Origin of the sequence: Rhodobacter sp. (assembly GCA_020637515.1) — a bacterium.
Classification (GTDB): Bacteria; Pseudomonadota; Alphaproteobacteria; order Rhodobacterales; family Rhodobacteraceae; genus Pararhodobacter.
Window position 1 is genome coordinate 2,480,589 of the sequence record JACKKG010000001.1, and the last position, 55,345, is coordinate 2,535,933.

At 68.9% G+C, this 55,345-nt stretch carries 58 protein-coding genes and 1 tRNA gene (1 of these 59 running past the window's edge); 32 read left to right on the forward strand and 27 right to left on the reverse strand.

Features of this window, described 5'->3' with window-relative positions; genetic code table 11:
- The first annotated feature begins 47 nt into the window (after positions 1–47).
- The 3 genes from H6900_12155 to H6900_12165 are packed head-to-tail and all read left to right on the forward strand — an operon-like array spanning position 48 to position 2,122.
- Positions 48–950 carry a YicC family protein gene (locus tag H6900_12155; GenBank protein ID MCC0074032.1) on the forward strand — a complete coding sequence of 301 codons (903 nt, stop codon included), beginning with the start codon at positions 48–50 and terminating at the stop codon, positions 948–950.
- A gap of 3 nt (positions 951–953) precedes the next feature.
- On the forward strand, positions 954–1,607 hold the full coding sequence (gene gmk, locus H6900_12160) for a guanylate kinase (GenBank protein ID MCC0074033.1): 654 nt from the start codon (positions 954–956) through the stop codon (positions 1,605–1,607).
- Entirely contained in the window at positions 1,604–2,122 is a 519-nt protein-coding gene (locus H6900_12165) for a gamma carbonic anhydrase family protein (protein ID MCC0074034.1), read from the forward strand. Before gmk ends, H6900_12165 begins: the two co-directional genes overlap by 4 nt.
- A gap of 31 nt (positions 2,123–2,153) precedes the next feature.
- Here H6900_12165 and H6900_12170 read toward each other — a convergent pair whose 3' ends face one another.
- Complete coding sequence (locus H6900_12170) at positions 2,154–2,369, reverse strand: ribbon-helix-helix domain-containing protein (GenBank protein MCC0074035.1); 216 nt, start codon at positions 2,367–2,369, stop codon at positions 2,154–2,156.
- On the reverse strand, positions 2,366–3,163 hold the full coding sequence (locus H6900_12175; GenBank protein ID MCC0074036.1) for a phytanoyl-CoA dioxygenase family protein: 798 nt from the start codon (positions 3,161–3,163) through the stop codon (positions 2,366–2,368). Before H6900_12175 ends, H6900_12170 begins: the two co-directional genes overlap by 4 nt.
- Positions 3,164–3,764: 601 nt before the next feature.
- On the opposite strand from H6900_12175, the gene H6900_12180 reads away from it, so the two are divergent.
- The 5 genes from H6900_12180 (at position 3,765) to H6900_12200 (ending at position 6,704) form a co-directional block, all read left to right on the forward strand.
- Positions 3,765–4,214, forward strand: a complete 450-nt coding sequence (locus tag H6900_12180; GenBank protein MCC0074037.1) for a curlin — start codon at positions 3,765–3,767, stop codon at positions 4,212–4,214.
- 307 nt (positions 4,215–4,521) lie between these two features.
- Positions 4,522–4,929, forward strand: a complete 408-nt coding sequence (locus H6900_12185; GenBank protein ID MCC0074038.1) for a hypothetical protein — start codon at positions 4,522–4,524, stop codon at positions 4,927–4,929.
- 50 nt (positions 4,930–4,979) lie between these two features.
- Positions 4,980–5,354, forward strand: a complete 375-nt coding sequence (locus tag H6900_12190; protein MCC0074039.1) for a curlin — start codon at positions 4,980–4,982, stop codon at positions 5,352–5,354.
- A 26-nt stretch (positions 5,355–5,380) separates the two neighbouring features.
- Positions 5,381–5,941, forward strand: coding sequence for a hypothetical protein (locus H6900_12195; protein ID MCC0074040.1), 561 nt, complete (start codon positions 5,381–5,383; stop codon positions 5,939–5,941).
- A gap of 214 nt (positions 5,942–6,155) precedes the next feature.
- Positions 6,156–6,704, forward strand: a complete 549-nt coding sequence (locus H6900_12200; protein ID MCC0074041.1) for a VOC family protein — start codon at positions 6,156–6,158, stop codon at positions 6,702–6,704.
- Positions 6,705–6,824: 120 nt separating this feature from the next.
- Here the strand turns inward: H6900_12200 and H6900_12205 are convergent, their stop codons facing one another.
- Both H6900_12205 and H6900_12210 read right to left on the reverse strand, forming a co-directional pair.
- Positions 6,825–7,508 carry a M48 family metallopeptidase gene (locus tag H6900_12205; GenBank protein ID MCC0074042.1) on the reverse strand — a complete coding sequence of 228 codons (684 nt, stop codon included), beginning with the start codon at positions 7,506–7,508 and terminating at the stop codon, positions 6,825–6,827.
- Between the two features lie 61 nt (positions 7,509–7,569).
- Entirely contained in the window at positions 7,570–8,541 is a 972-nt protein-coding gene (locus H6900_12210; GenBank protein ID MCC0074043.1) for a glucokinase, read from the reverse strand.
- A 134-nt stretch (positions 8,542–8,675) separates the two neighbouring features.
- Here H6900_12210 and H6900_12215 point away from each other — a divergent pair, with 134 nt between their 5' ends.
- Positions 8,676–9,698, forward strand: coding sequence for a tellurium resistance protein (locus H6900_12215; protein MCC0074044.1), 1,023 nt, complete (start codon positions 8,676–8,678; stop codon positions 9,696–9,698).
- Between the two features lie 6 nt (positions 9,699–9,704).
- Here H6900_12215 and H6900_12220 read toward each other — a convergent pair whose 3' ends face one another.
- The gene (locus H6900_12220) at positions 9,705–10,541 is read right to left on the reverse strand and encodes an alkaline phosphatase family protein (protein MCC0074045.1); all 837 of its coding nucleotides are present in this window, start codon (positions 10,539–10,541) and stop codon (positions 9,705–9,707) included.
- Positions 10,542–10,690: 149 nt separating this feature from the next.
- Between H6900_12220 and betC the strand changes: the two genes are divergently transcribed.
- Positions 10,691–12,196 carry a choline-sulfatase gene (gene betC, locus H6900_12225; protein MCC0074046.1) on the forward strand — a complete coding sequence of 502 codons (1,506 nt, stop codon included), beginning with the start codon at positions 10,691–10,693 and terminating at the stop codon, positions 12,194–12,196.
- An 18-nt stretch (positions 12,197–12,214) separates the two neighbouring features.
- Here betC and H6900_12230 read toward each other — a convergent pair whose 3' ends face one another.
- Positions 12,215–12,601 (reverse strand): hypothetical protein, encoded by a 387-nt coding sequence (locus H6900_12230; protein ID MCC0074047.1) that lies wholly within the window; start codon positions 12,599–12,601, stop codon positions 12,215–12,217.
- Between the two features lie 229 nt (positions 12,602–12,830).
- Positions 12,831–15,440: a DUF2339 domain-containing protein gene (locus tag H6900_12235; GenBank protein ID MCC0074048.1), complete on the reverse strand. Its 2,610-nt coding sequence runs from the start codon at positions 15,438–15,440 to the stop codon at positions 12,831–12,833.
- An 83-nt stretch (positions 15,441–15,523) separates the two neighbouring features.
- Between H6900_12235 and H6900_12240 the strand changes: the two genes are divergently transcribed.
- Positions 15,524–16,204, forward strand: a complete 681-nt coding sequence (locus tag H6900_12240; GenBank protein MCC0074049.1) for a ribulose-phosphate 3-epimerase — start codon at positions 15,524–15,526, stop codon at positions 16,202–16,204.
- Between the two features lie 287 nt (positions 16,205–16,491).
- Here the strand turns inward: H6900_12240 and H6900_12245 are convergent, their stop codons facing one another.
- The 5 genes from H6900_12245 to H6900_12265 form a co-directional block, all read right to left on the reverse strand.
- Entirely contained in the window at positions 16,492–17,238 is a 747-nt protein-coding gene (locus H6900_12245) for an autoinducer binding domain-containing protein (GenBank protein MCC0074050.1), read from the reverse strand.
- 409 nt (positions 17,239–17,647) lie between these two features.
- Positions 17,648–18,556: an elongation factor Ts gene (locus tag H6900_12250; protein MCC0074051.1), complete on the reverse strand. Its 909-nt coding sequence runs from the start codon at positions 18,554–18,556 to the stop codon at positions 17,648–17,650.
- 81 nt (positions 18,557–18,637) lie between these two features.
- On the reverse strand, positions 18,638–19,411 hold the full coding sequence (gene rpsB / locus H6900_12255) for a 30S ribosomal protein S2 (protein MCC0074052.1): 774 nt from the start codon (positions 19,409–19,411) through the stop codon (positions 18,638–18,640).
- 179 nt (positions 19,412–19,590) lie between these two features.
- Positions 19,591–20,370, reverse strand: coding sequence for a GNAT family N-acetyltransferase (locus H6900_12260; protein ID MCC0074053.1), 780 nt, complete (start codon positions 20,368–20,370; stop codon positions 19,591–19,593).
- A 25-nt stretch (positions 20,371–20,395) separates the two neighbouring features.
- Positions 20,396–20,872, reverse strand: a complete 477-nt coding sequence (locus H6900_12265) for an outer membrane protein assembly factor BamE (GenBank protein ID MCC0074054.1) — start codon at positions 20,870–20,872, stop codon at positions 20,396–20,398.
- Between the two features lie 130 nt (positions 20,873–21,002).
- On the opposite strand from H6900_12265, the gene H6900_12270 reads away from it, so the two are divergent.
- From H6900_12270 to H6900_12325, 12 genes are all read left to right on the forward strand, one after another.
- The gene (locus H6900_12270; GenBank protein MCC0074055.1) at positions 21,003–21,554 is read left to right on the forward strand and encodes a DUF177 domain-containing protein; all 552 of its coding nucleotides are present in this window, start codon (positions 21,003–21,005) and stop codon (positions 21,552–21,554) included.
- 155 nt (positions 21,555–21,709) lie between these two features.
- Positions 21,710–21,913, forward strand: coding sequence for a 50S ribosomal protein L32 (gene rpmF / locus H6900_12275; GenBank protein ID MCC0074056.1), 204 nt, complete (start codon positions 21,710–21,712; stop codon positions 21,911–21,913).
- Between the two features lie 23 nt (positions 21,914–21,936).
- Positions 21,937–23,052 (forward strand): phosphate acyltransferase PlsX, encoded by a 1,116-nt coding sequence (gene plsX / locus H6900_12280; protein ID MCC0074057.1) that lies wholly within the window; start codon positions 21,937–21,939, stop codon positions 23,050–23,052.
- Positions 23,049–24,035: a ketoacyl-ACP synthase III gene (locus tag H6900_12285; protein MCC0074058.1), complete on the forward strand. Its 987-nt coding sequence runs from the start codon at positions 23,049–23,051 to the stop codon at positions 24,033–24,035. Before plsX ends, H6900_12285 begins: the two co-directional genes overlap by 4 nt.
- A gap of 99 nt (positions 24,036–24,134) precedes the next feature.
- Positions 24,135–24,446 (forward strand): integration host factor subunit alpha, encoded by a 312-nt coding sequence (gene ihfA, locus H6900_12290; GenBank protein ID MCC0074059.1) that lies wholly within the window; start codon positions 24,135–24,137, stop codon positions 24,444–24,446.
- A 3-nt stretch (positions 24,447–24,449) separates the two neighbouring features.
- Positions 24,450–25,331, forward strand: coding sequence for a MerR family transcriptional regulator (locus H6900_12295; GenBank protein ID MCC0074060.1), 882 nt, complete (start codon positions 24,450–24,452; stop codon positions 25,329–25,331).
- 105 nt (positions 25,332–25,436) lie between these two features.
- Positions 25,437–25,514, forward strand: a tRNA-Pro gene (locus H6900_12300).
- A gap of 56 nt (positions 25,515–25,570) precedes the next feature.
- Complete coding sequence (locus H6900_12305; GenBank protein ID MCC0074061.1) at positions 25,571–26,665, forward strand: 2'-deoxycytidine 5'-triphosphate deaminase; 1,095 nt, start codon at positions 25,571–25,573, stop codon at positions 26,663–26,665.
- Positions 26,666–26,804: 139 nt separating this feature from the next.
- Entirely contained in the window at positions 26,805–27,182 is a 378-nt protein-coding gene (locus H6900_12310; GenBank protein ID MCC0074062.1) for a YbaN family protein, read from the forward strand.
- A 107-nt stretch (positions 27,183–27,289) separates the two neighbouring features.
- Entirely contained in the window at positions 27,290–27,748 is a 459-nt protein-coding gene (locus H6900_12315) for a TRAP transporter small permease subunit (protein ID MCC0074063.1), read from the forward strand.
- Positions 27,745–29,283 (forward strand): TRAP transporter large permease subunit, encoded by a 1,539-nt coding sequence (locus H6900_12320; GenBank protein MCC0074064.1) that lies wholly within the window; start codon positions 27,745–27,747, stop codon positions 29,281–29,283. Before H6900_12315 ends, H6900_12320 begins: the two co-directional genes overlap by 4 nt.
- Before the next feature lie 12 nt (positions 29,284–29,295).
- Entirely contained in the window at positions 29,296–30,357 is a 1,062-nt protein-coding gene (locus H6900_12325; protein ID MCC0074065.1) for a TRAP transporter substrate-binding protein, read from the forward strand.
- Positions 30,358–30,534: 177 nt separating this feature from the next.
- Here H6900_12325 and H6900_12330 read toward each other — a convergent pair whose 3' ends face one another.
- The 4 genes from H6900_12330 to H6900_12345 form a co-directional block, all read right to left on the reverse strand.
- Complete coding sequence (locus H6900_12330) at positions 30,535–30,960, reverse strand: TIGR01244 family phosphatase (protein MCC0074066.1); 426 nt, start codon at positions 30,958–30,960, stop codon at positions 30,535–30,537.
- A gap of 22 nt (positions 30,961–30,982) precedes the next feature.
- Positions 30,983–31,420 (reverse strand): hypothetical protein, encoded by a 438-nt coding sequence (locus tag H6900_12335; protein ID MCC0074067.1) that lies wholly within the window; start codon positions 31,418–31,420, stop codon positions 30,983–30,985.
- A gap of 3 nt (positions 31,421–31,423) precedes the next feature.
- Positions 31,424–31,852, reverse strand: coding sequence for a YeeE/YedE family protein (locus H6900_12340; protein MCC0074068.1), 429 nt, complete (start codon positions 31,850–31,852; stop codon positions 31,424–31,426).
- 128 nt (positions 31,853–31,980) lie between these two features.
- Positions 31,981–32,844: an MBL fold metallo-hydrolase gene (locus H6900_12345; protein ID MCC0074069.1), complete on the reverse strand. Its 864-nt coding sequence runs from the start codon at positions 32,842–32,844 to the stop codon at positions 31,981–31,983.
- A 145-nt stretch (positions 32,845–32,989) separates the two neighbouring features.
- On the opposite strand from H6900_12345, the gene H6900_12350 reads away from it, so the two are divergent.
- Positions 32,990–33,322, forward strand: a complete 333-nt coding sequence (locus H6900_12350) for a TraR/DksA C4-type zinc finger protein (GenBank protein ID MCC0074070.1) — start codon at positions 32,990–32,992, stop codon at positions 33,320–33,322.
- A gap of 89 nt (positions 33,323–33,411) precedes the next feature.
- Positions 33,412–35,280: an enoyl-CoA hydratase/isomerase family protein gene (locus H6900_12355; protein ID MCC0074071.1), complete on the forward strand. Its 1,869-nt coding sequence runs from the start codon at positions 33,412–33,414 to the stop codon at positions 35,278–35,280.
- Positions 35,281–35,298: 18 nt separating this feature from the next.
- Here the strand turns inward: H6900_12355 and H6900_12360 are convergent, their stop codons facing one another.
- Positions 35,299–36,144, reverse strand: coding sequence for a DUF1989 domain-containing protein (locus H6900_12360; GenBank protein MCC0074072.1), 846 nt, complete (start codon positions 36,142–36,144; stop codon positions 35,299–35,301).
- Between the two features lie 169 nt (positions 36,145–36,313).
- Between H6900_12360 and H6900_12365 the strand changes: the two genes are divergently transcribed.
- Positions 36,314–40,372 (forward strand): PAS domain S-box protein, encoded by a 4,059-nt coding sequence (locus H6900_12365; protein ID MCC0074073.1) that lies wholly within the window; start codon positions 36,314–36,316, stop codon positions 40,370–40,372.
- Positions 40,373–40,390: 18 nt separating this feature from the next.
- On the opposite strand, the gene H6900_12370 is transcribed toward H6900_12365, so the two are convergent.
- From H6900_12370 to H6900_12380, 3 genes are all read right to left on the reverse strand, one after another.
- A complete protein-coding gene (locus H6900_12370) occupies positions 40,391–41,170 on the reverse strand; it encodes a 1-acyl-sn-glycerol-3-phosphate acyltransferase (protein ID MCC0074074.1) in 780 nt (259 codons plus the stop codon).
- A 64-nt stretch (positions 41,171–41,234) separates the two neighbouring features.
- Positions 41,235–42,032 (reverse strand): GNAT family N-acetyltransferase, encoded by a 798-nt coding sequence (locus H6900_12375; GenBank protein MCC0074075.1) that lies wholly within the window; start codon positions 42,030–42,032, stop codon positions 41,235–41,237.
- Between the two features lie 107 nt (positions 42,033–42,139).
- Positions 42,140–42,313 carry a DUF3553 domain-containing protein gene (locus tag H6900_12380; protein ID MCC0074076.1) on the reverse strand — a complete coding sequence of 58 codons (174 nt, stop codon included), beginning with the start codon at positions 42,311–42,313 and terminating at the stop codon, positions 42,140–42,142.
- A gap of 25 nt (positions 42,314–42,338) precedes the next feature.
- Here H6900_12380 and H6900_12385 point away from each other — a divergent pair, with 25 nt between their 5' ends.
- Entirely contained in the window at positions 42,339–42,935 is a 597-nt protein-coding gene (locus H6900_12385) for a hypothetical protein (protein ID MCC0074077.1), read from the forward strand.
- On the opposite strand, the gene H6900_12390 is transcribed toward H6900_12385, so the two are convergent.
- The 7 genes from H6900_12390 to H6900_12420 all read right to left on the reverse strand — a co-directional run bounded on the left by H6900_12390 (position 42,907) and on the right by H6900_12420 (position 49,600).
- A complete protein-coding gene (locus H6900_12390) occupies positions 42,907–44,163 on the reverse strand; it encodes a glutamate-5-semialdehyde dehydrogenase (GenBank protein ID MCC0074078.1) in 1,257 nt (418 codons plus the stop codon). The genes H6900_12385 and H6900_12390 overlap by 29 nt on opposite strands.
- A 102-nt stretch (positions 44,164–44,265) precedes the next feature.
- On the reverse strand, positions 44,266–45,387 hold the full coding sequence (locus H6900_12395) for a glutamate 5-kinase (GenBank protein MCC0074079.1): 1,122 nt from the start codon (positions 45,385–45,387) through the stop codon (positions 44,266–44,268).
- Positions 45,384–46,418 (reverse strand): GTPase ObgE, encoded by a 1,035-nt coding sequence (gene obgE / locus H6900_12400; protein MCC0074080.1) that lies wholly within the window; start codon positions 46,416–46,418, stop codon positions 45,384–45,386. Before obgE ends, H6900_12395 begins: the two co-directional genes overlap by 4 nt.
- A 157-nt stretch (positions 46,419–46,575) precedes the next feature.
- Positions 46,576–47,130: a GNAT family N-acetyltransferase gene (locus tag H6900_12405; GenBank protein ID MCC0074081.1), complete on the reverse strand. Its 555-nt coding sequence runs from the start codon at positions 47,128–47,130 to the stop codon at positions 46,576–46,578.
- 102 nt (positions 47,131–47,232) lie between these two features.
- Positions 47,233–47,502 (reverse strand): 50S ribosomal protein L27, encoded by a 270-nt coding sequence (gene rpmA, locus H6900_12410; protein ID MCC0074082.1) that lies wholly within the window; start codon positions 47,500–47,502, stop codon positions 47,233–47,235.
- 6 nt (positions 47,503–47,508) lie between these two features.
- Positions 47,509–48,162, reverse strand: coding sequence for a 50S ribosomal protein L21 (locus H6900_12415; protein MCC0074083.1), 654 nt, complete (start codon positions 48,160–48,162; stop codon positions 47,509–47,511).
- Positions 48,163–48,391: 229 nt separating this feature from the next.
- Positions 48,392–49,600, reverse strand: a complete 1,209-nt coding sequence (locus H6900_12420) for a trypsin-like serine protease (protein MCC0074084.1) — start codon at positions 49,598–49,600, stop codon at positions 48,392–48,394.
- A gap of 292 nt (positions 49,601–49,892) precedes the next feature.
- Between H6900_12420 and H6900_12425 the strand changes: the two genes are divergently transcribed.
- The 5 genes in view from H6900_12425 to H6900_12445 are tightly spaced (at most 19 nt apart) and all read left to right on the forward strand, a layout consistent with a single transcriptional unit that may run on beyond the window.
- Positions 49,893–51,485: a glycosyltransferase family 2 protein gene (locus H6900_12425; protein ID MCC0074085.1), complete on the forward strand. Its 1,593-nt coding sequence runs from the start codon at positions 49,893–49,895 to the stop codon at positions 51,483–51,485.
- Positions 51,486–51,504: 19 nt separating this feature from the next.
- On the forward strand, positions 51,505–52,287 hold the full coding sequence (locus H6900_12430) for a hypothetical protein (protein MCC0074086.1): 783 nt from the start codon (positions 51,505–51,507) through the stop codon (positions 52,285–52,287).
- Positions 52,284–53,072, forward strand: coding sequence for a sulfotransferase (locus H6900_12435; protein MCC0074087.1), 789 nt, complete (start codon positions 52,284–52,286; stop codon positions 53,070–53,072). Before H6900_12430 ends, H6900_12435 begins: the two co-directional genes overlap by 4 nt.
- A complete protein-coding gene (locus H6900_12440) occupies positions 53,069–53,851 on the forward strand; it encodes a sulfotransferase domain-containing protein (GenBank protein ID MCC0074088.1) in 783 nt (260 codons plus the stop codon). Before H6900_12435 ends, H6900_12440 begins: the two co-directional genes overlap by 4 nt.
- Positions 53,848–55,345 carry the 5' portion of a hypothetical protein gene (locus tag H6900_12445; protein MCC0074089.1) on the forward strand. The gene runs 620 nt beyond the window's last position, so only the first 1,498 of its 2,118 coding nucleotides appear in the window; its start codon is at positions 53,848–53,850; the stop codon falls past the right edge of the window. The genes H6900_12440 and H6900_12445 overlap by 4 nt, the downstream gene beginning before the upstream one ends.

A 55,345-nucleotide genomic window follows, 5' to 3' on the forward strand; every position in this document is an offset into this window, starting at 1 on the left:
CCTTAATGTAGCCGCATTTTCTAAAAACAGGGGTGAATTTTATCAAAATGGTTAAGTCCATGACCGGGTTCGCCGCCGATACGGCCGAGATCGAGACCCCGGCCGGGGTGTTTTCCTGCCAATGGGATCTGCGCGCGGTCAACGGGCGTGGCCTGGACCTGCGGTTCCGTCTGCCGGATTGGCTGGACGGGCTGGAAGCCGGGTTGCGCAAGGCGCTGAGCGGGCGGCTCAAGCGCGGGAACGTCACGCTGTCGTTGAAACTGGCGCGTGCCGACAGTGCCAGCACGCCCCGCCTGAACCCCGGTGCGCTGGACGCCGCGGTGGCCCTGGTCATGGCCACCGAAACGCGGGCCGAGGCGCAGGGCCTGGGCCTGGCGCCGATGACGGCGGCGGATCTTCTGGCGATCAAGGGGGTCCTGGAACTGGCCCCCGAACCGAACGACCCGGCGCCTCTGGTCGCGGCACTGCTGGCCCGGGCCGACGGGCTGATCGCGGCCTTTGATGCAGCGCGCGGGACCGAGGGCGCCGCACTGGGGCAGGTGATCGGCGCGCAGATCGACACCGTCGAATCCCTGACCCGCGCCGCCCGGGCCGCCGCCCAGACCCGCAAGGGCGATCAGATCGAGGCCCTGAAAGCGGCCCTCGCGCGCTTGACCGAAGCCGCGCCGCAGCTCGATGCCGGGCGGCTCGAGCAGGAACTGGCGCTGATCGCGGTCAAGACCGACGTGACCGAGGAACTGGACCGGCTGGACACCCATGTCGCCACAGCGCGCGGCCTGCTGACCTCGGACGAGGCGGTGGGCCGGACGCTCGATTTCCTGATGCAGGAATTCAACCGCGAGGCCAACACCTTGTGTTCCAAGGCGCAAAGCACCGAGCTGACCCGGATCGGGCTTGACCTCAAGACGGTGATCGACCAGATGCGCGAGCAGGTGCAGAATCTGGAGTAGACGATGCAGAGACGCGGGCTGCTGATCATCCTGTCCTCGCCCTCGGGCGCGGGGAAATCGACCTTGGCGCGGCGGCTCATGGCCTGGGACCCGACGCTGCGCTTTTCGGTCAGCGCCACGACCCGCGCGCCCCGTCCGGGCGAAACCGACGGGGTCGAATACCTGTTCACCGCCAGGGACGAGTTCGCCCGCATGGTCGATGCCGGCGAGATGCTGGAACACGCCGAGGTCTTCGGCAATTTCTACGGCACGCCCAAAGCCCCGGTCGAGGCCGCCATGGCCGAGGGGCGCGACACGCTCTTTGACATCGACTGGCAGGGCGGGCAGCAGGTGCGGCGCTCGACTCTGGCCAAGGATGTCGTGTCGATCTTCATCCTGCCGCCGTCGATCGCCGACCTGGAAGCCCGGCTGCGGACCCGCGCGCAGGACAGCGAGGCGGTGATCGCCGGCCGCATGGACCAGTCCCGCGCCGAGATCAGCCACTGGGCGGAATACGATTACGTCATCGTCAACCGCGACCTCGATACCGCCGAGGCCGAACTGAAAACGATCATCCTGGCCGAACGCGCCCGGGCCGACCGCCAGCCGGGGCTGACCGATTTCGTGCGCGGGCTGAACCGCGAATTCGAGGCCCGCAGCAAGGGAGAGCGCGCATGATCTATGCCCTGGACGACCTGACCCCCGACATCGACCCCGACACCTGGGTGGCCCCCGACGCCAATGTCATCGGCCGGGTGCGCCTGCGGGCGGGTGCGTCGGTCTGGTTCAACGCGACGTTGCGCGGCGACAACGAATGGATCGAGGTCGGCGCCGGATCGAACGTGCAGGAAGGCTGCACGCTGCACACCGATCTGGGGTATCCGCTGGTGATCGGGCGCGATTGCACGATCGGCCACAACGTGATCCTGCACGGCTGCCTCATCGGCGACGAGACGTTGATCGGCATGGGCGCGACGGTGCTGAACGGTGCGCGCATCGGCCGCAACTGTCTGATCGGCGCCGGCGCCCTGATCACCGAGGGCAAGGAGATTCCCGACGGTTCGCTGGTGATGGGCGCGCCGGGCAAGGTGGTGCGCCTGCTTGACGCGGCGGCGATCGTCCGGCTGGGACAGTCCGCACGCCATTACCAGGACAACATGCGCCGGTATCGCGACGGTCTCAGGCCGCTCTGAGGCCGCGCTTTCGCGCCGGGTCCGGGGCGGCTCAGGCGCGCGCTTGCAGATCGCGCAGCACCGCAAGCCGGATCGCCCCGGCCAGCCCGGTGTCGCCGCGCGTTTCGTCGATTTCGGCCGCCAGATCGTTCAGGCCCCGGCCGCGGGCCTGGGCCAGCGCCTTGAACGCGGCCCAGAATTCGGGTTCCAGCGAGACCGAGGTCCGGTGCCCGCGCAGCGTCAGGGAATGCTTCGCAGGCCGGCTCATCGTTGCAGCAGCATCGGAAACCAGTCCTCGCGGAGGCGCTGGCCGGGCTGCATCGCATGTCCGGGGTAGGGCGGTGACGTGCGCCCGGGACGTTCCACATAGCGGGCATCGTCGCCCAGCAACCTGAGCGAAAAGGCCCGCCGGCGCCGGTCCGTGGTGTTGCCGCGCGCGCCGTGCAGGGTCAGATAGTCAAAGGCGACCGCGTCGCCTGGCTCAAGCGCCCATTCGCGCACCACCATCCCCTCGGCATCGGGATCGGGCACCGGCATGTAGGCGTCGGAATCCGGGTAGAAGCTGCTTTCCGCCAGCCAGCGCGTGGGCAGCACCGGTTTGGTCCATCGGTGCGATCCGGCGACGCAACGCAGCGTCGCGTCGGTCACCGGGTCCATCGGCGACCAGAAGCTGATGGTCTGGCGCCCCTCGACGAAATAATAGGGCCCGTCCTGGTGCCAGGGCGTCGGCTTCGAGGTTCCGGGTTCCTTGATCAGCACGTGGTCATGGAACATCTGCACGCTGTTCGATCGCATCAGGTCGGCCGCGACCTCGGCCACGGGCGACTTGCGGATGACATCGACGAATTCGGGGATCCGCTCCCAGTTGCAATAATCGTCGAAAAAGCGCCCGCCCTCGCCGGGTTTGAGGTTCTCGGCGGCGTAGGGGCCGGGCTCGCGCAGATTACGTTCGATGCCGGCGCGAATCGTCTCGACCCAATCGGTCCACAGGCCGCGGATCACGACCACGCCCTCGTCCTGGAAACGGTCGATGTCGGACTGGGTTACGAGAGTATGGGGCATGTCGAGGTCTTTCGCGGTTGCTGGGGCGGTATCGGGTGCCGCTATCCGATATCGAACGGGTCCGTGGGTTCGAGTCTGATACCGACGGCAACACCGAGTCAATCCGTTCGGAGGCGTCGGCGCCGTGCGCGGGTCTCGGGGCTGGCGGGGCGGCTGGTGGGGGCCACGCGTTGATGCGCGGTGGCGGGGCGATTTTCATGCCGTTTTTCAATGGCCTACAGCGCCCCCGCCCGGTTGTTATCGGATATCGGGTTGGGTGTTATCGGGGAACGGTCGGGTGATTTTGTGTGACGGCGGGGGGGGGTGGCAGGTTGAGGGCATCGGAAGCGCCCCGGGTTGGCGGTTCGCCGGGGCCTTTCCCGGTTCGGATCGCCGGGACCGAAGGCGCGGGTCCTGGCCGCCCCCTCGGGGGTGGCGGGGGGCCCACCCCGCCGCCGGGCCACAGGTCGGCGCGATCGGGGGCCGACCGTTGACGACCGACCCCGTTCCCCGGGGGCCAACCCGGGGGGCCACAGACTGAAACGCAGACTGAAACGCAGACTGAAACGACTCGTTCCAACCGGCCGCCCCGTTCTCAGGCCAACCACATTCGGAGATCCCCATGTTTTTCGCCAAATCCTTCAAGATCGCCCTCACCTCGGGCAGCGTCGCCCTGATCGTTGCCACCGCCGCGCTGCCGGCCCTGGCCTCGGGGCACCGCATCCGCATCGAACAATACGGCTGGAACAACCAGGTCGGCGGCGGGCAGTCCGGGTATGGCCAGCGCCTGACGGTCATCCAGGACGGCGGCTCGAACCTGTCGATCAACACCCAGGACGGCTATCGCAATCGCGCCTCGATCGGGCAGTCGGGCTGGAACAACAGCGTCGATACCGACCAGCAAGGCCAGCGCAACGCCGTCGGCGTCGCCCAGATGGGCCACAACAACGACGCCACGGTCGGCCAGTCCGGCAACCGCAACGTCGCCGCCGTGGTGCAGATGGGCAACAACGACACCGCCAGCGTCCAGCAGAGCGGGTCGCACAACGTCGTCGCCATCGTGCAGGACTGACGCGGCCGGCGCACCGCGCCATCCGGCGACGTGGGCCCCGGGGGAACCCCCCACCGATCGCCACGGGGATCGCCTTGGGGATCGCCTTGGGGATCGCCCCACGGATGAGACGCACCGCGCGCCCGACCGCCGACCCGTTTCGCGCCCCCGCTCCCCTCGGGGTCGCGACCGGGCCGCGGGGTGTCCCCCCTCCGACCCCGCGGCCCGGGCCAGATCCGACTCGCCCTCCGCCTTGCCCTCCGTCTCGCCCTCCGCCTTGCCCTCCGTCTCGCCCCTTGTCCGTTCCCTTTCGCCACAGGAGACCGCCATGCGCCCCCGTTTCCACACCAAGGCCCCGATGCTGTTCCTGGGCCTCGCCCTCGCCGGCTTTGCCGCCGCCTGCACCGTCGCCAGCGCCGACACCGACGCGCCCCAGGGCGCCAGCAATGCCCCGCAACGCTGCGAGGTCGCGCTCGACGCCGTGCCCGGCGGCACCCGCATCGCCGGCCGCGTGACCAGCGCGACGCCCGCCGCCGGCACCTATGACATGGCCATCACCAGCCGCTCCGGCGGGGGCCAGACCACGATCCACCAGTCGGGCGCCTTCAACGCGCGCCCGGGTGAGCCCGCCCTGCTGGGCGAGACCGAACTCTACGGGGCGCCCGCCCGCCACAGCGTCGCCCTCGAGGTGCGAATCGGTGGCCGCCGCCTGACCTGCGCCGATCCCGACCTCTGAATGTCATCCAAACGCAATTTTCCCAACACTTTGTTAACAGGACCAAACCCATGAAAACGCTCGCTTTTGCCGCCGCTCTCGCGCTCTCGACCCCGGCCGTCGCCAACACCGTCTCGATCAGCCTGACCCCCGCCTCGGCGCAAGAGGCCCAGGCCCTGCGACTCGGCCTGGCGCTCTATGCGCTGCACAACGACATCGACGCCAACGGCCACGTCACCCAATCCGGCGCCCATAACGCCGCCGCCATCGCCCAGGGCGCGACCGACCACGCCATCATCCACCAGGAGGGCACCGGCCACTCCGGCGCCATCCAGCAGACCGGCGGAAACAACGCCTACGGCCTCTTCCAGTTCGGACAGAACACCAACGCCGACATCGTCCAGACCGGAGGCCAGACCGGACTCACCCTCCAGTTCGGATGGTAACGTTTTATCAGGAAAGGACCCGCATCATGTCTCGATGGATCATCGCCCCCGCCCTCGTCCTGACGACCGCCCTTGCCACAACGGCCGTCCAGGCGCACGACGCCCGCCCGCTGCCCGCTCAGGCCCCCGCTCAGGCCCTTGCGGCGCTGGACCTGCCCGAACTGGCACCGGCCCGCCGGTTGCTGCGCGAGATCCGGCCGCAGGCGTTGCCTGCGCCGGACCGCAGCCCCGCCCGGCGTGACCCTGCACCGATGCGGCTGCAAGCGGGCGAGGGGGCTTCGCACCGTCTGCTTCCCCTTGCGACGCTGCGTTGGTTCGGCCTGGCACCGCAAGCCCCGCGCGCTGCGTCGGGGTTGGTGTTGTGGGGCCGCGCCTGGGCTGTCGCGGCAAACCAGCGAGGGCGGTGCGGCGATGCCCTGGACGCCCCGGGGATCGGACCGGGGGCGCACCGAGCGGAGCGTTTCGATGGCCCCGCCTGGCACCGGGTCGAGGCGATGCTGCCAAGAGCCCGGACCAGGCTGGACCCCGCGATCGGATTCGACCCTGCGATCGGATTCGGCCCGTGGCGGTTCGCGCCCGGGTATTGAGGGCCCCCCGGCGCCGGTGATCGCGGGCGGGTTGCGACCCCCTGCCGCCAGTCCCGGACCATTAGACCCAGACCGCCGGCCCCTTGCTTCCGGCAGGCCGCACCAGACCGGTGCGGCCGCCGTGCTTGACACAGGGGGGCGATTCGTGGTTCTTCAGGACATACCGTTGCAAGTGCAATGATTAACCGGAGGACCCCAGATGAACGCGCCCGTCCTGAAACTGGACCAGATGCACCACGTCGCCTATCGCTGCAAGGACGCGAAGGAAACGGTCGAGTGGTATACCAGCAAGCTGAACATGGATTTCGTCCTGGCCATCGCCGAGGACGAGGTGCCCTCGACCCATGAACCCGATCCCTACATGCACATCTTCCTGAACGCGGGGAACGGCAACATCCTGGCGTTCTTCGAACTGCCGACCAAACCCGAAATGGGCCGCGACCCGAACACGCCGATTTGGGTCCAGCACATCGCCTTCAAGGTCAAGGACCGCGAAACGCTGATCGGATTCAAGGAGCATCTCGAGGCGCAGGGGGTCGAGGTTCTGGGCGTGACCGACCACTCGATCTTTCATTCGATCTACTTCTTCGATCCCAACGGCCACCGCGTCGAGCTGGCCTGCCCGGATCCTGAAGAGGAAAGCATGCTGGCCCGCCTGGACGCGGTCAAATGGGACATGCTCGAGGAATGGTCGCGCACCAAAAAGGCGCCGCAGCACGCGGCCTGGCTGCACGCCAAGGAACTGGACAAACCCGCGGTCTGACCGGTTAGGGCCAGACACGGGCCAGTCACGGGCCAGACACGGCCCCCTCCCAGGGGCTGCGCAGACCTGACCCGATGTCAGGATCCAGATACGGGGGGCGGGGCCATGGGTCGCGCCCCCTTATTGCTGCCGCCAGCGGGACTCGAGCGTTTCGATGGCGCGCACCCTGTCCGGCGTGGGCGGATGCGAGGCCAGCCAGACCGGCGGCGCGCCACGCGATCCCGTCAGCGTATCCAGGCGCCGCAGCAGCGCCTTTTGCGGCTCGGTCCCGATCCCGGCCTTGGTCAGCAGCGCGGCGGCGTATTCGTCGGCCTCGTATTCGTCCTGACGGCTCAGTCCCGCCGCCAGCAACCCCACCAGCGCGTTGGCCAGCCACAGACCCAGCCCGGGCAGCAGGCGCCCCAGAACGGCCGTCAGCACCACCCGCACCGCGTTCTGGCCGGAAAAGTCGATCATCCGGCGCCGGCTGTGGCCCAGGGCGACATGGCCCAACTCATGCGCGATGACCGAGGCCAGTTCCTCGGCGCTGACCTGGCCTGCGTCGTAGCGGTCCAGGAACCCCCGCGTCAGAAAGATCCGCCCGTCCGGCGCGGCCAGCCCGTTCAGCACCGGGACCTCGTCCACATGCACCCGGATGTCCGGCAGATCCAGCGCACGCGCAAGCCGGTCGGTCACGGCCTTCAGCCGGGAATCCCTGAGCACGGTGGACCGGGCATCGAGCGCCCGCGCCGTGCGCCAGGCCGAGAAATGCCAATAGACCAGCCCATAGGCGATGGCGATCAGGATCGGGGCGAGGCGCAGCATCGCCCAGATATGGTGGCTTTTCGCGCGCCCGGCAAGACCACGCAGGGCCCGGGCCGGGGTCTCAGGGCAGGGCGGTCAGATGCGCCGCACAGCCCAGAAGCGCGGCGTAGTCGTCCTCGACCACCGAGACGGCGAAGTCGCCCATCATCGGCGCGAACCGGCCCATGTCGGCAAAGGCCTCGGCCATGCCCAGATCGACCAGCGCGGGGGCCATGGCGCGGGCGACGCTGCCGATCAGATAGATCCCGCCGTGGGGCAGGTGGGTCAGCGCCAGCGAGGCCAGCACCCGGCCCAGCAGGCGCGCATAAAGCTGCCCGGTTTCGCGCGCGTCGGGGTCGCCGGCGGCGATCGCGACGGTCAGCCGGTCGGCCGGAACCGCCTGGCCGCTGACCCAGTGGTGCAACGCTTCGAGACCGCGACCGCAGAGCGCCTCTTCGACCGTGGCGATGCCGTGGCGTTGCGCCAGATGGCGTGCCAGCGCCTGTTCCTGTTCGCCGTGCTGCGGCAAATGGACATGGCCGGATTCGGACGGCGCGACAAAGGTGCCCGCCGGCAGGTGGTGCACGGGTGCCGCGTTGAACCCGGTGCCCGCGCCGACCACCAGTTGCGTCGCGGTTTCGGGCGCGGGCCGGCCCTTCAGCAGCGGCCGCAGATGGCGCGGATCGAGGGCGCGCAAGGCGTGGCCCTGCGCCTGAAGATCGTTCAGAACGGCCACCCGGTCGGTGCCGGCCATGCGCGCGAGGTCGGGCGCGGCGATCACCCAGGGAAGGTTCGTCATCCGCGCGATCCTGTCGCGCACCGGACCCGCCACGGCAACGCACAGGCCGGCGCAATCGGTGGTCGCGGTTTGCGCCAGATAGGCGCGCAGGATGGTCCCCAGCGAATCCTGCCCGGCATTGGCGAAGCGCCGGATCGAACCTTGCCGCAGCACCCCGCCGTCGGCCAGGGCGACCCGGGTGTTGGTGCCGCCGACATCGGCCACGAGTTGCGGCGCGGGGGTAAAGGGCCAGGGTTTCAGGATACGGTCCGGCATCGGGATTCTCGCTTGGGCTGTCCCTACATAGCGCCAACCGCGGCACGGCTGCACGCCCAATCTGACGCGACGTCCTGTCCCCTTGCGCATGGCGCGGCGTTTGGCAAGGATCGAGCGTTCCGACGGAGTCCCCCATGACCGACAACCCGCGCCCCTTGCCGACCGTGAAACCGCGCCATTTCCCGCCGCCGCCGCCCCTGGTCGAACGGACCCCGGGCCTGTGGCGCCGCACGCCTCCGGCGATCTTTCCTCCGATCCTGGGCTTGTTCGGCCTGGGCCTGGCCTGGCGCACCCTGGCGATGCAGCCGGGTCTGGCGCCGGCGCAACCCATAGGCGAGGCGATCCTGGGCGCGGTCGCGCTGCTCTATGCCTTTGCGCTGGTGGCCTGGTTGTCGAAACCCTTGCGCCGTCCCGGCGTGATCGTCGAGGAAATCGCCGTTCTGCCGGGCCGCGCCGGGCTGGCGGCGATGGTGCTCAGCCTGATGTTGGCGGGCGCCGCGCTCAGGCCCTATGCGCCGGGTGTCGCCCTGGGCCTTGTCGCCGTCGCGCTGGCTGCGCTGGCGGGGCTGGGGGCGCTGATCGGCTGGAAACTGCTGACAGGCCCGGCCGAGGGGCGCGCGGTCACGCCGGTCTTCCACCTGACCTATGTGGGCTACATCCTGGCGCCGCTCACGCTGGTGCCGCTGGGCTATGCGTCGGTGGCGAGCGGTCTTTTCTGGGCCACGATGGCGATCGCCGTGCTGATCTGGGGCGCCAGCCTCTGGCAGATCGCCACCCGCGTGCCGCCCGCGCCGCTGCGCCCGTTGCTGGCGATCCATGTGGCCCCCGCCAGCCTGTTCGCCACGGTCGGCACCTTGCTGGGCCATCCCGGTCTGGCCGCCGGTTTCGCGATCCTCGCGCTGGTGCTGATCGTCGTGCTGGCGATCAAGGCCAACTGGCTGCTGGGCACCGGGTTCTCGCCGTTCTGGGGGGCGCTGACCTTTCCGCTGGCGGCGGCGGCCACGGCCTCGATTCTGGCGCTGGGGCAGCCCGGCCTCTATATCGGCGCGGTTCTGGTGATCGTGGCCTCGGCCCTGAACAGCTGGATCGCGGTCAAGGTCCTGACGCTGTGGGCCAAGGGGGCCCTGGGCGCCAGGACGAACGCGGCGACGGTCTGACGCGGTTCAGCGCAGGAACACCTCGGCCTTCATCGTTTCGGCGATGGGGGCGCACAGTCGCGACAGGATGGTCGGCGCCAGTTGCAGTTGATGCAGCAAGGCGTCGCGTGCCGGCCCCTCGGCCTGGCCGAAATAATAGAGGGCAAAGTCCTGCTGGTCGTCGCCCGTGCCGCCGTGATGGCCACGCAGCGACTGGCCGTGATCGGCGGTCACGATCACCTCGTAGCCCATGTCGATCCAGGCCGGCAGGAACTTGGCCAGCATGGCATCCAGCAACGCGCAGGCGTGGTCCATCTCGGCGCAGTCGTGGCCATAGCGGTGGCCCATGGAATCCAGCGTGCAGGTGTGCAGGATGCCATAGGTCAGACCGAAGCGCGCGCACAGCGAGGTCAGCGTCGCGAACAGGTCCACGTCCGAGGGCGTGGCCTGGTTGTGGTGGTCATAGCCCGACATGGTGTGAAAGCGGCCGTGGTTGATGCTGTCGCTCTCGGGCTCGTCGTATTCGATGTCGCGCACGATATCGAAGGGCGCCCGGTTGAAGAACTCGGACCACCAGGAATGCGTCACCGCGCCGGTCACGCCGCCGGCCTTGCGCACCTGGCCGAAGATGTCGGGCTTGGACACGCGGAAGATATGCGCGTTCGTCAGCACCCCGTGCTCTTGCGGCGAGACGCCGGTATGGATCGAGGCATAGCACGGGCCCGACATCGACGGCAGCGAAGCGCGCATCCGCCAGACCCGGGCCTCGCCCGACTGCACCCACCCCTCAAGACAGCCGAAATAGCGCCGCCAGTTGCCGTAGGGCACGCCGTCCAGGATGATGAGAAGCAGTTTGCGTGGCATGGGACCCTCCGGTTTTGCGAGGCAGCCTAGTCGGCGTGCCGGGCTTTGACCAGCCGTCGCAATTCACGGACGAGTGGGTCGCTTTTGGGCTGGCGCGGGTCGCGCCCGGGCGTCAGGATCGGCGCAACCAAGGCAAGGAAAGGCCCGCGATGTCCCGCCCGAACGTCCTGATCCTGATGGTCGATCAACTGACCGGCACACTGTTCCAGGACGGTCCGGCGGCCTTCCTGCACACGCCCAACCTGCGGCGGCTGGCGGCAAGGTCGGCCCGATTCTCGCGCGCCTATTGCCCCAGTCCGTTGTGCGCCCCCGCGCGCGCCAGCGTCATGGCCGGCCAGTTGCCGCGCCGCACCGGGGTCTACGACAACGCGGCCGAATTCTCGTCCGAGATCCCGTGCTATGCCCACCATCTGCGCGCGGCCGGCTATCAGACGGCGCTTTCGGGCAAGATGCATTTCGTCGGCCCCGACCAGCTACACGGCTTCGAGGAGCGTCTGACGACCGACATCTATCCCGCCGATTTCGGCTGGACACCGGATTACCGCAAACCGGGCGAGCGGATCGATTGGTGGTATCACAACCTGGGCTCGGTGACCGGGGCAGGGGTGGCCGAGATCACCAACCAACTGGAATACGACGACGATGTCGCGCATCTGGCCGAGCAGAAGCTCTACGATCTGGCGCGCGGCCACGACCCGCGGCCCTGGTGTCTGACTGTCAGCTTCACGCACCCCCATGACCCGTTCGTGGCGCGGCGCAAATACTGGGACCTTTACGAGGGCTGCGCCGAACTGGAGCCGCCCGAACCGATCGCCTACGACGACCAGGACCCTCACGGCAAACGCCTGCTCGACAGTTTCGACTATCGGAACTTCGATGCGACGCCGGATCAAATACGCCGCGCAAGGCAAGGATATTTCGCGAATATTTCCTATATTGACGACAAGATCGGCGCCATTCTGGATGTCCTGGAACGGACCCGGCAAGAGGCGGTGATCGTGTTCCTGTCGGACCATGGCGAGATGCTGGGCGAGCGCGGCCTGTGGTTCAAGATGAACTTCCACGAACCCGCGGCCCGGGTGCCGCTGATGATCGCGGGGCCGGGACTTCGCGCGGGGCGGGTGGATCAGCCTGTCTCGACGCTGGATATCCTGCCGACGATCTGCGATCTGGCCGGCCTGGACGCGGCGCGGATCGCGCCTTGGACCGACGGCGAAAGCCTTGTGCCGTTGATCCATGGCACGGGTGGGCGCGGTCCCGTGCCGATGGAATACGCCGCCGAAGGCTCGGTCGCGCCGATGGTCGGGCTGGTGGACGGGCCCTGGAAATACATCGCCTGCGCCGCCGATCCCGAACTCTTGTTCAACCTGGACGACGACCCGGGCGAACGGCGCAACCTGGCGACCGATCCCGGTTTTGCGCCGGTGGTGGAGCGCCTGCGCGCGATGGCCCGGGCACGCTGGAATCTCAAGGACTTCGACGCCGAAGTTCGCTCAAGTCAGGCGCGGCGCTGGGTGGTTTACGGTGCCTTGCGCGAGGGCCGCTATACGGATTGGGATTTCCAGCCGTATCGCAATGCGGGCGACCGCTACATGCGCAATCACATGGACCTGAATGTTCTCGAGGAAAATCAGAGGTTTCCGCGCGGAGAGTAAGGCGCCGGCGAGCGCCTGTCAGGCGGTTTCGAGCAGGTGAACCGTCAGGCCGGGGCAGGCCGCGCCGACCTCTCGCACGACCAGTTCAGCCCGCGGCAGTGGCCGCGTCAGCGCATAGAGATTGCCAGAATATCCCAACGATTCCAGGGTCGTCCCCAGATCGACGATGTCCCAGTCGCTGGAAATCAGCGGCCCGACAATGGCGTCCGGCTGAACGGTTTCCAGCATCTGGCGGCTCAACATGCGCTTTTGGGTGAAGACGACGGCGCGCTGTTCCGTGCCCGGCGCAAGCATCTGCATGGCATCCGGCGCCTCGATGACCAGCACCGTAAGCGCCGCCTTGAGCGCGCGCGAGACGGGTGCAAACGGCGTGCAGGCGTGCATCTGGACAGTGCCCTGTATCATTGGACCGATCGCTCCTGGCACATCAAGGCGTGGGTGTTGGGAACTCGCACTCTGCCATGACTTCCTCGCACGAACCTCTTAAGAACACGTTAAGACTCATCGAAGTCCCGGGCGAAAAACAAGCTTTCGTGCTGCGAATTTCACCTTAACGTTATGTCTGTGGCTTTTGCGCAACCTTTAGGGGCGCCGTGTTGCGCATTTATATTACATAATACCGATTATCGGACTTTTACGGATCCCGCACATCCCGGTCCCCATCCCGTGCGCCAACCCAGGCGTTCAGCCAGGCCAGCCCCGCCAGAGACAGCCCCAGCCCCAGGAACGCGCCGACGCGCAGCAGCCCGCTCAGGCCGTCGGCATCGACCAGAAAGGCCTTTGCCGCCGCCAGTCCGATCAGCCCCAGGCCGGTCAGACGATAGCGCTGCCCGCCCAGCCGCAAGGCCAACGCCAACGCCCCGGCGCCGGCCAGCAGCAGCGCGACGGTATAGGCGTAAAGTTCGCCCTGCGCGAAGCCCTCGCTCAGCGCCATCGCCTTGCCCCCGTGCCAAAGCTGGCGGATCGCCAGCGCGACCCAGACCGCGGCCAGCAGCCCGGCCAGCGCCCGTCCGGCCCCCGCCCAGAGCGACCGACGCCCGCGCACCGCCCAGGCCATCGCACCGGCGGGCAACGCGTAGGCGATCACCAGGTCGTTCAGCACGGGCCAGCCATCGACCGGCCCCGACACCCAGCTCTGTCCTTGCAGCGGCGACATCAGCGTCAGGCCCAGCATCACGGTCACGAGGCCCAGCGTGGCAAAGAGCGCGGCCAGGACGCGGCGGATCCGGCGCATCCCCCCCGCGCCGAGGCGATCCGCGCGCTGGCTCTGGACCCAGGCCATCGCGATCAGGGCCGTGGCCTCGATCCCGAGGGCGGCATGGGGTTGCACCACGTCCGACAGGAAGCGCGCCAGAATCAGGCCCACGGCGATCGGGATCGTGCCGGTCACGGCCGTATCCAGCACCACCCGTGCCCAGCGGCGGGCCCCCGCTTCGGGCAACCGCGCCGTCACCTGCAAAGCGACCACGGGGCCCCCCAGCGTGGCCAGCAGAACCAGCCAGAACTCCCAGGCTGGCCCCATCTGTGCCCCGATCATGCGGTCCAGCCCAGGCGACCACAGCAACCGCACGGACAGGGCCATGGCGCCCAGCCCGGTGATCCAGCCCAGCTCGGGGATCGTCAGCCGCCGGTCCATCGCCGCGGCGGCGACCAGCAGCACCGCCAGCGCGCCGGTCAGCGCGACGCCGCCCAGCATCACCATCAGCCCCAGCGCGATCATGGTAAAGGCGCCGACCATATAGGCCCCCAGCCGCGGGCCCTGCCCCGCGTCGCGGCGCCCGGCCCAGACGGCGAGCGCGGTATAGACCGCCGCAAGCCCCATCAAGGCCAGCGCCCAGAGGTCGGCGCCCAGCACCGTCGCGGGCTTCCACAAGGCCTCGATCACGATGGCAACGCTGCCGGGAACGGCGGCCGAGGCCAGCGCCCAGTTGCGGCGCGCCAGACCCTGGGCCGCTTCGCTGCGCCACAGATGCACAAGCGCCACGCCAACCGCCAGCGCCAGCGCCGCCAGCGGCAACCAGGGCGTCAACGACAGCCCCAACGCCAGAAACAGCGGGGTCGTGGAGGCGGCGTTGGCCACGGCAGCGGGCAGGATCAGCGCTGCCACGCCCGCCTGATCGTCCAGCGCCGGCGCATGGCGCGTCCACAGGGGCAGCGCCAGCGCCAGCGCCCCCGCGGCGAGGATGCCCAGGCGTGCCGGAACCAGCAGGATCAACGCCGCCGCCCCCAGTCCGATGGCCAGCGCGGCGACGATCAGCACCCCGTTGCGTGGTGCGCGATGGATCATCGGCCCCCGCACTTGCGGCATCAGCGCCCCGCCCGGCAACGCCGTGCCGACCAACACCACCACGCCGACCAGCGCGACCAGCCCTTCGGGGCCCGCGCCGCCCAGGCGGGTCAGCGCGCCCGCCACCAGCGGCCCAACCACCGCCAGCCCCGAAACCCAGCGCCAGCGGCGGAATCCGTCGATTCCCGTGCCCAGAACCGCGATCGCTGCGAAATAGCCGTAGAGCAGGTCGCTACCCTCGCCCGGGCCCAGCAGGAATGGCGCTGCGATTCCGCCCAGAACGCCGAGCGCGGCCAGCATCGGCCCCAGCACCCAGCCCAGGCCCAGGACCAGCGCGGCGGTCAACGCCAGGGCAACCAGCGTCGCCCTCTGCCCCAGCATCGCATAGAGGTGATAGGCCGACAGGATGGCCGCGAACAGCGTCACCGCCCCGGCCCCGGCCAGCGTCGCCGGCACCTGACCCGCCCCGCCCTGCCCCTCGCCCCAGCGGCGGCGCAACCAGAGCGCGCCGGCGATCAGCGCCGCGCCCAGGGCCAGCGCCAGGCCGATCCGCGCCTGCGCTGACAGCAGGCCCTTTTCGATGGAATATTGCACCAGATAGATCGCCGCCATCACCAGCGCGACACCCGCCACCGGGTAAATCCAGTTGGTTCGCAACCACCGCCCGAACCGCGTCAGGATCGACGGGGGGCGCGGCGCGGCGGGGGGATCCGATCGCGGCGGTTGGGCCGCCGGACCAGACCAGGGCGTGGAGGCGGGCGCGGCCGGCTGGGCGGCGGCGTCCTCGCGAGTGGTTTCGGGCGTGGTCTCGGGCGCGAGGGCCCGTTCCAACTGCGCGACGCGGTGCGACAAGGCATCGACCTGACGGCGGGCCCGGCTGGCCATGGCCAGCGCGGCCACCGACACAAGGACCGCGATCAGGATCAGCAGAACCGCAATGACGAACACATCGGCCATGGAACAACTGCTTTGCTGTGGACGCACACCAGCCGATGGCTTAGGGCGTGGAGCAACCCTGACACAACCCGCCGCGAGCTGCCATGACCTTTTCCCGCGCCATCAAGATCGCCCCGTCGATCCTGTCCGCCGATTTCGCCGATTTTGGTCGCGAGATCGCCGCCATCGAGGCCCAGGGCGCCGACTGGGTGCATGTCGATGTGATGGACGGCCATTTCGTGCCGAACCTGACCTTCGGTCCGCCCGCGGTGAAAGCCTTTCGCCGGCATGTGACCACGGTGATGGACGTGCATCTGATGATCGCCCCGGTCGATCCCTATATCGACGCCTTTGCCGAGGCCGGGGCCGACATCATCACCGCCCATGTCGAAGCCGGCCCGCATATCCACCGCACGCTTCAGGCGATCCGGGCCACCGGCCGAAAAGCCGGGGTCGCGCTCAATCCCGGCACCCCGGCCGAGGCCGTGGCGCATCTGCTGGATCTGACGGATCTGGTTTGCGTGATGACCGTCAACCCCGGCTTTGGCGGGCAGAAGTTCATCGACATGACGGCCAAGATCCGCACCCTGCGCGCGATGATCGGCGACCGCCCCATCCATATCGAGATCGACGGCGGCGTGACGGTCGAGACCGCGCCCCTGGTCGCGGCCGCCGGGGCGGATGTTCTGGTGGCGGGCTCGGCGGTGTTCAAGGGCGGCTCGGTCGCCGATCCCGCGCCCTACGGCGCCAACATCCGCGCGATCCGGACGGCCGCCCGCCTCTAACCCCCTCGGGGCCCCCGCCGGGCGCACGGCGCCTGGGGGCGCACAGCGCATGGCCATTCCGGTGCGGGGAAACCGCACCGGAAAGCCTTGCTGCATCGGGTTGGGAAAGGACACGGCAAGAGAGACACCTGCCATCCGCGCAAAAACCCGCGCCCGGACCGAATTGGACGGAACGGGACGGTGCTCGTGGCCACTCGTTAACAATCCCACTGTAGCCGCTCGGCCCGCGTCGCGTCAGTAGTAAAATCCTTACCTTGCCTTGGCCCGGATACGGACGTCGCGGGGCCTCAGCCGATCGCGGCCCCCCGCGTGCCGGCGCCGGCCACGAAAACCTGGTTGAGGAACGCGGCCTTGATCAGCGCATGGGCCGTCGTCTCGACGCCCAGCGTTTCGCGCGCCAGTCGCAGGTGCTTTTCCACCGTCGCGGTCTTGATGTCCATGATGAGGGCGATGTCGGCCAGGGTCTTGCCCTCGGCCACCCATTCCAGGACCTCGCGCTGGCGCCGGGTCAGAACGCGGGTGCTGCTGGGGTTCGGCAGGCTGGACAACAGCCGATGGGCGACAGCGGCGACGGACAGGATCTCGTTGTGGCGGGCCTGGATCAGGGTGTCGATGCAGTCTTGCGACATGCCCTCGGGGCCCAGCAAGGTCATCACCGCCCGCCCCCGCGAGCGTTCCGGCGGAAAGCCGATCGAGCACCCCGTCAACATGCCGTGACGCGCGAAGAAGTCGGCCGCAGCCTCGGACGGGCGCCAGTCCGGGGCAAAGCCGCAGTCCTCGCAGGTCATCGAAAACGGTGCGATTCCGGGTGTCTTCAGGGCGTAGTGGAAGGTCGTGCTTTCCAGATGGTAGCCGGCTCTCGACATCTCGGCGACTTGCTCGGGGCCCAGCGTCGCCAGGATGAAGCAATCGTCGGTGGATCCAAGCGTGGCGCCATGCGAATCCGGGGAATAGCCATACAGGACATGACGGAACCCGAGACGCCGGAAGAATTCGGTGGTGCGCGACCAGATCAGGCCGCGATCCGTGGACATGAGCACTTCGGCAAGGAAACACGGCAGATCCGGCGGGATGATATCCGGACAAGGCCCCTTGAGCATGGGCACCTGATCGCCACGCAGAGTTTCCGCCTTCTGATGCTCCATTCCGTCACCCAGCAACTCCTACCATCTGGTATTGCTGGCGCAAATTCGTCGCAGTGTCGAGCGATGGCAGGGGCAATTCCGGCCTCAAACCGGGTGTGCGGGCCGAAAATGGGGTGCAAATCTGCCACGAAGTCGCGGCGTCCCGCAGGGATTCGCAAAATGAAAATGTATCCTTGGAAAGCAGCCCATCCGGCGCGACAAACGCGAATCGCCGTCGCAACCTGCGATTCGGCGCGCCGCAACGCGAACGGGCGGCCCGTTTCGGGGCCGCCCGTGGCAGGCAAAACCGGGTGAGGTGTCAGCCGGCGAGCGTCTTGGCAACCTCGGCGGCGAAGTCCTCGGTCTTCTTTTCGATCCCTTCGCCGACGGCGACCCGGGCAAAGCCGGTGATCTCGACGCCGGCCTCTTTCGCGGCCTGCTCTACGGTCAGGTCGGGGTTGACCACAAAGGCCTGACCCAGAAGCGTGTTCTCGGCGAGGAACTTTTTCATCCGGCCCGGGATGATGTTGTTGTGGATCACCTGCTCGGGCTTCGGCTTGGCGGCGGCGGCGTTTTCTTCCAGCGCCTTGGCGGTCTGCACGGCCAGCTCACGCTCGACGATCTCGGCGTCCATGGTCGCCTCGGACAGCGACATGGGCGCGGTCGCGGCGATGTGCATCGCGAACTGCTTGCCGATTTCCTGGGCCTTGTCCTTGGGACCGTTCAACGCGACCAGAACCCCGATCTTGCCCATGCCCTCGCTGGCGGCGTTGTGCACATAGGACACGACGGTGTCGCCTTCGAGCAGATGCATCCGGCGGAAGGTCATGTTCTCGCCGATGCGGGCGATGGCGTTGCTGAGGACGTTCTCGACCGTCTCGCCGTTCAGGTCGGCGGCTTTCACCACCTCGACCGACTCGCCGGTTTGCAGCGCGACCTTGGCGATCTCGCGCACCAGGCCCTGGAAATCCTCGTTCTTGGCGACGAAGTCGGTTTCCGAGTTGATCTCGATCGCGACACCGCGACCGCCGTCCACACAGACCCCGATCAGGCCCTCGGCCGCGACGCGGTCGGCCTTTTTGGCGGCCTTGGCCAGGCCTTTGGTGCGCAGCCAGTCAACCGCGGCTTCCATGTCGCCGTCGGTTTCGGTCAGCGCCTTTTTGGCGTCCATCATGCCCGCGCCGGTCGAATCGCGCAGTTCCTTCACCATCGCAGCGGTAATCGCCATGATTCTGTCTCCTTCAAAGGGGATACGGGCAGGGATGCCCCTGCCCGATGTCAAACGTGTAACGATCCCGAGGGACCCGGCTCAGGCGTTGCCGTCTTCCGCCAGGGCTGCTTCCTCGGGGGCGACTTCCAGCGCACCCAGATCGACGCCGGCTGCGCCCAGTTGCGCCGACATGCCGTCCAGCGCGGCGCGGGCCACCAGGTCGCAGTAAAGGCCGATCGCGCGCGAGGCGTCATCGTTGCCCGGGATGATGTAGTCCACGCCCTCGGGCGAGCAGTTGGTATCGACCACGGCGACGACCGGGATGCCCAGCTTGCGGGCTTCCAGGATGGCCAGGTCTTCCTTGTTCACGTCGATGACGAACAGCAGGTCCGGCAGACCGCCCATCTCGCGGATACCGCCGAGCGAGGCCTGAAGCTTGGCCTGCTCGCGCTCCATGCCCAGACGCTCTTTCTTGGTCAGGCCGGCGGCGCCACGTTCCATCACCTCGTCGATGGCTTTCAGGCGCTGGATCGACTGCGACACGGTCTTCCAGTTGGTCAGCGTGCCACCCAGCCAGCGGTGGTTCATGTAATACTGCGCGCTCTTTTCCGCGGCTTCGGCGACCTGCTTCGAGGCCTGACGCTTGGTGCCGACGAACAGCACGCGGCCGCCCTTGGCGACGGTGTCGCGGATCACCTTCAGCGCCTGTTCCAGCATCGGAACGGTCTGCGTCAGATCGACGATGTGGATGCCGTTGCGGTCGCCGTAGATATACGGGGCCATACGCGGGTTCCAGCGCTGGGTCTGGTGGCCGTAGTGAACGCCAGCTTCCAAAAGCTGACGCATCGAGAAATCAGGGAGCGCCATGTCCATGTCCTTTCCGGTTTGCGCCTGGGGTGGGGCATTCGGGCATCTGCCCAACCGGCGGACCGTTGCGGGATGTCTCCCCGCAGGGCCCAGCCCCACCTGTGAAGTGCGCGCCCCTTAGCCCGTTTCCGGACCCGGTGCAAGGGGAGGCCATGCTTTTCCCGGTGTTTCGCCGGATCGCGGCGCTATCCGGCCGCCAGGGCCTCGACCGCGCGGCGGCGGGCGGGCGGCAGGCGATCCACCTCGACGCAGGTGAAAACGTGGCAGGTGCCCAGATCGCGGTCCACCACGGCGTGATCCGACACCCAGCCCCCCATCGCCAGATAGGCCCGCAGCAAGGGCGGCAGCAGCGCCACCGCGGCCGCGTCCACGGACCCCGAGGCGGGCGGAAAGGGGTGCGTTTCGGGGGCCTTGCGTTGGGGGCGGCGTTCGGCAGGCGCGGCGGCGCGGGCCGCCAGATAGGCCCAGGCGGGGGCCAGCGCCGCCGTGTCGGTGGTCGGAAACGAGGTGCAGCCGACCAGCCGGGCCGCGCCGCTGCGCTGCACCAGCCGCGCCACGCCCGCCCAGACCAGCCGCAACAGATCGCCCCCGGCGCCAGTCGCCGAGTCGGTCGCCGCGCCGGCGCCAGCGGTGCAAAGCCGGCCCAGTTCCAGCGTGACCCCACCCGAGGCCGCCAGCGCCCGCAGATCATAGTGTCCGGCGGCATACCCGCCCAGCAACGCCGCACCGTCGGGGTGCACCCGCAGCCGCACGGTGGCGCGCGGCCCCTGCCCCGGCGTGCCAACCCACAAGTGCAGGCTGGCCGCGTCATGGGCGTCGCCGTCCTCGGAGCCGCCGCGAAAGGCGCGCGCGCGCAGAAGCAGGATCGCGGGCATGTCCTCGGGCGTGGCCAGCCGCACGGACCAGCCCCCCCTCACGATCGGCGGGCCAAAGGGGCTGTCGGGGTCGGTGTCGGGCGGGCGCATGGTCAGACCCGCCTTCCGGCCACGATCAGCGCGCGGTCGCGGCCGAGAACTGGCCCAGCACCGCGAAGACCTGGCTCAGCACGCTGGGGCGCGGCCCGGACGAGGTGACACGCCGCGAAAGCGGCACGACCTCGCCATCGGCCAGACCGAAGCGTTCGATGTTCTGCACCCGGTCGCGGCTGTCAAAGGAAATGGCGACGACCTGGCGATCGACCTCCTCGGCCGCGTGCCAGCTTTGCTGGCGCCAGTCGGATTGCACATAATACCAGCCCGACCCCTCCATCACGCCGCCGATGCCGGGTTGGCCGATCTTTTGCGCCACCGTTTCGCGGGTATCGCGTCCGACCTGAATCTGCGACAGGTCGGCATCGGTGGGCGCATAGCCGTGATAGCGCATGACCGGCGAACAGGCCGCGGCCAGCAGGCCCAGCCCCAGCGCCCAGGCACGCAGGCCGCCGCGTCGGCGGGTCTTTCGGGTCGCGGTCGTCGCGGGCATGGTCATGGCGGCCTCCTGCCGGTGCGGGATCGGTTTGCGGGGCTGGAACCCCACGCCGCCTTTGGATTACAGAAAGGGACCGGCGTGTTCAAGAAAGGAACACCCTGCGCCCTCGGACACAAACACGAGAGACCCCATGACCGAAACCGCACCCCTCAGGGAAACCGACGGCCTGTCCCTGCCCTTGCGCCTGGCCGATCTGAACGCCCGGGCGGGCGCGCGCTTTCGCCTGACCCCCACGACCGAGGCGCGCGCCGAACTGGCCGCCGACCTGGGGGTCGAACGAATCCGCAAGCTGACCTTTCAGGGCAGCCTGACCCCCCAGGGCCGCCACGACTGGCGGCTCGAGGGCACGCTGGGCGCGACCGTGGTGCAGGCCTGCGTCGTCACCGCCGCGCCGGTCACCACCCGCGTCGATACGCCCGTGACCCGGCATTACCTGCGCAAGATGCCCAGCCCCCAGGGACCCGAGGCCGAAATCCCCGAGGATGACACCCTGGAACCCCTGACGCCCGAGATCGACCCGGGTCTGGTCATGGCCGAGGCGCTGGCCCTGGCGCTGCCCGATTACCCGCGCGCCGAGGGGGCGGATCTGCCCGACTCGATCACCGGCGCGGGGGCCGAGGACGCGCGACCGAATCCCTTCGCGGCGCTGGCGGGGCTGAAAAAGGGCCCTGCGACGGACTGAATTTTCCCTTGCGCGCTTGAGAAATGCTCGTATGTTCCGCGCCTCGTGCAAGACAGGGCTTTCCCTGACCGCCCCGGCGGTGTAGAGGAGCCGTCGCAGCAGTTTCCACAGACACGGGCCGCACGGTCGTGCCCGCCGAACTATCAGAGGTTGACATGGCCGTTCAACAGAACCGCGTGACCCGTTCCCGCCGCAACATGCGCCGCGCGCATGACGCTCTCGTCGCGGGCAACCCCAACGAATGCCCCTCGTGCGGCGAGCTGAAGCGCCCGCACCACGTCTGCCCCTCGTGCGGGCATTATGACAGCCGCGAGGTCGTCGTCCGCGCCGAGGTCGATCTGGACGACGACGCGGCCTGACGGTTCCGACCGGCGGCGCTTTGATGACTTCCGCACAGGAACATCCGCACGCCGGGAACCCGGTGGACAGATCCGCCGAGGGCCGGATCGTCATATCCGTCGATGCGATGGGGGGCGATCGGGGTCCGGCGGCGGTGGTCGCGGGCTGCGAGCAGTCCTTGCGAACAGATCCCCGGATCGAGATCCTGCTTCACGGCGACACGGCGGTCCTGGAACCGCTGACCGCCCGCCAGCCCGCGCTGGCGGGCCGTTTGCGCGTCGTGCACGCCGAACGCGCCGTGACGATGGAGGACAAGCCCAGCCACGTCATGCGCCACGGCAAGGACACCTCGATGTGGTCCACCATCAGCGCCCTCAAGGAGGGCGACGCCCAGGCGGCGGTGAGTTGTGGCAACACCGGCGCGCTGATGGCGGTGTCGATGCTGCAACTGCGCCGGATGGAGGGCGTGAACCGCCCCGCCATCGCCTGCCTGTGGCCCTCGCGCGGGCGGCACGGGTTCAACACCATGCTCGACGTCGGCGCCGATGTGAAGGCCGAGGCCGAGGATCTGCTGGCCTATGCCATCATGGGCGTGACCTATTTCCGCAACGGGTTCGGCGAACCGCGTCCTCGGGTCGGCCTGCTCAACGTCGGCACCGAGGAACACAAGGGCCGGGCCGAGATCAAGTCCGCGCACGAGCTGATCGCCCGGCAGCAGGACACGGGACGCTATGAATTCGTGGGGTTCGTCGAAGGATCGGACATCCCCTCGGACCGCGTGGACGTGATCGTCACCGACGGGTTCACCGGCAACATCGCGTTGAAGACCGGCGAAGGCACCGCCAAGCTGATCGGCGACTTCCTGAACGCCTCGTTCCGGTCGGGGCCGTTGTCGATGATCGGCGCACTGCTAGCGCGGGGGGCGTTGAAACGTCTCAGCAGCCGCATCGACCCGCGTCGGGTCAACGGCGGCGTGTTCCTGGGCCTGAACGGCACCGTGGTCAAGTCGCACGGATCGGCGGACGCCACCGGCATCGCGGCCGCCATCGGACTGGCGGCCAAACTGGCGCATTCGGGGTATCGCGGGCGCATGGCGGAACGGCTTGTGATCGCCGCCAAGGCGGCGCAGGATGCGGACCCCAACGGAGAGTCGGCATGACCCAGAATTCGGTTACCCGCGCAGTCGTCATCGGCACCGGGCACTACCTGCCCGCGCGTGTGGTCCCCAACGCAGCCTTTGCCGAGACGCTGGATACCTCGGACGAATGGATCGTGGCCCGTTCGGGCATCGAACGGCGCCATTTCGCGGCCAAGGACGAGCGGACCTCGGATCTGGCGGTCGAGGCGGCGCGCGCGGCGCTGGACAAGGCCGGGGTGGACGCCGACACGCTGGATGCGATCATCGTCGCCACCTCGACTCCGGACTACACCTTTCCCTCGGTCGCGACGATGGTGCAGGCCGGGATCGGCGCGAACAGGGCCTACGCCTTTGACGTGCAGGCGGTTTGCGCGGGATTCATCTATGCGCTGGCCAACGCCAATGCGCTGATCGTCTCGGGCCAGGCGCGGCGCGTCATGGTGATCGGCGCCGAGACGTTCAGCCGGATCATGGACTGGACCGACCGATCCACCTGCGTGCTGTTCGGCGATGGCGCCGGGGCGCTGATTCTCGACGCGCAGCCCGGCGCGGGCGCGCCCTCGGACCGGGGCATCCTGTCCACCGACCTCAACGCCGACGGGCGCCACCGCGAACTGCTTTATGTCGATGGTGGCGTGTCCTCGACCGGGACCGCGGGCTATCTCAGGATGCAGGGCAACCAGGTCTTCCGCCACGCGGTCGAGAAACTGGCGCAAACCGCTGAAACGGCTCTGGAAAAGGCCGGTCTGGGTGCAGCGGACGTGGACTGGATCGTGCCGCACCAGGCGAACATCCGCATCATCCAGGGCACCGCCCGAAAGCTGGGCCTGCCGATGGACAAGGTGATCGTCACCGTGCAGGACCACGGCAACACCTCGGCCGCATCGATTCCGCTGGCCCTGTCGGTCGGCGCCGACGAGGGCAAGCTGAAGCCGGGCGATCTGCTCGTGACCGAGGCAATCGGCGGCGGTCTGGCCTGGGGCGCGGTCGTTCTGCGCTGGTAACCGGCCCTTTCAACAATGGGGCGCAAACCCCAGTGTTGACAGAAGAATTCCCTTGTCGCATCTTTGCGTCAGCGGCCAGCCACACGTGGGGGAATTGTGATGAGCGGCAAGACTCTGACACGCATGGATCTCAGCGAAGCGGTGTTCCGCGAGGTCGGCCTGTCGCGAAACGAATCCGCCGCCTTGGTCGAGGCGGTGATCCAGTACATGTCCGACGCCCTGGTCGAGGGCGAGCAGGTCAAGATTTCGTCCTTTGGCACGTTCAGTGTCCGCGCCAAGACCGAACGCATGGGACGCAATCCCAAGACCGGCGAGGAAGTGCCGATCAGTCCGCGCCGTGTGTTGTCCTTCCGCCCGTCGCATCTGATGAAGGATCGGGTTTCGCGCGGGAATCTGCACAGCAAGGCGTAACGCATGAAAAAGGCGCCCGAGGCCTTTCGCACGATCAGCGAAGTGGCCGAAATTCTTGGGACTCCGGCGCATGTGCTGCGCTTTTGGGAGAGCAAGTTCTACCAGATCCGACCCGTCAAGCGTGCCGGGGGGCGCCGCTATTACCGTCCCGATGACGTGGCCCTCATCAACGGAATTCGCTTCCTTCTGCAAGAGCGCGAGATGACGATTCGCGGCGTGCAGCGCGTGTTGCAGGACGAGGGCGTGAAATACGTCGCCGGCCTGGGTGGCCCGCTGACGCTGGGCGACCCGGTCGAGGCGATTGTCGATCCGCAAGCCGAAGCCGCGCCGCTTGAGGACGCCGCGACCGACGCCATCGCCGTGGCGGTTGCGACCGGGGCGGACGAGGCCGAAACCGTGGCGTTCGCCAGCGACGCTGTGGCCGACTCTGTGGCCGAAACCGTCGCAGCGCCCGTCGTCGCGGATGTCGACATGCCCGGTGCGGCGCAGGCCGCGGTTCCGGCCGAGGACGCCGAACCGGCGCCCGACGTGTCCGCGCTGCACGCCACTGTCGACGCACCGCCACCCCCGCCCATCCCGCCGACCGCCACCGCCGATGCGCCGAACGAGGACACCGTCATGACCGACGGCGAGACCCTGACCCCGGATCAGCCCGCCGCGCCCAAGGTGCCGTCGGGCGCCCTGCCCCCGACCTTTGCACGCGCGTCCGACCCGCCCGCCTTCGATCCCGCCGAAACGTCCGAGCGCGCGCAGATCGCGCGGCAGTTGCGGGCCATGCCGCGCGGCCGGCTTGGGCCACGGCGTGACCGGCTGGACCTGCTGTCGCGGCGCATCGACACCTTGCTCGAACGCATGTCCGAGGCCTCGGGCGCCGGGCGCTGGTAGGCGTGGCCCGCGGGCCCGCATCGTGCCGGCCCCGGGAAAATTTCCCGCCCGAGCGTGCAATTTGCCGCTTGCCCCCGGCGTGAAAAGCGGTAGAAAGCGCCTCGTCGGGCTGTGGCGCAGTCTGGTTAGCGCGTCCGTCTGGGGGGCGGAAGGTCGTGAGTTCGAATCTCGCCAGCCCGACCATTTCAACAAACGGCCCGTGGCACCCGCTACGGGCCGTTCGTCCATAAGGAACCGCGATGACCAAGGATTCCGTGACCCGTCATCCCGGCGTGCTGCCCTCGCAAGACCTGCGCCATCTGATCGAAACCGGCGCCATCGCCGCCGATCCTGCGGTTCTGCCCGACCAGGTCCAGCCCGCCAGCCTGGATTTGCGGCTGGGAACGGTCGCGGTGCGGCTGAGGGCGTCCTTCCTGCCCGGCAAGGGGCGCACCGTGGCCGAACGCCTGCCCGAGTTCGAGATGCATCGCTTTGCCCTGGGGTCGGGCATGGTGCTGGAAAAGGGCTGCGTGTATGTCGTCGAACTGGCCGAAAACCTGGCTCTGCCCGCCGATCTCAGCGCCGTGACCAATGCCAAAAGCTCGACCGGGCGGCTGGATCTTCTGGTCCGCGTCATCACCGACGACGGCGTGGAATTCGACCGGATTCCAGCGGGTTACAGTGGCAAGCTCTATGCCGAGATCTGCCCGCGGTCGTTTTCCGTGCTGGTGCGCCCCGGGATGCGGCTGAACCAGATCCGCCTCAGGCGCGGTCAGGCGGTGCTGTCGGATGCCGAGCTGGTCGCGCTGAACGCCGAGGTGCCGCTGGTCTCGGGGCGGGCGGTGATTTCCGAGGGTTTGGGGTTCTCGGTCGATCTGCGCCCGCAGACGGGCGACCTGCTGGGCTATCGGGCCAAGCCGCACGCGGGGGTGATCGACCTCGATCGTGTCGGGGCCTATGACCCGGCCGAATTCTGGGAGGAATTGCACGCGACCTCGGGGCAACTGATCCTCGACCCGGGCGCGTTCTATATCCTGGTCAGCCGCGAGGCGGTCTGCATCCCGCCCGGCTACGCCGCCGAGATGGCGCCCTATCTGGCGATGGTGGGCGAGTTTCGGGTGCATTACGCGGGATTCTTCGACCCCGGTTTCGGCCATGCGGCGGCGGGGGGCGTGGGCGCGCGCGGCGTGCTGGAGGTGCGCTGCCACGAGGCGCCCTTTGCGCTGGAACACGGGCAGATTGTCGGGCGGCTGGTCTACGAGCGCATGGCCGCGGTGCCCGACAGGCTCTATGGCGCGGGGATCGCATCGAATTATCAGGGCCAGGGTCTGAAACTGGCCAAGCATTTCCGGTGAGCTTGGGGGGCGGCTGCCCCCCAAACCCCCCGCCCCAAGGGGGTTTTCCACCCCCTTGGGAAACCCCCGAGGATATTTCCGGCACAAAGAAGGCGCGGGGCTTTTCGCCCCTGCCCGGGGGGATTATCTTTCGGTCATGGTGCGATTGATCTGGATCCTAGCGGGCGGTTTGGCCCTGGCAGTCGGCGTCGCGGGGATCGTCCTGCCGCTGGTGCCGACCACGCCCTTGCTGTTGCTGGCGGCCTTTTGCTTTGCGCGTTCCTCGCCGCGGCTGGAGATGTGGCTGGTCGAGCACCCGCGCCTGGGCCCGCCGATCCGGGACTGGCGCGCCGAGGGGGCGATTTCCGGCCGGGCCAAGGGGCTGGCGCTGCTGGCGATGGGCGCTGCCTTTGGCCTGAGCCTGGCCCTGGGCGTGCCGGCCCGCGTGCTGTGGATCCAGGGCGCGGTTCTTTTGGCGGTGGCGGTCTTTCTGCTCAGCCGTCCTGCGCCCGGCAGCGGGACCGGGCCCGGTGCATGAGTGCGGTCCCTGACGGGGGTTCTTGACAGCGGCGAGGCCAAGGCGTTTGCATGGCACGGCACAAGGAAGGACACCCCGTGACCGCCAGTTTCCTGAGGATCGCCCGCATGTTGGACCGCGCCACGCTGGCGCTGTGCATGGCGGCGGGCGGCGTCTTGGTGCTGATGGTGTTGGTCAATGTGGTGCTGCGCTATGGCTTTGGCGCCGGCTCGATCAAGATGCAGGATCTCGCGAGCTACGCCTTTGCGGTCTTTCTGATCCTGTCGGTTCCGGTGTGCCACGCCCGGGGCGGCCACGTCCGCGTCGAGGTGGTATCCGAGCGTCTTCCGGCGACCTACCTGCCGCGTGCCGATGCCGTCGCCTGGCTGCTGTTCCTGGCGCCGGTCTTTGCGCTGATCGTCTGGGCCGGGTGGGGGGATGTGCTGTTCGCGTGGTCGATCCGCGAGGGCTCGACCACCCCCGGGGGGCTGGGCGGGCTTTTCCTGGTAAAGACGGCGCTGCCGGTGGCGGCGGCGCTGATGGTCGTGCAGGGGTTGGCGGCGGTGCTGCGGGCGGGCCGGGCATGACCGGCCAGGAGGCGATGCTGATCGTCCTGTTCCTGGCGCTGTTCGCGGGGATCCTGTCGGGCATTCCCGCGATGCTGGCGATTTCGGGCGTGCCCTTCGTGCTGGCGGTGATCGCCGCGCAATTCGGGCTGTTCGACCTGGGGTTCCTCAACGTCTATCCTGCCCGGGTCTGGGGGGTGATGACCAATACGCTGCTGATGGCGGTGCCGCTGTTCGTTCTGATGGGCGTCTTTCTGGAGCGCGCGAACCTGGCCGAGGCGATGCTGCGGGTGCTGGCGCGGCTGCTGGGGGGCTCGCCGCTGGGCATGGCGTTGTCGGTGCTGGCGTTCAGCGCGATCATCGCAGCCTCGACCGGGATCATCGGCGCGACGGTGGTGATGCTGGTGCTGATCGCGCTGACACCGATGATCGAGGCGGGCGTGCCCAGGCGGCAGGCGGCGGGGCTGATCTGCGCCGCCGGCACGCTGGGGCAGATCATCCCGCCGTCGATCCTGCTGGTGCTGCTGGGCGACCAGATCGGCAACACCTATCTTGAGGCCCAGCAACGCGCCGGGAACTTTGCCCCGCAGCCCGTATCGGTGGCGGATCTTTTCGCCGGCGCGATGGTGCCGGGGCTGGTGCTGGTCGGGCTCTATGCGCTGTGGCTGGCGATCACCTTGCGGCCCGGGCGGGTGCGCAAGACCGCGCATGAACCGGTGGCGATGTCCGAAGTCCTGTTCACCTTTCTGCCGCCCCTGCTGCTGATTCTGGCGGTGCTGGGCTCGATCCTGGGGGGGATCGCCACCGCGACCGAGGCCGCGGGGCTGGGCGCGGTCGGCGCCGGGCTGATGGCGGGGTTCACGATCAGTCGTGCGGGCTGGGAACGCGCGCTGATCGCCTCGGCGGGGCTGGCCGCCTTTGCGCTGGTGGCGCTGAAGGTCGCGGGATTTGGCCGGCCCGGGCTGGACAGCGTCGCCGGCATCGTCAGCGTGGCCGCGGCCGGGTTGATCGCGCTGGGGGTGGCGGTTGCGGCGGCGCGGCTGTTGCGCGGGCGGATGCTGGCCGGCGCCCTGATCGAGACGATGAAGATTTCGGGCATGGTGTTCGGGATCGTCATCGCGGCGTCGATGCTGTCGCTGGTGTTCCGCGGCTTTGGCGGCGAGCACGCGGTCCAGGACCTGATGGCGGCGATGCCGGGCGGGCACCTGGGGGCGCTGGTGACCATCATGGCGCTGGTCTTTGCCCTGGGGTTCATCCTCGAGGCGGTCGAGATCATCTATATCGTCGTGCCGCTGCTGGGTCCGGCGGTTCTGGCGGGCGACATTTCGCCGGTCTGGTTCGCGGTGCTGATGGCGATGAACCTGCAAACCAGTTTCCTCACACCGCCCTTCGGCTTTGCGCTATTCTATTTCCGGTCGGTCGCACCCCAGGGGATCACCACGCTCGACATCTATCGCGGCGTGATCCCCTTCGTGCTGATCCAGATCCTGGCGCTGGCGCTGGTGTTCGTGTTCCCTGGGCTGGCCACCTGGCTGCCCGACCTGATGTTCAACTGAGGAGTCTCTCTCATGAAACGCAGAACCTTTCTGAAAAGCGGTGCCGGCATCGCGGCCGTTGCCGGAGTCGCCGCCCCCGCCATCGCGCAGGAGCGGATCGAGTGGAACATGCCCTCGTCCTTTCCCAAGCCGGCGCCGGGCGTGGGCACCAATGCCACCCGCTTTGCCGAACTGGTCGAGCAGCTGTCGGGCGGGCGCATGGTCATCACCGTTTACGGCGCGGGCGAACTGGTGCCGCCCTTTGCCGTCGAGGACGCCGTGCAGGCGGGCAACGCCCCCATCGGCCACGGCACGCCCTATTACGCGGCCTCGAAGACCGCCGCGGCGCATTGGTTCACCGGCGTGCCCTTCGGCCTGACCGCGAACGAGCATTACGCCTGGCTGAAATGGGGGGGCGGCCAGCAGATCTGGGACGAGATCTACGCCGAGCGCAACCTCAAGCCCTTCTATTCGGGCAACTCGGGCACCCAGGCGGGCGGCTGGTTCAAGTCGCGCATTGACAGCCTGGCCGATCTTCAGGGCCTGAACATGCGCATCGCCGGCCTGGGCGGCGAGATGATGCGCAAGCTGGGGGTCAACGCGATCCTGATGCCCGCGACCGAGATCTTCCAGGCGCTGCAATCGGGCGCGATCGACGCGGCCGAATGGGTGGGTCCGCTGCTGGACCAGGCCTTTGGCCTGCAACGCATCACCAACCTGTGTTACACGCCTGCCTATGCCGAACCCGGCGCGGCGTTGCAGGTGGTCGTCAACACCGACGCCTGGGCCGGGCTCTCGGACGATCTGAAGGCGATCATCGAGGCCGCCGCGGCGCAGGCGGCGATGGAGACGCTGGCGCAGTTCGACTATTTCAACGTCACCGCCATGGCGTCGTTGCAAGAGGCGGGCGTCGAGTTCCTGTCGTTCCCCGACGAGGTCGTCGCGGCGATGAAGACCGCATGGGACGAAGTGCGCGAGGAACAGCGCGCGGCCTCGGCCGACGCGGCCCGGGTTCTCGACAGCTACGAAGCCTATCGCACGGGTGCCGTGCCTTATGCGAACGCCTTTGTCGGGCGCTATCTGAACGATCGCTGAAACGCGAAACGGGAACAGGAAAAGGGGGGCTGTCTGCCCCCCTCTTCGCGTGCCGCGAATTCACCCCCCGAGGATATTTCCGGCACGAAGATGGGCCGGATACGAAGCGCCCCTGACACACGTTCGGGGACAAAGGTTCGGCGGCGGTTCGGCGGCGCGGCGGGGCGCGGGCGACCCTCAGCCCTGCGCGAGCCGGTCGATCATGTCGCGGAACTGGGCCAGTTGGTAGCCGTAGCGGGCGCCCGCGGCGATCAGATCGTCGGTCGGCACGCGGCCTGCGTTGGCCAGCGCCCAGACGATCGACGAGCGGTTGCCCGACGCGCAATAGGCCAGCACCTTGCCCGGCGCGCCGTCGATGGCGGCGCGCTGGGTTTCGACGTTCTCCATCGTCAATTGCCCGGGCATCACCGGGTTGAGGACGAAGACCAGGCCCGCGGCCTCGGCGGCGGCGCGCACGGCCTCGGCCTGGAGCGGGGCCGGGTTCTCGGCGTCGGGGCGGTTGCAGATCACCGTGGTGTATCCGGCCGCGGCGAGGGCCGGGATATCTTCGGGGGCGATCTGCGGGGTGACGCTGTAGGCGTCGGTCAGCGGGCGGATGTCCATGGCGTGCGTCCTGTGATCGGTCTCAACTCAGGGCCGCCGCCATCGCGTTGAAGCGGATGCGGAAGGCCGGCGCGACATACATACCGGCAAACATCGCCAACAGGAAGACCACGCCGCCGACGCCGCCCCAGCTGATCGAGGCCACCGCCGGCCCCGGGCACAGGCCCACCAGCCCCCAGCCGGCGCCGAACATCAGCGATCCGATCATCAGGTTGCGATCGACCTGGGTGCCGGGCTTGCCGGGCATGTCGCCGCCCAGAAGCGGGCGCGCGCGCCGCGCGGCGAGGTTCCAGGCCAACATGGTCGGCAGGATCGCGCCGGTCAGGACGAAGGCCAGCGTCGGGTCCCAGTCGCCGAAGATGTCGAGCCAGCCCTGGACCTTCTGGGTGTTGGTCATGCCCGACACGAGCAGACCGGCGCCGAACAGGCCGCCGGCGATGAACGAGGTGAGGTTGCGCAGCATTCAGATGGTCTCCAGCAGGTGACGGAAGACGATGACGGCGAGGCCGCCGGAAATCAGGTAGAACATCGTCGCGGCGATTCCGCGCAGAGACAGGCGCGAGATCCCGCAGACTCCGTGACCCGAGGTGCAGCCGTTCGCCAACCGCGTGCCGATCCCCACCAGCAGCCCGGCAAGGATCACCGCGGGAATGTTGTCGGTGATGTGGGTGAGCACCGGCACGTTGTAGACCGGCTTCAGCAGTGCGGGGATCAGCGCGAGGCCGGCGACAAAGGCCAGGCGCTCGGCCCAGGTGGACCAGCCCGTGCGATCCACCAGCCCGCCGATGATGCCCGAAGCCCCCATGATCCTGCCGTTCACGAGGAGATAGAACGACGCCGCAGCGCCGATCATGAGACCCCCGACGAGGCCCCAGATCCAATCGGTTTCCATGAAGTATTTCCCGTTTTGTCGTGCCCGTTTTTCAGGGGCATCTGATGGTTCGGCGTTGGCCGCCGTCGCGAAGGTCCCGGGCCGGTATCGGGCGGCGTGCCGCCCGTCCCCGGCCCCGGGGGATGTCGTCAGATCCCGTTGACCGGAACCTTCAGATAGCTCACGCCGTTGTCTTCCGGCGGGGGCATCTGACCCGCGCGCATGTTCACTTGCAGCGACGGGATGATGAGGCGCGGCATGGCCAGGGTCGAATCGCGCGCCGTGCGCATCGACACGAAATCCGCGGCCGGTTTTCCGGCACCGACGTGGATGTTGAACGCCTTCTGTTCGGCCACGGTGGTTTCCCAGGCGTATTCGTCCCGCCCCGGCGCCTTGTAGTCGTGACCGACGAAGATGCGGGTTTCATCGGGCAGCGACAGGATCTTCTGGATCGAAGCATAGAGCGTTTCCGCCGAACCGCCGGGGAAATCGCAGCGCGCGGTGCCAAAGTCGGGCATGAACAGCGTGTCGCCGACAAAGGCCGCATCGCCCACGACATAGGTCAGGCAGGCCGGCGTGTGGCCGGGCGTGTGCAGCACGTCGCCGCGCATCTGGCCGATGTGGAAGCTGTCGCCTTCACGGAACAGCTGGTCGAACTGCGAACCGTCGCGCTGGAATTCGGTGCCCTCGTTGAAGACCTTGCCAAAGGTGTTCTGAACGACGGTGATGTTCGCGCCGATGCCGATCTTGCCGCCCAGCTTCTCTTGCAGATAGGGCGCGGCCGACAGGTGGTCGGCGTGGACGTGGCTTTCCAGCAGCCATTCGACCTCGAACCCCTTGTCCCGAACGAAGGCGATCACCGCATCGGCCGAGCGCGTGTCGGTGCGCCCCGAGGCATAATCGAAGTCGAGCACCGAATCGACGATCGCGCATTTCTTGCTGTTGGGGTCGCGCACGACGTAGGTGATGGTAAAGGTCGCTTCGTCGAAGAAGCCGTAGACTTCGGGTTTCATGGATCCCTCCATATTCTGTTTGCCCGGTGCAATATATCGATCCGAAAACACATTACAAGATATGAATGTGTTATTTTGACATGGATCATGCAGCTTTTTCCGTGCTGCGACTAACGTAGTGCAAATAGCCCCAAGGAGTAGGCCGATGACCGAGTTTTCCGCCGCCGATCTGACGCGCCACAAGGCCCAGCTCATCGCCCGTCTGGGCGAGTTGGACACCCGCTTGCAGGGAATCGAGGACGAACTGATGTCGCATCAGTCCCGCGACTGGGAGGAACTGGCCACCGAGCGCGAGCAGGACGAGGTGTTGACCTCGATGGGCGACGGCGGCCGCGACGAGATGCGCGCCATCTACGCCGCGCTCCAGCGGTTGGACACGGGCGACTACGGGTATTGCACCAAATGCGGCACGCGAATCGCCGAGGACCGGCTGTCGGTGCTGCCCGCGACCCCCTTCTGCCGCAGCTGCGCCCCCTGAATCGCGCGGAATCGGCCGTAGATCACACAAAATGTTGCATCGCCTGCCGGGCTTCCCTCTAATGGTGGAAAGCCCGCGCAGGAGGTGCCGTGAACAGCCCCGACCGTTCCTTGCGTCCGCAGGCCGGGCCCCTGTCCGGTGACGGGGCGGCCGAGGATTATGTCCAGCGCCACACGCAGGACGGTGTGGCGATTCTCACCTTTGCCGGGCCCGAGGGGAACCGATTTAGCCCCGAACTGGTCACGGCGCTGACCCGGGCGGTCGTGGCCGCCCTGGGCGACGCGGGTGTGCGGGCTCTGGTGCTGACCGCGCGCGGGGCCGACATCTGCGCGGGCCCCCACGCCGATCTGCCCCCGCCCGGTCCGGTCGCCGCCGAGGTGCCGCCGGTGCTGCCCGCGTTGTCGGCCCTTTGCACGCGGATCGAGGCGGCCGCCAAACCGACGGTCGCGGCGCTGCACGGGCGCGTCACCTCGGGCGGGCTGGCGCTGGCGCTGGCCTGCACCGCGCGTGTAGCCGACCGGCGCGCGACCCTGGCCTTTCCCGAGGTCCGGCTGGGCCGCCTGCCGCCGGGGAATGGCGCGGTGCGACTTGCCTGGCTGGCGGGTGCCGAGGCCGCGCTCAAGGTCTGTTCGGGCGCATCCCTGAATGCCGCCGCCGCCGCCGGTCTGGGCCTGCTGGACCGCGTGACCGACGGCGCCCCCGTGACCGAGGCCCTGACGCTGGCCGGCACCCTGTCGCTTTCGCCCGCGCCGCGTGCCGCGCCCGGCCTGGCCGATGGCCCCGCCTTTCGCGCCGCCGTCACCGCCGCACGGCACAGCCTGCCCAGCCCCCTGCCCCAGCACCGCCAGGCGGATCTTTGGCGCCTCGAGGCGATCGAGGCCGCGCAGCTCTTGCCGCCCGATCAGGCGCTGGCCTTTGACCAGATCCGTGCCGAAGACGCCGCCCGGCGGCCCGAGGCGCGCGCCCTCGCCTATCTGAACGGGGCCGCGCGCCGGGCGCTCAGCGCGGACGACGTCGCGCCGCTGCCTGCGGACATCACGATCCTGGCCGCGCTGACGCCCGACCGCGCGGCGCGTCTGGTGCCGGGCCTGCTGCGGTCCGGCGCGCTGGTGACGCTGACCGCGCCGGACCGCGACACGCTGGCCGACACGCTCGAATCCGTCGCCGAGGCCCAGTTGGCGCGGGTGCGCGCCGGGTCGATGACGCAGGACCAGTCCGAGCAGGACTGGCAGCGCGTGGCGGGCCGCCTGCATCTGGATCTCAGCGCGCGGCCGACGGTGGTGCTGACCGACAGCGCCCACGCCGCCTGGATCGCCGCCGACCTGGCCGCGGATCAGCCGCTGGTCCTGTGGCTGGACCCGGGCGAGGACGGGCCCGACCTGCCGCACGCCGCCCGCCTGATCCCGGCCCCCACCGAACCGCCGCGACTGTGCGAGCTGGTCGCCGATGATGGCGCGGCGGCGCGAATCGCGGCGGCGCTGGCGCTGCGCCTGGGGTTGACGCCGCTGCGCGCGCGCGGGGGTGCGTTGATGGCGCCCCTGCTCGAATCGGCGGCGCGCGCGGCGGGTTGCCTGCGCGCTTTGGGGGTGAGCGAGACGACGCTGGCGGCCACGGGGATCCTGCCCGCCGGCTTGCTGTCGGGATCGGCCGCGCCGATGCCCGCGCCGCCCCTGCCCCTGCCTGCCGAGCGTCTGTTGCTGCTGGCGACGGTCAACACCGCCGCGCGGCTCTTGCGTAGCGGGCGCGCGCTCAGGGCCTCGGACATCGACCTGTGTCTGGTGCTGGGCGCGGGCTGGCCCAACTGGCGCGGCGGCCCGATGGCCGAGGCCGACACCCTGGGCCCCCTGGTCGTGCGCCACGAACTGGCACAGGCCGCGGCCCTGGACCCCGACCTGTGGCAACCCGATCCGCTGATCGAGACGCTGGTGCGCACGGGCCAGGGCTTTGCCAGTCGCTGACGGCCGGCTGGCGCGCCCTCAGCGCCCGTGGCTTTGGTCGTAGCCGTTCGGCGCCGGCGGGGTCCAGCCGGCCAGGATCTCGGCCGGGGTTTCCCAGACCTCGACCCGCAGCGGGTGGCACGGCACCGAATCCGACGAATGCTCGGCCCCGCAATCGCCGCCCGGGCAGGCCGACAGAACCCCCAGCAACGGGATCTCGGCGAAGAATTCCAGGTAATCGCCCGCGCGGACGGGGCTTGCCTTCATGAAATACTGCCCAGTGTCCGGGGTGAACCCCGTGCACATGAAGACGTTGAGCACGTCATGCACCAGGCCCTCGGCCCCCGCGACCCCGGCCTGTTCGAGCGCGCGGGTCAGGTTGGAATGGCAGCAATGGTGATACTGCGCCCCGCCCGACAGCAGCCAGTGCGTGTAGGGATCGCAGCGCGTGCCGATCACGTCATGCACCCGCCCGCCATGGGGATCGGTGCCATACCAGGCCAGCGTGTCCGCGTGCAGCGTGGCCATCGGGCGCAGCGAGGGAAAGCTGGACCACATCCGTTGACCGACCCGCAGATGGGTGCCGTGCAGCGCGCGGGTCTTGCCGGAATAGAAGCGTTCAGAGGGGTCGTCGGCGTTGAACAGGTTCAGGTCGCCGACCTGCGCCCCCTCGGGACAACTGATGCGGAAGAACCCGCCCGCGGGCACGCGGAACGACGCCCCCTCACGCGCGGGCACGGTGACCTCGGACAGCTTTCGCGCGGCGGCACGGGCGCGGGCGTGCAGCGCCCGGTCGGGAACCGGCAGGGTCTCGGGCGGATAGGCGATCACAGGCGCAATGGCGCGCCGCTGATCGGCGTCGGCGGGGGGAAGGGACTGCGTCAAGGGAACCTCGGTTGCGTGGACGCCGGCGAGCGTGGTCACTGTCGGGCGGCGACGCAACCCTTTTTGTCGCGCTGCGCCGCGTAAGACGGGCGTTAACCGAAAATCAAGCTGTAAGGGTATTCACTCCCTGTTATGCTCGGATAGAGAGAGTATTCATGGGCCCCGACGGATGGATGACGGTAGCCGGCAATCGACGTTGATGTCGCCCTTTCCCGACCCTTTGCAGGGCCGATCGGCGGCGGATGTTGTCATTGCGGCCCTGGGGGTGTTGCTGCGCGCCACGCCCGAGGGGCTGGACAACGCCATCGCCGAGGCTTTGGGCCTGGCCGCCCGCGCGACCCAGGCGGATCGCGGCTTTCTGTTCCTGGGGGCCGGTGCCGCCTGGACGATGACGCACGAATGGTGCGCGCCCGGTGTCGCGGCGGTCCACGACCGCTTGCAGGGCGTGGCAATCGAGTCGCTGGTGCCGCAATCGGCGGCACTGAAAGAGGGCAGCACAGTTACCGTGACCGACGCCGCCTGCCTGCCGCCGTCGCCCTTGCGCCTGGGGCTGGATCAACGCGGTGCGACGGCCACCGCGCTGGCCCCCCTGGTGCGCCACGGACGGGTGCTGGGCCTGGTCGGGCTGGACCGGTTGCACGCCGAAACGGGGTTTTCGGAGCGGGACGGCTGGCCGTTGCAATCCCTCGCCGACGGGCTGCTGTCGGCCCTGGGGCGGCGTCAGGCCGAACGCGCGCTGGAATCGGCCAACCAGCGCCAGGCCGAGACGCTGGAACGGCTGCGCGCGACGCTTGCGGCAACCCCCGACCTGGTGCTCGAGATCGACCCCGACGGGCGCTGCCTGGATTACCACTGTTCCGCGCCCGACCTGCTGGCGATCTCGGCCGACCTGATCGTCGGGCGCACCCTCGAAGAGACCTTGCCGCCCGAGGTGGCGCGCCTGCAACGCGCGGGCATGGCGCGCGCGCTGCGCGACGGCACTGCCCAGGTGCCGCGCTACAAGCTGACGCAGAACGGCCGCGACACCTGGTATGATCTGACGATCGCGCGACGGGCCAGGATCGGCGGGCGCGACGGCTTCGTCTTTCGCATCAGCGACGCGACCGAACAGCACGCGCGCGAGACCGAGAACCAGCTTTTGGGCGATGTGACGCGGCGCATGACCAACCTTGCGCTGGTGCTCGATGCCGATGGCCGCATCGTCTGGTTCAACCCCGCCGTCGAAAAGCGCACCGGCAAACGGCTGGACGAGGTGCGCGGCCAGTCCGCTGCGCTGCACGCCGATCCCCAGGCCGATCCGGCGGTGCTGGCGCGCATCGCGCACGCGCTCGAAACCCGCCAACCCTGCCGCGTGGAACTGGAAAAACGCGACTGCCACGGCGATTGCTACTGGGTCGATATCGACATCCAGCCAATGTATGCCGCCGACGGCACCATGCGCGGGTTCATGGTGATCGAAAATGACATCACCGCGCTGAAAGCCCACGAGGCCGAGCTCGAGCGCCTGGCGCGTGCCGCCGAGCAATCGCATCAGCGGTTGAACGCCGCCATCGAATCGTTGCAGGACGGGTTCGCCTATTTCGACCCCGAGGATCGACTGATCCTGTGCAACGACCGCTATCGCAGCTTCTTTCCGGCCTCGGCCGACATCATGCGCCCGGGGCTGACCTACGAGACCTTCATGCGCCACGCCGTCGCGCATGGCGAGATCCCCGAAGCCATCGGTGACGAGGACGCCTGGGTCGCCCGCCGCATGGCGCTGCACCGCCAGCCCAGCAACATCATCGAATTGCAGCTCGCGGACGGTCGCTGGTTGCGCGTGTTCGAGCGCAGCACGCCCGAGGGCGGGCGCGTCGGCCTGCGGGTGGATGTGACGGCCCTCAAGGCCGCCGAACAGCGGGTGAACGACATCCTGCAAGCCGCGCGCCTGGGCACCTGGGAATTCGATCTGGATCGCCGCGAGACCCGGATCAACCCGCAATGGGCCGCGATGCTGGGCCTGGCGCCCCAGGACGACACCGCGCTGGCGGCCGCGCTGTGGCATTCGCTGATCCACCCCGACGACGTGGTCACCCTACGCGACCAGATGCAGGCCGTGCGCGACGGCCGGTCCGAGACGATCGAACACGAACAGCGGTTTCGCCACGCCCACGGCCACTGGGTGCACGTGCTGATCCGTGGCCGGGTGTCGGCCCGCGATGCGCAGGGCCGGGCGATCCGGGTCAGCGGCGTCGGCATGGACCTGACCGAACGGCGCCAGGCCGAGGAACAGCTGCGCGCGATCCTCGATTCCTCGACCGTGGGCACCTGGCAGATGGATTGCGCCACCGGCCGGGTCCAGATCGACGAACGCTATGCCAACATGATCGGCAATACCCTGGACGACCTGCGCCCCTGGACGCTGGACAAGTTCCACGCGCGCGTGCACCCCGACGACCTGGCCCGCCTGACGCAGGGGGTCACGGTGCTCTATCGCTCTGAGCGCGAGCATATGGGCCACGAGTTCCGCCTGCGCCATGCCGATGGCCATTGGGTCTGGGTCCTGTCGCAGACCCGCGTCACGCGCCGTGCCCCGGACGGCCGCCCCCTTGAGGAGACGGGTATCCACCTGGACATCACCGACCGCAAGACGCAGGAGGCCGCACTGACCAGCGCCAAGCAGGCGCTGGAGACTGCCCTCGCCGCGCATCGCGCGTCCGAGCAACGCTATTCCGACATTGCCGCCGTCAGCGACGACTGGTTCTGGGAAATCGCGCCGGGGCGGATCGTCACCCACCTGACTTCGGGGTATGAACGCACGACCGGGATGCCGGTGGCGCGGATCCTCGGTCGCAGCCTCGATGACTTGGGGGTCCGGTCCGATTCCTCAGGCAGCAGCGGCGACTGGGCGCGGGTCGCCCAGCACGTGCAGGCGCGGCAGGCCTTCAGCGATTTTCTGTTCCGGCTGAAACGCTCTGGCGGTCGGCCCCCCTTGTGGTTGCGGGTCAGCGGCGCGCCGTTCCACGACGCCGACGGCAACTACGCCGGCTATCGCGGCGTGGGCACCAATGTCAGCGCCCTGATCGCCGCCACCGAACGGGCCGAGGCCGCGAGCCACGCCAAATCGCGGTTTCTGGCCAACATGAGCCACGAGCTGCGCACCCCGCTGACCGGCGTTCTCGGCATGGCCGAATTGCTGGGCGAGACCCCGGTTTCCCCCCGTCAGCGCGAGATGATCGAGACAATCCGCGACTCGGGCGAGGGGCTGTTGTCGATCCTCAACGACATTCTCGACCTCGCCAAGATCGAGGCCGGCAAACTGGCGATCGAACGTCAGCCCTATCGCCCGGCCGAGGTGTTCGCCCGGGTCCGCGCGCTGTTCGGCCCGCGGGTCACGGCCTCGGGGTTGCGGTTGCAGTTCGATCTGTCGCCCGGCTGCGACGCGCCGCGGCTGGGCGACGCCAACCGCATCCTGCAAATCCTGAACAACATCGTCGGCAACGCGGTCAAATTCACCGAAACGGGCGGGATTACGTTGCGCGCGGCGATCACGCCCGGCTTGCCCGACCGGCTGCGCATCACCGTGACCGACACCGGAATCGGCATGACCGACGCGCAATTGACCAAGGTGTTCGAAGAGTTCGAGCAGGCCGAAAGCTCGACCGCGCGGCGGTTCGGCGGCACGGGTCTGGGCCTGTCCATCACCCGCCGGCTGACGGCCTTGATGGAGGGCGACATCACCCTGACCAGCGCGCCGGGCGAGGGCACCAGCGTCACCCTCGACCTGCCCGCGCCGCCCGCCCCCGACGAGCCCCCGAAATCCGCGCCGGGGCCGCTGCCCGCGCCGGCCACGCCGGGGCGCGCGCTGGCCGGGTTGCGACTGTTGGTGGCGGATGACAACCGCACCAACCGCCGCATCCTGGAGACCATGCTCGGCGCCCTGGGCATGACCGTCACCCTTGCCGAGGACGGCCAGTCGGCCTGTGATCTCTTCGCGCCCGGCGCCTTCGATCTGCTGCTGCTCGACATTTCGATGCCCGGTCTGGATGGCATCGGGGCCCTGACCGCGATCCGCGCCCGCGAGGCGCGTGCGGGCACGCCGCCGACCCCGGCGCTGGCGGTCACCGCCAACGCCATGCAGCACCAGGTTGACGAATACCTGGCTGCCGGTTTCGACGGCCACGTCGCCAAGCCGTTTCGCAAGGATACGTTGAGCGCCGCGCTGGCCCGGGTCCTCGCCCCCCGCTAGCGGGCCGCGCCTGTGGCGTCAGTCGCGCCACACCCGTGCCGGAAGGCGGGCAACCAGGGCTGCGCGCACCTCGGCCTCGCAGCGCCGGGCCAGGTCTTTGCGGCTGGCGGTCTCGGCGATGGGCACGGGGGTGTGGAAGACCAGTTCGACCCGGCCCTGACGCACCTGCGCCAGCACGCGCAACAGATGCGCACCAAACCCCAGCGCGCCGAACCAGCTGTAGAACCGCTCGTCGCGACCCGGCGGGGCCAGATAGACCAGCGAAACGGGCTGGATCGACAGGATCTCGCTCAGCCCGTCGGCAAAAAAGGCCGCGAACAGCGTCGGCTTGAACGGCAGCAGGCGCACGCCATCCGAATTCGTCCCCTCGGGGAAAAAACACAGATGGTGCCCGACCCTGAGGCGGGCCTCGAACACCTCTTTCTGTAGCCGGGCGTCGCGCGCGTCGCGTCGGATGAAGACGGTGCCCGTCGCGCGCGCCAGCCAGCCGATCCCGGGCCAGCCGGCGACCTCGGATTTCGATACGAAATAGACCCTCTGCGGGGCGTTCAGCACGAAGATGTCCAGCCAGCTCACATGGTTCGCGACGACCGCCCCGCGCCCCGCCATCGGCCGCCCCGTCACCGCGAGGGGCAGACCGATCACCGCCAGAGCCGTCTTGCACACCGCCTGCGTCACATGGGGCGTTACCGGCCGACGCAGACCGAACAGCGGGCGCTCGAAAAGCCGCAAGGTCAGGTGCACGGCCAACCCGCCAAAGACCACCAGCGCCAGCACCGGCAGGCGCCAGGCCAGCATCAACACCCCCGGCAGACCGATGGTCACGCCGGGGGCCTCGCCTTCGGGCGATACCCAGGTCGGATCAAGCGCGGGGCGTTTTTCGGGTGTAGAAGTCAACGGCACGCTCGGACATGCTGGAGGTGTCCATGATCAGGCACACATCGGTGGTGTTGAAATCCTCGTCCACAAAGGCGCCGTCGCCGACGAAACCGCCAAGGCGCAGATAGGCGCGGATCAAGGGGGGAATTGCGGCCAGCGCGGTCGCCTTGTCCAGCGCCGCGGGGTCGATCCGGTCCATGCGCCGCGCGCCCTCGGGGCGGGCGGTCACGCGCAGGGCCGGCGGCGCCAGGTGGTGCGCCTTCAGCCAACTCAGCGCGACCGCGTGGTCGTCGATCCGGGTGCCATGAAACGAGGCGACGCCAAACATCACCTCGATGTCGCGGGCCAGAACGTAATCGGCCAGCGCGTTCCAGAGGTGCAGCATCGCCGCGCCCTTGCGATGGGCCGGATGCACGCACGACCGCCCCAGTTCGACCAGCTTGCGGCCCGACCGGCGCAGCGCCGTCAGGTCGTATTCGCCGTCCGAGTAGAACCGGCCCAGGGCCTCGGCCCGCTCTTGCGGCAGCAGGCGGTAGACGCCCACCACATGCCCCAGCGTCGCCGGGTCCACGGTGGGATCGATGAGCAGAAGATGGTCGAAATGCGGGTCCAGCGCGTCGCGTTCCAGTCGCAGCGTATGGTCCGCACCGTCGCAGCGCGCGCCCAGTTCCTCGACGAACACTTCGTAGCGCAGGCGCTGCGCCGCCCTGAGGTCGGTGTCGTCGCGCGCGAGACGGGTCTCGAAATGAGGGCGGATCCGGTCGGGTTGAATATCGGTCATGGCGCGTTTCCCCAGCGCCCTTGGCTTAGGCCATTGGTCAAGGCTTGGCAACGACCGGTTGACTCGCCAATGGGTTGCATTCTACGCTGGCGATCGCGCGAAACGCGCTATCGCCCCGGCTCCCATTCGAGATCGACCACCCGTGTATCCACCACGACCTTTCCGGCCTCTTCGAACGTCACCGTCACGCGCGGACCGACGACGGACTGCACCTGGCCCAACCCCCAATCGGGTTGCGCGGGGTTGCGCACGAACATGCCGGGTTCCAACAGGTTTGCCATGGGATGCGTCCTTTCGCGAGCGGCCATGATGGACCCCACCGCGCCCGATGTCACCCCGGACCTTGCGGCCCTCGTCGGCTCGCGGCTGTGCCACGATCTGGTCAGCCCGCTGGGCGCGATCGGCAACGGGGTCGAACTGTTGCAGATGGTCGCGCCCGCCTCGCCCGAACTGGCCCTGATCGCCGAGGCCGTCGCCGGCGCCCAGGCGCGCGTGCGACTGTTCCGGCTGGCCTTTGGCGCCGCCGCACCGGGACACGAGGTGCGCGGCGCCGATTTGACGCAGGCGCTGGCCGCGCTCGAGGGGCGCATCGCCGTGCAGACCGCCCTGCCCGCCGCCCTGCCCCGGTCCACCGCCCGCCGCCTGGCCCTGGCCGCGCTCTGCGCGGAAAGCGCGCTGGCCTGGGGCGGCGCGGTCGCGGTCCGCGATGACCAGGTGACCGGCACCGCGCCGCGCCTCAGGCTGGAGCAACCGCTGTGGGACGCGCTGGCCGGTGGGCAAATGCCCCGGGATCTGGCCCCGAACCGCGTGCATTTCGCGCTGCTGGCCACCAGCGGCGCCGTCACCGTGACCCATGACGAGACCCGGGTGTCGATCAGTCTCGGATCGTGCCGTCGCCCCTGACCAGGTATTTGAAGCTGGTCAATTGCTCGGCGCCGACCGGCCCCCGCGCGTGCAGCTTGCCGGTGGCGATCCCGATCTCGGCGCCCATGCCAAATTCGCCCCCGTCGGCAAACTGGGTCGAGGCATTCTGCATCAGGATCGCCGAATCGAGCCGTTCGAAGAAGCGCCGCGCGGTGTCCGCGTTCTCGGTCAGGATCGATTCCGTGTGCTGGCTGCCGTAGCGGCGGATATGCGCAATGGCGCCGTCCACCCCGTCCACCAGCCTGGCGGCGATGATCATGTCCAGGAATTCGCGGCCGAAATCGTCGGGGCCGGCGGGCACGGTGCCGGGGATCGCCAACAGATCGCCCTCGGTCCGAACCTCGACACCGGCTGCGAGCAGGTCCTCGATCAGCACGGCACCGTGGCGGCTGAAAAAGGCACGGTCGATCAGCAGCGTTTCGGCCGCGCCACAGACGCCGGTGCGGCGCGTCTTGGCGTTCAGCACCACGCGGCGCGCCTTGTCCGGATCGGCGTCGCCATCGGCATAGACATGGCAGATCCCCTCAAGGTGCGCAAAAACCGGCACGCGGGCCTCGGCCTGGACCAGCCCGACCAGCCCCTTGCCGCCCCGCGGCACGATCACGTCGATATGCGCGACGGCGCGCAGCATCGCGGTGACGGCCGCGCGGTCGCGGGTCGGCACCATCTGGATCGCGGCCTCGGGCAGTCCGGCGGCTCTCAGACCGGCCGTCATGCACGCCAGCAACGCCATCGAGGAATGATAGCTTTCCGATCCACCGCGCAGGATCACCGCGTTACCCGATTTCAGACACAGCGCGGCCGCGTCGGCGGTGACGTTGGGCCGGCTTTCATAGATGACGCCAATCACCCCCAGGGGCGTGCGCACCCGCCGGATGTTCAACCCCGAGGGCATGTCCCATTCGGCTATCACCGCGCCCACCGGATCGGGCTGCGTGGCGATCGTCCTGAGCCCGGCCACGATCCCGTCCACCCGCGCGTCGTTCAGCGTCAAGCGATCCATCATCGACGCGCTCAACCCCTTGGCGCGCCCGAACTCCAGATCCAGCGCATTCGCGGTCAGGATCGCGGCCTTTTGCGCGATCACCGCATCGGCGGCGGCCTCCAGCGCAAGCGTCTTGGCCTCGGGGCGCGCAAAGGCCAGATCCGCCGCCGCCGCCCGCGCGGCCGCGCCCAGCGTGTCCATCATGTTCCGAGCGTCATCCATCGCAGAACCCTTTCCTCTTTGTGCCCCAAATATCCTCGGGGGTATCCAAAGGGGGTGGAAAACCCCCTTTGGCGGGGGGTGCGGGGGGCTGGCCCCCGCACCCTACAGAACCATGTCGTCGCGGTGGACCAGGGCGCCGCGCCCGGCATAGCCCAACACCTCGGCGATCGCGTCCGAGCGTCGCCCCAGGATCAGCCGCGCCTCCTCCGCCGAATAGCGCACCAGGCCGATCGCCAGGGTTCCCGCCGGCCCCTCGATGCCGACGGGTTCGCCGCGGCCAAAGCGCCCCTCGACCGCGACCACGCCCGCGGGCAGCAGCGACTTGCCCTGCCCCAGCGCCGCCGCCGCGCCCGCGTCCACGCGCAGGACACCGCGCGGCTTCATCGCGGCGATCCAGCGTTTGCGCGCCGCCTGCGGATCCCCCATCGCGGCGAACCAGGTGCAGGGCGCGCCGGCCTCGATAGCGCTGAGAGGGCGCAGCGGGCTGCCGGCGGCGATCACCATCGCGCACCCGCCATGCGTCGCCGTGCGCGCGGCCATGATCTTGGTCTTCATGCCGCCCTTCGACAGGCCCGAAACCGGGTCACCCGCCATCGCCTCGATCTCGGGCGTGACATCCGCCACAAAATCCAGCCGGCGCGCCAGCGGGTCGGTGTGCGGGTTGCCGGTATAGAGCCCGTCCACATCGCTGAGCAGCGCCAACTGGTCCGCGCCGATGGTGATCGCCACCTGCGCCGCCAGCCGGTCATTGTCGCCATAGCGGATCTCGTCCGTGGCGACGGTGTCGTTCTCGTTGACGATCGGCACCACGCCCAGGCCCAGCAGCGTTTCCATCGTCGCCCGGGTGTTCAGATAACGGCGCCGGTCCTCGGTATCTTCCAGCGTCACCAGCACCTGCGCGGTGGTGATTCCGTGCGGGCCCAGCACCTCCTCATAGGCGCGGGCCAGGCGGATCTGCCCGACGGCGGCGGCGGCTTGCGACTGCTCCAGCGCCAGATCGCCGCGCGGAAGGTCCAGCACCCGCCGCCCCAGCGCGATCGAGCCCGACGAGACCAGCACCACATCCGCGCCGCGCGCCTTGGCCTGGGCCACATCCTGCGCCAGCGCGCGCAGCCAGTCGGATTTCAACGTGCCCGTCGCCGCATCGACCAGCAGCGCCGAGCCGATCTTGATGACCAGCCGGCGCGCCTTGGCCAGGCTCAGGGTTGCCGGTGTTTCGCTCAGGGCCGCCACGATTCGTCGTCCTCTCCCTGCGCGGCCTCCTCGCGCTGCGCCGAGATCTCGCCCCACAGCGCGCGCAGCACCTCGGTCACGCCCTTGCCGGTTGCCGCCGACAGCACATAGACCCGCCCGCCCGACGCGGCCTCGAGCGCGGCGCGCTTTTCGGCGATCTCGTCGTCGGTCAGCGCGTCGGCCTTGTTCAGCCCGACGACGCGCGGCTTTTCGTGCACGATTTCGCTGTAGAGCGACAGCTCGCGGTCGATGGTGAGGAAATCCTGCGCCACGTCATCGGAGGTTCCGTCGATCAGATGCAGCAGCACCGCGCAGCGTTCGATATGGCCCAGGAACTGGTCGCCCAATCCCCGCCCCTCGCTCGCGCCCTCGATCAGACCGGGGATGTCGGCCAGCACGAACTCGCGTTGATCGACACCGACGACACCCAGGTTCGGGTGCAGCGTGGTGAACGGGTAGTCCGCGATCTTGGGTCGCGCGTTCGAGGTGGCCGCCAGAAAGGTCGATTTGCCGGCGTTCGGCAGACCCGCAAGTCCGGCGTCGGCGATCAGTTTCAGCCTGAGCCAGATCTCGCGTTCGACCCCGTCCTGTCCGGGGTTCGCCTTGCGCGGGGACTGGTTGGTCGAGGTCTTGAACCTGAGGTTGCCCCAGCCACCGTTCCCGCCCTTGGCCAGCATCAACCGCTGGCCGATCTCGGTCAGGTCGGCGATCACGGTTTCGCCGTCCTCGTCCAGGATCTCGGTCCCGGCCGGCACCTTCAGCACGATGTCGTCGCCATCCTTGCCGGTGCGCTGCTTGCCCATGCCAGGCCGGCCGTTTCCGGCAAAGAAATGCTGCTGATAGCGAAAGTCGATCAGCGTGTTCAGCGCGGGCACGCATTCGACCCAGACGTCGCCGCCATTGCCGCCGTCGCCGCCGTCGGGGCCGCCGAATTCGATGAATTTCTCACGCCGGAAGCTGGTGCAGCCTGCGCCGCCCGAACCCGAGCGGATGGTGACCCTGGCAAGATCGAGGAATTTCATGACACATTTCCGGTTGGCGCTGGCGTCTTGCGATAGCCCGTGCGGCGCTTTGGTTCAAGGTGGGATGGCGTGCAAGGCCCGGACGCGGCCCCCTGAGGGCCTGCTTCCGCGCCGGGCAAACCCGGTCGCGGGTGCGGATGTGGGCCCGTTCAGGCGGTCATGGCATCTTGCGCAGATAGGTCCAGGTCGGCACCGCAAGACCGCGCGCGACCGACCAGGCCTCGGCATCGCCGATGTATTCGAAACCCGCGTGCGTCAGCAGCCGGGCCGAGACGGGGTTGTCCTGGAACACCTCGGCGAAGACGGTCGCATTGGCATGCGGGTTCACATCCAGAACCGCCTTGACCGCGGCCGAGGCGATGCCGCCATGCCAGAACGCTGGCGCCACCCAATAGCCGATCTGGCTTTGCCCCCGGTCCAGCGCCTTCAGCGAGACGACGCCCAGCAGGCTGGCTGACCCTTGCGGCGTTCCATCGATGGCCCAGACGTCTTCGTCCCGGTCGGGAACCAGCGCGGCGGCGATGAACGCCTCGGCCGTGCCGCGCGGCAACGGGTGCGGGATGGACCGCGTCCCCTCGGCCACGCGGCGATCGGCAGCATAGAGCGCCAGCAGCTCGCCGTCTTGCCGCCTGAGGGGGCGCAGCAGCAGGTGCTCGGCCTCGATGACCGGCTGAAAGCGGGGGGCGGCGCTGGCGAGGGGCGTCATCATCATGCGTCCTGATCCTGCCGCCGGACCGGGCCGGGCGGCGCAAAGAGAAGGGGCCGACAGTTTCCTGTCGGCCCCCGTGTAACGAACAAGTGTAAATCCTTGGTGTTACTCGGCGGCCTCGGCCGGCGGAAGGATCGACACGAAGCTGCGGCCCTTCAGCCCCTTGGAGAAGGTGACGCGGCCGTCGGTCAGCGCGAACAGGGTGTGATCCTTGCCCATGCCGACACCGGCGCCGGGCCAGTGCTTGGTGCCGCGCTGACGCACGATGATGTTGCCGGCAATGGCGGCCTGGCCACCGTAGATCTTCACGCCAAGGCGGCGACCGGCCGAATCGCGCCCGTTCCGGGACGAACCGCCTGCTTTTTTGTGTGCCATGAGTACTTACTCCTTCGCGCTGGCCAGAGCGGCGGCCTGTTCGATCCAGTTGTCGCGGGCGATGCGGCCCTTGAACGACAGCTGATCATCCATATAGGCGATTTCCCCGGCATTCCAGGCAGCGATCTGGTCGAAGTGGAAAACGCCGTTCTCGTGCAGCAGCCCTTCCAGTTTCGGACCGACACCCGAGATCCTCTTCAGATCGTCGGCCTTGCCGTCGCGCGGTTGGGTCAGCAGGTTCGCCGGACGCACGCCGTCGGTGGCTGCCGGGGCCGCAGCGGCGGCGATCGCCATGCCCGAAACCGAGCCGGTGCCGATCGCAGCCTTCACGCCCGAGGCTTCCGCGCCGGTCGGCAGGATCTCGGTCACGCGCAGCAGCGTCAGCAGCTGGCGGTGGCCCTTGGTGCGCTGCGAGCTGTGCTTGCGGCGGCGCTTGACGTAGTGGATGACCTTCTCGCCCTTGATCTGGTCGATCACCTGGGCCTGAACGGCCGCACCGGCGACCAGCGGGGCGCCGACCACGGTGGTGTCGCCACCCAGCATGAGAACGTCGTTGAATTGCACGGTTTCGCCGGCATCGGCCGCCAGGCGTTCGACGCGCAGCACGTCGCCCGTCTGGACGCGGTATTGCTTGCCGCCGGTCTTGAGGACTGCGAACATGTCCTGTCTTCCTTTGTGTTGCCGCATCCTGTGGCCCCCGGTTCGGGAGTTGTGGCCTGACGGCCGCCTCGGACAGCGCCCCTGAGGGGTAAGAACGATGCGTGCCCCGGATCCGGGGATCGGGGCACGAGGGGGGCAATAGCGTCGATCGGGACCGGAAGTCAAGCGGCCCGCGCGGCTTTCGTGGCGTGGGGGCCGAAAACCGGCCCGGCGCGCCGGGCCGGTGCCGTCAGGGCACCAGCAGGTCGCAAGTCCAGGCGCCGAAGTGGGCGCGGGACCGGCGGCAGGCGGCGTTGAACAGATCGACGAAATTGTTCGCGTTCGCCACCCCGCTCAGGGGCGAGGCGCCCTGGATCTTGATCTCCGTGCCTGTGGTGTTCCCCAGCCCATACCCCCACGAGGTCACCGCGAAGATCGTGTTGCGGTCGGGGAACTGACCGGGATCCGTGGCCGAATCCACGATCTCGCCCAGGTTGGCGATGTGCGGCCCACCGCTGGACCCGCCCCGCATCCCGCTGCCGAAGATATAGTCCAGACCGACCCACCCCGGGTTGTAGGGATCGGGCTGGCCGGACACTTCCAGATGTTGACTGACCGTCATCTCGCCCGCGGCGTAGTAGTTCGACGGATAGCCCAGTTGCGTCAGGAACTGATAGTTCCAGCGGCAGTTCTGGTAGCAAAAGCCCAGATAGCCCGCGCGCCCGCCGGGGAAGCGGTTGTTGTTGGCCGACCAGCGCGCATCGTGCAGGCGTCCGCAGGTCGCCAGGCCCACATCGTAGCCGCCGTTCAGCGCGCCGGTGTTGTACCAGTCGTTGGTGGTGAACCAGCGGTCGATGTCGCAGCGGCCATAGGGCTGGTTGGTCCCGGTGGCCGAACCGTCCGTGGCCGAATAGGCCGGGATGAAGTAGCCTTGCAGGTTCCAGCCGGTGTCGTTGCCGGTGCCGCCCTCATAGACGCAGTGGCCGGCGGTCAGGATGATCGCGCGCTGGATCAGCGTCGCGGTGCAGATATACCAGTTTGTATCCTGGGCCTGGAACAGCAACAGCCCGACCGAGCGTTCGGGCGCGTAATAGGGGCGCGGACTGACCAGGCGGTCGCTGTAGTGATAGATCGTGTCCTGGAAGTTCTGGCCATAGTTCTGCGCCGAAATTCCGTCCGACTGCGTGGTGGCGGCGCCGTCGCGGGCGGCGGTGGCGGCCTCGACCATGGCGCGGTATTCGCGCTCGTCAACCATGGAGCGCACCGGCACCCCGGCAAAGCCGGCGGTGGCCCTGGGCGCCTCGCCGCTTTCGGCGGGGGCGATCATCGGGGCCTGTGCGCTCATCACGCCGGGAAGCGCCGCGCGGCTGGGTTGACGCGGTCGCGCCGTCGCCGCGATCCGGTCCAGATCGGCGGCGCTCATGGTGCTGCGCTGCACCGGGCGGTCGGGGGATGCCATCTGCGCCGCGACCGGGGTCGTGGCCAGTGCGGAAAGGAACGCGGTGCACAATCCGAACAAAGCAACACGAACGAATTCACGGTCGATCATTGGAGAAAACTCCCTTCAGTCTGAAATCTCGGCGCGGTCTGGTTGCCCAAAACAATATCGCATCTTTGCCGTCAAGTATTGTCGATTTTCCATTCGAGGACAACTGGCCGTCGATTGCGCGTTTTCCGGATGGACCCCACCGAAAGGGTTCGTCTACGGTGTGATCCGTTCGTTACCATGTTCCTCAGGCACCAGTTTCCCCATGTCCAAGACCGCGATCCGCCCCACCGAGTCCCAGCTTCCGGCCCTCCGCGCGGGCGACGCAGGCGCCGCCGCGGCGGTCGTCGCGCGCCCGCGTGTCGGGATCGTCGTGCGAACCCGCGACCGGCCGCTGTTCGTCACCCGCGCGCTGCGCACGGTGCTGGCCCAGACCTATCCGGGCTGGCGGCTGATTCTGGTGAACGACGGCGGCGACCGCGCCACGCTCGAGGCTGCGATCGCCGCCGAGGGGCTTTCGGCCCCCTTCACCACCGGCGCGATGAGCGCGCTGCATCTGCCGCAGTCGATCGGCCGCTCGGACGCTTTCAACCGCGGCGCCGAATCGCTCGAGACCGAATTCGTCTGCTGCCTGGACGACGACGACACCTGGGACCCGGGGTTTCTGTCGCAACTGCTGGACCTGTTCGACCGCACCCTGCCGCTGGTGCCCGACCTGGGCGGGGTCGCCGCGCTGGTCACGGCGGTGCGCGAGGACATTCTCGAGGTCGAGGGCAAGGAAACCCTGGTCACCCTGGGCGAGGACGACCTGCCCCACGCCTTTCGCCGCAACGATTTCTTCCTGAACCCGATCGCCTATGCGACCTACCGCCAGGATGTGTATCCGGTGCAGTGGATGCTGAACCGCAAGGCGGTGCTGGACGCGGGCGGATTCCCCACGGCCTTCAACGTCATGGAGGACCGCGCCTTCATGACCCGGTTCCTGCAATCTTGGCGCGTGGCGACGCTGGACCGCAAGCTGGCCTTTCACCATCGGCGCGTGCGCCGGCGCGGCGACACGCAGCAAAGCGTCGTGCTGAACACGCTGGACAACCCCTCGTATGACTGGCGGCTGTTCGCCGACCTGTCCAAGGTGCCGGTCAACAGCCCCCCCGACCTGGACCCGGCCGAGATCCGCACCGGCGCCTTGATGCGGTCGATGGCGGCGACGGTCATTCGCGAACTCAACGACGAGACCAGCGGCCTGTGGCACAAGATCAACGGCGAGATGGCCGCGCTGAGGGCCCGGATCGAGGCGCTGGACGCGCGCATCGGCGACGTCGCGCCGATCGCCCGGACCGAGGCCCCGGCCGCGATGAAGGCCTGGTCGCTGTGGGACCATGTCGGCGACCACGGGGCCGGATTTCCGCTGGGCGTGGCGACGCCGTTTCTCGAACGGCTCAGCCTGTCGATGACCGATACCCAGCCCGGACTGTTGCTGCACGCCTCGCCACCGCAGCGGCGCTGCGTGGTCCAGATCCCGAACACCGGCGACTGGGCGGCGGTCGAATTGTCGCTGACCGATCTCGCCGGTGCCGGCGAGGGGCTGCGCTGCGAGTTGATCCTGTCCAGCACCGAGGGGTTCCTGTTCGAAACCGCGCTGTCGGTCTGGCTCCGCGACCGCCTGGGACGGCGCGCGCACCAATTCCGCGACACGCACGTGCATTCCTGCCCGCCCGGCGGGTCCGTGCGCATCGCGCGCGATTTCCCGGTCGAACTGCTCGAACGCACGGGCCAACCCAAATTCTCGATCGCGCTGCCCAGGCAGGCGCGGAATTTCCGGCTGGTCATCAATGACCTGGTCGCCAGCCGCATCTGAACCAAGGGACACCCACGCGATGCTAGACGCCGAGATACCGGAGTTCCCCGTGCAGGGCGAAACCGGAATCGACCTGTTCCAGCGGCTCGAGGACCCCAGCCAGCGCCGCGCGCGGTTTCGCTGCACCGCGACCGTGCGCGACGGAACCGTGATCGACCATCAACCCGAACGGCGCCGGCCGGCGGCGCGCTTGCGGGCCCTGGCGGACAGCCTGCCCCGGGCCCTGCCCCCGTTGTCGCTGACCGACAGCCGGACCTGGGCCGATCTGACGCTGGCCGCGCGCGACCCGCTGGCGCTGTTTCTCTATCTCGAATTCTTCCGCGCCTGGCAGGTGGCCGAAATCGCGGCGCGTCGCTTCGAGGCGCAGCTTGACCGCGCGCCCGACACCGTGCCCGCCGCCCCCGGCGCGCTGACCGGCGCCATCGCGCCGCTTTACGACCTGAACCGCACCGGCCGGGGCATGGCCCTGACGCGGCGCCTGCTGCCGCTGCTGTCGCGCGTCGTCTCGGCGCCGGGGTTCCGCGACGACCGCGCCGGCGGCACCGGCTATGCCTTGCGGATGCTGGGGGACCTGTGCCTGCGCGGCGGCGACGCGCGGCTGGCGCTGGGGTGTTTCGAAACCGCCCTCGGGGCCGGCGACAACCCGTTCCGCCGCCGCAAGGCGATCGAGGCCGCCCGCGCCGCCGCGGATGCCGAGGCCGTGGCCCGCCACCGCGCCGCCTACGCCGCGCGCTGGCCCCTGCCCGCCGATCTGGCCAGCGATCGCACGGGCGACACGACGACAAAAGGATCTCCCTCATGACCCGTTCCTCGGCGGCCGACATCCTGTGCATCGGCGCGCAGCGCGCCATGACCTCGTGGCTGCATCACGGTTTTTCCAGCCATCCCGGCGTCTGGGCCTTTCCGAATTTCGAGCCGCTCACCTCGACCTCGAAAGAGGCGCATTATTGGGACTGGAACCGAAAGCGCGGGCCGGATTGGTATCGCGTGCTCATGCGTCCGCTCGACGACGGTTTGGCCAGCCTGGACTTTACCCCGGAATATGCCTTTCTCGACGCCGCCCAGATTGCCGAGTGCAAGGCCCTGAACCCGACCGCGCGGGTCATCTACATCCTGCGCGACCCGCTGGCGCGCGCCCTGTCGGCGATCCGGATGCGCACCGTCTGGGCGACCAAGAACGCCCCCGCCGAGACCGTGCACCTGCGCTTTGACCACGAGTTCCGCGAACGCTGCCGGCACGCGAACCTGATCGACCACGGGGCCTATGCCGCGAACATCCGCCGCTGGCGGCAGCGGTACCCGGATCTGCTGGTGCTCAACTTCGAGGACCTGCGCGCCGACCCCCGCGCCGGGCTGCGCCGGGCATTGGACCATTGCGGCCTGACGGCCGATTCGCTGGACGCGGACCGGAACGCCCAGATCGACGAGCGCGCCGACCGCCGCATCTGGGTCACGCCCTCTTACGGGTTCGATGCCGATTGCGTCGAGTTCCTGCACGGGATGCTCTGGCCCGAATACGAGGCGACGCAGGCCGAAACCGGGCTGACCTTCACCGAAGGCGCAGCGATCCTGGAGGCGCTGTCATGACGCGCGCGAACATCACCGACATCTTGTGCATCGGCTGTCAGAAGGGCTCGACCAGTTGGTTGCATTCGGTGCTGAACAGCTTTCCTGCGACCTATTCCTTTCCCGACCGATCGCCGGCCACCTCGACCGTGAAAGAGGCCCATTTCTGGGACTGGAACCACCACCGCGGGGTCGAATGGTATCGCGAGCTGATGGCGCCGCCCCACGATCCCGCGCAACGGTCGATGGATTTCACGCCGGAATACGCCTATCTGCCCGCCGATCAGATCGCCGAATGCAAGGCCCTGAACCCGACCGCGCAGGTCATCTACATCCTGCGCGACCCGCTGGCACGGGCGGTTTCGGCGTTGCGGATGCACATGCTGTGGCGCTACGGCAAGGACCACGCCGCCCCCCTGCGCAAGGACGACGCGTTCCTTGAACTGATGCGCGACGCGCGCCTGATGGCGCATGGCGACTACCTGCACAATCTGCGGGCCTGGCAGCGGCACTATCCTGACATGATCGTGCTGAACTACGAGGATTTCCACACCGACCGCGCCGGCAGCGTGACCCGCATCGTGGCCGAGCTGGGCCTGGACATGGGCACGCTGACGCCCGAGGGGCAGAAACGCCTGACCCGGCTGATGACCAGCCGCGTCTGGGAGTCGGAAAAATTCCCCATCGACCGCGCCGTGCTGATGTTCCTGCACGGACTGACCTGGCGGTTCCGGCAAGAGTGCCAGAGCGCGCTCAAGATGACCTTCACCGAGGGCACCCGCCTGCTGGATGCGTCATGACCGACCCGCTGGCGCGGTCCTTGTGGCAGGGCGACCTGGCCGACCGGACCGCACCGGGGCGCGACCTCGCGCGTGCGATCGCCGACGGGCTGGCCTATCCGCTGGCGCTGGCCGGATTGCGCACCCTCGCCCGCCACGGCCTGCCCGACGCAGGGGCCCTGGCGCAGGCGCGCAGGCGCTGGCCGCAGTCGATCGACCGGGCGCGGATCGCGCTGGACCTGGACGGCGACACCGACACGGCGCTGGACGACCTGGCGCGGATCGTGCGGGCGCAGAACCGGCGTCTGTCGGTGCTGGCCCGGGCGCTGTGGGCCCGGGGTCGGTCCGAGGCCGCGCTGGCGGTGTTCGACACCCTCGATCCTGCGTCGGACACGGCCGAAGACGACCGCGCCACGCAAGGAGAGCTTGCCATCCTGGCCGACGCCCCCGGGCCGCCGGTTCCCGGCCCGCGTGGCATCCGCCTGTCGTTCCTGGCCGACTGGCGGCGTCAGGGCGGCGCCGTTCTGGCCCGGCGCTACGATCTGGAACGCGCCGGCCTGCCCGCGCATCCGGCGCTCTGGTCCTGGCTGGTCGAAACCTTCGCTGTCGAGGGCGACCATGCGCGCGCGCGTCACGCCTTGGGCGAATTCGCCGCGCGCTGCCCGGGGGCGGCCGATCTCGACCCCCTGCGCATCCGTCTTGCGCTGGATGGCGAAATGCCGATGCGCGCGCGCCGGATTCTCGATGCGATGCCCGATCGCGATGCGCCCTGGCGCTGGGGGGCCCGCCGCCACGCGCAGCACCTGCGGTGCCTTGCCAACGAGATCGCCGCGAACGACCACCCCGACCATGCCCCCTTGCGCCGTGAAACCGAGGCTGCGCTGCGGCTTTTTCCGGGGCACGGGGGGCTGCAAGCCCTGCATATGCTGGCGCGCGAACTGACCGAGCCGCGCGCGGCGCTGGCCCGGGCGCTGACCAGCGGCGAACAGGACGCGCGCGCGCGCGCCGGCACCCTGATCCGCCTGGGCCGCCACGATCTGGCGCTCGAGGTCCTCGACCGCGCGCCCCCCGGCCCACCGGACGAGTCCCTGCGCCGGCGCATCCGCCGCGCCGAGGCGCTGTTCGGCCTGGGCGATCTTGGGGCGGCGCGGGACGCGCTGGGGCCCGTGCCGGAAGCCGCCGCGCCCGCCGCCGACCACGCCTATTGGGCGGCCGAAATCGCCCTGGCGCGCCGCGACCTGATCGCCGCAGAGACGGCCCTAGGCCCGGCGCTGACCGCCTGCCCCAGCCGCGTGGGACTGATCCTGACCGCAGCGCGCGCGCGCTTTATGGCAGGCGACGCGCCCGGCGCGCAGGCGCTGCTGGCGCGGTTTCGTGCGTTGAAGACCGAACAGATCGGCCATGCGCCCCCGGATGACCTGCGCGACCGGATCGTGCGGGATGCGCTGTCAGACACCACTGACCCCGCGACTGGCCCCTCGACTGGCCCCTCGGTCGCGGGCGCGGCGCGGGCGC

Excerpts from the sequence above, each read along its gene's own strand:
- rpsB (MCC0074052.1), bottom strand. The coding sequence starts at position 19,411 with ATGGACATGGCGCTCCCTGATTTCTCGATGCGTCAGCTTTTGGAAGCT.
- rpmF (MCC0074056.1), top strand. The coding sequence starts at position 21,710 with ATGGCCGTTCAACAGAACCGCGTGACCCGTTCCCGCCGCAACATGCGC.
- plsX (MCC0074057.1), top strand. The coding sequence starts at position 21,937 with ATGACTTCCGCACAGGAACATCCGCACGCCGGGAACCCGGTGGACAGA.
- H6900_12315 (MCC0074063.1), top strand. The coding sequence starts at position 27,290 with ATGTTGGACCGCGCCACGCTGGCGCTGTGCATGGCGGCGGGCGGCGTC.
- H6900_12250 (MCC0074051.1), bottom strand. The coding sequence starts at position 18,556 with ATGGCGATTACCGCTGCGATGGTGAAGGAACTGCGCGATTCGACCGGC.
- H6900_12425 (MCC0074085.1), top strand. The coding sequence starts at position 49,893 with ATGTCCAAGACCGCGATCCGCCCCACCGAGTCCCAGCTTCCGGCCCTC.
- ihfA (MCC0074059.1), top strand. The coding sequence starts at position 24,135 with ATGAGCGGCAAGACTCTGACACGCATGGATCTCAGCGAAGCGGTGTTC.
- H6900_12440 (MCC0074088.1), top strand. The coding sequence starts at position 53,069 with ATGACGCGCGCGAACATCACCGACATCTTGTGCATCGGCTGTCAGAAG.
- H6900_12180 (MCC0074037.1), top strand. The coding sequence starts at position 3,765 with ATGTTTTTCGCCAAATCCTTCAAGATCGCCCTCACCTCGGGCAGCGTC.
- H6900_12350 (MCC0074070.1), top strand. The coding sequence starts at position 32,990 with ATGACCGAGTTTTCCGCCGCCGATCTGACGCGCCACAAGGCCCAGCTC.
- H6900_12320 (MCC0074064.1), top strand. The coding sequence starts at position 27,745 with ATGACCGGCCAGGAGGCGATGCTGATCGTCCTGTTCCTGGCGCTGTTC.
- H6900_12375 (MCC0074075.1), bottom strand. The coding sequence starts at position 42,032 with ATGACCGATATTCAACCCGACCGGATCCGCCCTCATTTCGAGACCCGT.
- H6900_12155 (MCC0074032.1), top strand. The coding sequence starts at position 48 with ATGGTTAAGTCCATGACCGGGTTCGCCGCCGATACGGCCGAGATCGAG.
- H6900_12390 (MCC0074078.1), bottom strand. The coding sequence starts at position 44,163 with ATGGATGACGCTCGGAACATGATGGACACGCTGGGCGCGGCCGCGCGG.
- H6900_12430 (MCC0074086.1), top strand. The coding sequence starts at position 51,505 with ATGCTAGACGCCGAGATACCGGAGTTCCCCGTGCAGGGCGAAACCGGA.
- H6900_12205 (MCC0074042.1), bottom strand. The coding sequence starts at position 7,508 with ATGCTGCGCCTCGCCCCGATCCTGATCGCCATCGCCTATGGGCTGGTC.
- H6900_12165 (MCC0074034.1), top strand. The coding sequence starts at position 1,604 with ATGATCTATGCCCTGGACGACCTGACCCCCGACATCGACCCCGACACC.
- H6900_12190 (MCC0074039.1), top strand. The coding sequence starts at position 4,980 with ATGAAAACGCTCGCTTTTGCCGCCGCTCTCGCGCTCTCGACCCCGGCC.
- H6900_12370 (MCC0074074.1), bottom strand. The coding sequence starts at position 41,170 with ATGCTGGCCTGGCGCCTGCCGGTGCTGGCGCTGGTGGTCTTTGGCGGG.
- H6900_12420 (MCC0074084.1), bottom strand. The coding sequence starts at position 49,600 with ATGGCATCCCCCGACCGCCCGGTGCAGCGCAGCACCATGAGCGCCGCC.
- H6900_12385 (MCC0074077.1), top strand. The coding sequence starts at position 42,339 with ATGATGGACCCCACCGCGCCCGATGTCACCCCGGACCTTGCGGCCCTC.
- H6900_12305 (MCC0074061.1), top strand. The coding sequence starts at position 25,571 with ATGACCAAGGATTCCGTGACCCGTCATCCCGGCGTGCTGCCCTCGCAA.
- H6900_12260 (MCC0074053.1), bottom strand. The coding sequence starts at position 20,370 with ATGCGCCCGCCCGACACCGACCCCGACAGCCCCTTTGGCCCGCCGATC.
- H6900_12415 (MCC0074083.1), bottom strand. The coding sequence starts at position 48,162 with ATGTTCGCAGTCCTCAAGACCGGCGGCAAGCAATACCGCGTCCAGACG.
- H6900_12235 (MCC0074048.1), bottom strand. The coding sequence starts at position 15,440 with ATGGCCGATGTGTTCGTCATTGCGGTTCTGCTGATCCTGATCGCGGTC.
- H6900_12185 (MCC0074038.1), top strand. The coding sequence starts at position 4,522 with ATGCGCCCCCGTTTCCACACCAAGGCCCCGATGCTGTTCCTGGGCCTC.
- H6900_12435 (MCC0074087.1), top strand. The coding sequence starts at position 52,284 with ATGACCCGTTCCTCGGCGGCCGACATCCTGTGCATCGGCGCGCAGCGC.
- H6900_12325 (MCC0074065.1), top strand. The coding sequence starts at position 29,296 with ATGAAACGCAGAACCTTTCTGAAAAGCGGTGCCGGCATCGCGGCCGTT.
- H6900_12230 (MCC0074047.1), bottom strand. The coding sequence starts at position 12,601 with ATGATACAGGGCACTGTCCAGATGCACGCCTGCACGCCGTTTGCACCC.
- H6900_12210 (MCC0074043.1), bottom strand. The coding sequence starts at position 8,541 with ATGCCGGACCGTATCCTGAAACCCTGGCCCTTTACCCCCGCGCCGCAA.
- H6900_12340 (MCC0074068.1), bottom strand. The coding sequence starts at position 31,852 with ATGGAAACCGATTGGATCTGGGGCCTCGTCGGGGGTCTCATGATCGGC.
- H6900_12365 (MCC0074073.1), top strand. The coding sequence starts at position 36,314 with ATGGATGACGGTAGCCGGCAATCGACGTTGATGTCGCCCTTTCCCGAC.
- obgE (MCC0074080.1), bottom strand. The coding sequence starts at position 46,418 with ATGAAATTCCTCGATCTTGCCAGGGTCACCATCCGCTCGGGTTCGGGC.
- H6900_12405 (MCC0074081.1), bottom strand. The coding sequence starts at position 47,130 with ATGATGATGACGCCCCTCGCCAGCGCCGCCCCCCGCTTTCAGCCGGTC.
- H6900_12330 (MCC0074066.1), bottom strand. The coding sequence starts at position 30,960 with ATGGACATCCGCCCGCTGACCGACGCCTACAGCGTCACCCCGCAGATC.
- betC (MCC0074046.1), top strand. The coding sequence starts at position 10,691 with ATGTCCCGCCCGAACGTCCTGATCCTGATGGTCGATCAACTGACCGGC.
- H6900_12220 (MCC0074045.1), bottom strand. The coding sequence starts at position 10,541 with ATGCCACGCAAACTGCTTCTCATCATCCTGGACGGCGTGCCCTACGGC.
- gmk (MCC0074033.1), top strand. The coding sequence starts at position 954 with ATGCAGAGACGCGGGCTGCTGATCATCCTGTCCTCGCCCTCGGGCGCG.
- H6900_12380 (MCC0074076.1), bottom strand. The coding sequence starts at position 42,313 with ATGGCAAACCTGTTGGAACCCGGCATGTTCGTGCGCAACCCCGCGCAA.
- H6900_12195 (MCC0074040.1), top strand. The coding sequence starts at position 5,381 with ATGTCTCGATGGATCATCGCCCCCGCCCTCGTCCTGACGACCGCCCTT.
- H6900_12240 (MCC0074049.1), top strand. The coding sequence starts at position 15,524 with ATGACCTTTTCCCGCGCCATCAAGATCGCCCCGTCGATCCTGTCCGCC.
- H6900_12170 (MCC0074035.1), bottom strand. The coding sequence starts at position 2,369 with ATGAGCCGGCCTGCGAAGCATTCCCTGACGCTGCGCGGGCACCGGACC.
- H6900_12215 (MCC0074044.1), top strand. The coding sequence starts at position 8,676 with ATGACCGACAACCCGCGCCCCTTGCCGACCGTGAAACCGCGCCATTTC.
- H6900_12265 (MCC0074054.1), bottom strand. The coding sequence starts at position 20,872 with ATGACCATGCCCGCGACGACCGCGACCCGAAAGACCCGCCGACGCGGC.
- H6900_12285 (MCC0074058.1), top strand. The coding sequence starts at position 23,049 with ATGACCCAGAATTCGGTTACCCGCGCAGTCGTCATCGGCACCGGGCAC.
- H6900_12270 (MCC0074055.1), top strand. The coding sequence starts at position 21,003 with ATGACCGAAACCGCACCCCTCAGGGAAACCGACGGCCTGTCCCTGCCC.
- H6900_12245 (MCC0074050.1), bottom strand. The coding sequence starts at position 17,238 with ATGTCCACGGATCGCGGCCTGATCTGGTCGCGCACCACCGAATTCTTC.
- H6900_12345 (MCC0074069.1), bottom strand. The coding sequence starts at position 32,844 with ATGAAACCCGAAGTCTACGGCTTCTTCGACGAAGCGACCTTTACCATC.
- H6900_12295 (MCC0074060.1), top strand. The coding sequence starts at position 24,450 with ATGAAAAAGGCGCCCGAGGCCTTTCGCACGATCAGCGAAGTGGCCGAA.
- H6900_12175 (MCC0074036.1), bottom strand. The coding sequence starts at position 3,163 with ATGCCCCATACTCTCGTAACCCAGTCCGACATCGACCGTTTCCAGGAC.
- rpmA (MCC0074082.1), bottom strand. The coding sequence starts at position 47,502 with ATGGCACACAAAAAAGCAGGCGGTTCGTCCCGGAACGGGCGCGATTCG.